Origin of the sequence: Nocardia sp. NPDC057440 (assembly GCF_042802915.1) — a bacterium.
Classification (GTDB): Bacteria; Actinomycetota; Actinomycetes; order Mycobacteriales; family Mycobacteriaceae; genus Nocardia.
Map to the genome: position 1 here is coordinate 337096 of NZ_JBHVDF010000006.1, position 55814 is coordinate 392909.

At 67.1% G+C, this 55814-nt stretch carries 53 protein-coding genes, 2 tRNA genes and 1 pseudogene (1 of these 56 running past the window's edge); 25 read left to right on the forward strand and 31 right to left on the reverse strand.

The annotated features are described in order from the left end of the window. Together ACFU4Z_RS15010 and ACFU4Z_RS15015 are read right to left on the reverse strand one after the other, a co-directional pair. On the reverse strand, positions 1–316 hold the 5' portion of the coding sequence (locus ACFU4Z_RS15010) for a GNAT family N-acetyltransferase (protein ID WP_379063068.1). It extends 212 nt beyond the left edge of the window; only the first 316 of its 528 coding nucleotides appear in the window; its start codon is at positions 314–316; the stop codon falls past the left edge of the window. A gap of 20 nt (positions 317–336) precedes the next feature. Then, complete coding sequence (locus tag ACFU4Z_RS15015; protein WP_379063070.1) at positions 337–1008, reverse strand: TetR/AcrR family transcriptional regulator; 672 nt, start codon at positions 1006–1008, stop codon at positions 337–339. A 128-nt stretch (positions 1009–1136) separates the two neighbouring features. On the opposite strand from ACFU4Z_RS15015, the gene ACFU4Z_RS15020 reads away from it, so the two are divergent. The 6 genes from ACFU4Z_RS15020 (at position 1137) to ACFU4Z_RS15045 (ending at position 8857) form a co-directional block, all read left to right on the forward strand. Further along, the gene (locus ACFU4Z_RS15020; protein WP_379063072.1) at positions 1137–2558 is read left to right on the forward strand and encodes a DHA2 family efflux MFS transporter permease subunit; all 1422 of its coding nucleotides are present in this window, start codon (positions 1137–1139) and stop codon (positions 2556–2558) included. 50 nt (positions 2559–2608) lie between these two features. Then, complete coding sequence (locus tag ACFU4Z_RS15025; protein WP_379063074.1) at positions 2609–3445, forward strand: SDR family oxidoreductase; 837 nt, start codon at positions 2609–2611, stop codon at positions 3443–3445. 167 nt (positions 3446–3612) lie between these two features. Further along, entirely contained in the window at positions 3613–4779 is a 1167-nt protein-coding gene (locus ACFU4Z_RS15030) for an FHA domain-containing protein (RefSeq protein WP_379063076.1), read from the forward strand. 238 nt (positions 4780–5017) lie between these two features. Continuing rightward, positions 5018–7327 (forward strand): FdhF/YdeP family oxidoreductase, encoded by a 2310-nt coding sequence (locus ACFU4Z_RS15035; RefSeq protein WP_379063481.1) that lies wholly within the window; start codon positions 5018–5020, stop codon positions 7325–7327. 51 nt (positions 7328–7378) lie between these two features. Further along, the gene (gene fdhD, locus ACFU4Z_RS15040; protein ID WP_379063078.1) at positions 7379–8242 is read left to right on the forward strand and encodes a formate dehydrogenase accessory sulfurtransferase FdhD; all 864 of its coding nucleotides are present in this window, start codon (positions 7379–7381) and stop codon (positions 8240–8242) included. Between the two features lie 81 nt (positions 8243–8323). Further along, positions 8324–8857 carry a hypothetical protein gene (locus ACFU4Z_RS15045; protein WP_379063080.1) on the forward strand — a complete coding sequence of 178 codons (534 nt, stop codon included), beginning with the start codon at positions 8324–8326 and terminating at the stop codon, positions 8855–8857. A 51-nt stretch (positions 8858–8908) separates the two neighbouring features. On the opposite strand, the gene ACFU4Z_RS15050 is transcribed toward ACFU4Z_RS15045, so the two are convergent. Beyond that, positions 8909–9319 carry an NUDIX domain-containing protein gene (locus ACFU4Z_RS15050; RefSeq protein ID WP_379063081.1) on the reverse strand — a complete coding sequence of 137 codons (411 nt, stop codon included), beginning with the start codon at positions 9317–9319 and terminating at the stop codon, positions 8909–8911. A gap of 25 nt (positions 9320–9344) precedes the next feature. Then, complete coding sequence (mihF, locus tag ACFU4Z_RS15055; RefSeq protein ID WP_328410432.1) at positions 9345–9659, reverse strand: integration host factor, actinobacterial type; 315 nt, start codon at positions 9657–9659, stop codon at positions 9345–9347. Positions 9660–9853: 194 nt separating this feature from the next. Between mihF and ACFU4Z_RS15060 the strand changes: the two genes are divergently transcribed. The 3 genes from ACFU4Z_RS15060 to ACFU4Z_RS15070 all read left to right on the forward strand — a co-directional run bounded on the left by ACFU4Z_RS15060 (position 9854) and on the right by ACFU4Z_RS15070 (position 11833). Continuing rightward, the gene (locus tag ACFU4Z_RS15060) at positions 9854–10462 is read left to right on the forward strand and encodes a dihydrofolate reductase family protein (protein WP_379063083.1); all 609 of its coding nucleotides are present in this window, start codon (positions 9854–9856) and stop codon (positions 10460–10462) included. A gap of 308 nt (positions 10463–10770) precedes the next feature. Continuing rightward, the gene (locus ACFU4Z_RS15065) at positions 10771–11148 is read left to right on the forward strand and encodes a nuclear transport factor 2 family protein (RefSeq protein WP_379063085.1); all 378 of its coding nucleotides are present in this window, start codon (positions 10771–10773) and stop codon (positions 11146–11148) included. Positions 11149–11257: 109 nt separating this feature from the next. Then, entirely contained in the window at positions 11258–11833 is a 576-nt protein-coding gene (locus tag ACFU4Z_RS15070; RefSeq protein WP_379063087.1) for a carboxymuconolactone decarboxylase family protein, read from the forward strand. Positions 11834–11893: 60 nt separating this feature from the next. Here ACFU4Z_RS15070 and ACFU4Z_RS15075 read toward each other — a convergent pair whose 3' ends face one another. The 7 genes from ACFU4Z_RS15075 to ACFU4Z_RS15105 all read right to left on the reverse strand — a co-directional run bounded on the left by ACFU4Z_RS15075 (position 11894) and on the right by ACFU4Z_RS15105 (position 18346). After that, on the reverse strand, positions 11894–12316 hold the full coding sequence (locus ACFU4Z_RS15075; protein WP_379063089.1) for an STAS domain-containing protein: 423 nt from the start codon (positions 12314–12316) through the stop codon (positions 11894–11896). Positions 12317–12499: 183 nt separating this feature from the next. After that, a complete protein-coding gene (locus ACFU4Z_RS15080; protein WP_379063091.1) occupies positions 12500–12808 on the reverse strand; it encodes a hypothetical protein in 309 nt (102 codons plus the stop codon). 25 nt (positions 12809–12833) lie between these two features. Beyond that, on the reverse strand, positions 12834–14114 hold the full coding sequence (gene clpX / locus ACFU4Z_RS15085) for an ATP-dependent Clp protease ATP-binding subunit ClpX (RefSeq protein ID WP_328410422.1): 1281 nt from the start codon (positions 14112–14114) through the stop codon (positions 12834–12836). Positions 14115–14577: 463 nt separating this feature from the next. Beyond that, the gene (locus tag ACFU4Z_RS15090; protein WP_328410420.1) at positions 14578–15246 is read right to left on the reverse strand and encodes an ATP-dependent Clp protease proteolytic subunit; all 669 of its coding nucleotides are present in this window, start codon (positions 15244–15246) and stop codon (positions 14578–14580) included. Positions 15247–15321: 75 nt separating this feature from the next. Then, positions 15322–15909, reverse strand: a complete 588-nt coding sequence (locus ACFU4Z_RS15095; protein WP_366528059.1) for an ATP-dependent Clp protease proteolytic subunit — start codon at positions 15907–15909, stop codon at positions 15322–15324. 295 nt (positions 15910–16204) lie between these two features. Beyond that, on the reverse strand, positions 16205–17575 hold the full coding sequence (gene tig / locus ACFU4Z_RS15100) for a trigger factor (protein ID WP_379063094.1): 1371 nt from the start codon (positions 17573–17575) through the stop codon (positions 16205–16207). Between the two features lie 195 nt (positions 17576–17770). Further along, a complete protein-coding gene (locus tag ACFU4Z_RS15105; RefSeq protein WP_379063096.1) occupies positions 17771–18346 on the reverse strand; it encodes an FKBP-type peptidyl-prolyl cis-trans isomerase in 576 nt (191 codons plus the stop codon). A 476-nt stretch (positions 18347–18822) separates the two neighbouring features. Here ACFU4Z_RS15105 and ACFU4Z_RS15110 point away from each other — a divergent pair, with 476 nt between their 5' ends. The 3 genes from ACFU4Z_RS15110 (at position 18823) to ACFU4Z_RS15120 (ending at position 25440) form a co-directional block, all read left to right on the forward strand. Further along, complete coding sequence (locus tag ACFU4Z_RS15110; RefSeq protein ID WP_379063098.1) at positions 18823–21291, forward strand: phosphoketolase; 2469 nt, start codon at positions 18823–18825, stop codon at positions 21289–21291. Between the two features lie 70 nt (positions 21292–21361). Continuing rightward, on the forward strand, positions 21362–22873 hold the full coding sequence (locus ACFU4Z_RS15115) for a 3' terminal RNA ribose 2'-O-methyltransferase Hen1 (protein ID WP_379063100.1): 1512 nt from the start codon (positions 21362–21364) through the stop codon (positions 22871–22873). Further along, positions 22870–25440, forward strand: a complete 2571-nt coding sequence (locus ACFU4Z_RS15120) for a polynucleotide kinase-phosphatase (RefSeq protein ID WP_379063102.1) — start codon at positions 22870–22872, stop codon at positions 25438–25440. The genes ACFU4Z_RS15115 and ACFU4Z_RS15120 overlap by 4 nt, the downstream gene beginning before the upstream one ends. Positions 25441–25519: 79 nt before the next feature. Here ACFU4Z_RS15120 and ACFU4Z_RS15125 read toward each other — a convergent pair whose 3' ends face one another. Continuing rightward, a complete protein-coding gene (locus tag ACFU4Z_RS15125; RefSeq protein WP_379063104.1) occupies positions 25520–26431 on the reverse strand; it encodes a cupin-like domain-containing protein in 912 nt (303 codons plus the stop codon). A 325-nt stretch (positions 26432–26756) separates the two neighbouring features. On the opposite strand from ACFU4Z_RS15125, the gene ACFU4Z_RS15130 reads away from it, so the two are divergent. Further along, positions 26757–27986 (forward strand): serine hydrolase domain-containing protein, encoded by a 1230-nt coding sequence (locus ACFU4Z_RS15130; protein WP_379063106.1) that lies wholly within the window; start codon positions 26757–26759, stop codon positions 27984–27986. Positions 27987–28069: 83 nt separating this feature from the next. Here the strand turns inward: ACFU4Z_RS15130 and ACFU4Z_RS15135 are convergent, their stop codons facing one another. Next, positions 28070–28792 (reverse strand): TetR/AcrR family transcriptional regulator, encoded by a 723-nt coding sequence (locus ACFU4Z_RS15135; RefSeq protein ID WP_379063108.1) that lies wholly within the window; start codon positions 28790–28792, stop codon positions 28070–28072. 97 nt (positions 28793–28889) lie between these two features. Here ACFU4Z_RS15135 and ACFU4Z_RS15140 point away from each other — a divergent pair, with 97 nt between their 5' ends. Next, positions 28890–29591: an NAD(P)-dependent oxidoreductase gene (locus ACFU4Z_RS15140; RefSeq protein WP_379063110.1), complete on the forward strand. Its 702-nt coding sequence runs from the start codon at positions 28890–28892 to the stop codon at positions 29589–29591. On the opposite strand, the gene ACFU4Z_RS15145 is transcribed toward ACFU4Z_RS15140, so the two are convergent. The 4 genes from ACFU4Z_RS15145 to ACFU4Z_RS15160 form a co-directional block, all read right to left on the reverse strand. Next, positions 29585–29989 carry a DUF1801 domain-containing protein gene (locus tag ACFU4Z_RS15145; protein WP_379063112.1) on the reverse strand — a complete coding sequence of 135 codons (405 nt, stop codon included), beginning with the start codon at positions 29987–29989 and terminating at the stop codon, positions 29585–29587. The two genes, ACFU4Z_RS15140 and ACFU4Z_RS15145, sit on opposite strands and share 7 nt — an antisense overlap. 71 nt (positions 29990–30060) lie before the next feature. Further along, the gene (locus tag ACFU4Z_RS15150; protein WP_379063114.1) at positions 30061–30486 is read right to left on the reverse strand and encodes a hemophore-related protein; all 426 of its coding nucleotides are present in this window, start codon (positions 30484–30486) and stop codon (positions 30061–30063) included. A gap of 299 nt (positions 30487–30785) precedes the next feature. Then, positions 30786–30859, reverse strand: a tRNA-Pro gene (locus tag ACFU4Z_RS15155). 48 nt (positions 30860–30907) lie between these two features. Beyond that, positions 30908–30981, reverse strand: a tRNA-Gly gene (locus tag ACFU4Z_RS15160). Positions 30982–31498: 517 nt separating this feature from the next. Here ACFU4Z_RS15160 and ACFU4Z_RS15165 point away from each other — a divergent pair. Then, positions 31499–32455 carry a diguanylate cyclase domain-containing protein gene (locus tag ACFU4Z_RS15165; protein WP_379063116.1) on the forward strand — a complete coding sequence of 319 codons (957 nt, stop codon included), beginning with the start codon at positions 31499–31501 and terminating at the stop codon, positions 32453–32455. A gap of 28 nt (positions 32456–32483) precedes the next feature. On the opposite strand, the gene ACFU4Z_RS15170 is transcribed toward ACFU4Z_RS15165, so the two are convergent. Both ACFU4Z_RS15170 and ACFU4Z_RS15175 read right to left on the reverse strand, forming a co-directional pair. Then, positions 32484–33296 (reverse strand): Fpg/Nei family DNA glycosylase, encoded by an 813-nt coding sequence (locus ACFU4Z_RS15170; protein ID WP_379063118.1) that lies wholly within the window; start codon positions 33294–33296, stop codon positions 32484–32486. Positions 33297–33319: 23 nt separating this feature from the next. After that, a complete protein-coding gene (locus ACFU4Z_RS15175; protein WP_379063120.1) occupies positions 33320–33793 on the reverse strand; it encodes a ribose-5-phosphate isomerase in 474 nt (157 codons plus the stop codon). Between the two features lie 433 nt (positions 33794–34226). Here ACFU4Z_RS15175 and ACFU4Z_RS15180 point away from each other — a divergent pair, with 433 nt between their 5' ends. Continuing rightward, a complete protein-coding gene (locus ACFU4Z_RS15180) occupies positions 34227–35228 on the forward strand; it encodes a M48 family metallopeptidase (protein ID WP_379063484.1) in 1002 nt (333 codons plus the stop codon). A 62-nt stretch (positions 35229–35290) separates the two neighbouring features. Here the strand turns inward: ACFU4Z_RS15180 and ACFU4Z_RS15185 are convergent, their stop codons facing one another. After that, positions 35291–35929, reverse strand: coding sequence for a disulfide bond formation protein DsbA (locus ACFU4Z_RS15185; protein WP_379063122.1), 639 nt, complete (start codon positions 35927–35929; stop codon positions 35291–35293). Positions 35930–36126: 197 nt separating this feature from the next. Here ACFU4Z_RS15185 and ACFU4Z_RS15190 point away from each other — a divergent pair, with 197 nt between their 5' ends. The 4 genes from ACFU4Z_RS15190 (at position 36127) to ACFU4Z_RS15205 (ending at position 39791) form a co-directional block, all read left to right on the forward strand. Further along, positions 36127–37341, forward strand: a complete 1215-nt coding sequence (locus ACFU4Z_RS15190; protein WP_379063124.1) for an NAD(P)/FAD-dependent oxidoreductase — start codon at positions 36127–36129, stop codon at positions 37339–37341. Positions 37342–37460: 119 nt separating this feature from the next. Beyond that, positions 37461–37862 carry a YciI family protein gene (locus ACFU4Z_RS15195; RefSeq protein WP_379063126.1) on the forward strand — a complete coding sequence of 134 codons (402 nt, stop codon included), beginning with the start codon at positions 37461–37463 and terminating at the stop codon, positions 37860–37862. 119 nt (positions 37863–37981) lie between these two features. Continuing rightward, the gene (locus tag ACFU4Z_RS15200; RefSeq protein WP_379063128.1) at positions 37982–39214 is read left to right on the forward strand and encodes an RNA polymerase sigma factor; all 1233 of its coding nucleotides are present in this window, start codon (positions 37982–37984) and stop codon (positions 39212–39214) included. Positions 39215–39299: 85 nt separating this feature from the next. Next, positions 39300–39791 carry an NUDIX domain-containing protein gene (locus tag ACFU4Z_RS15205; protein WP_379063130.1) on the forward strand — a complete coding sequence of 164 codons (492 nt, stop codon included), beginning with the start codon at positions 39300–39302 and terminating at the stop codon, positions 39789–39791. Between the two features lie 61 nt (positions 39792–39852). Here the strand turns inward: ACFU4Z_RS15205 and ACFU4Z_RS15210 are convergent, their stop codons facing one another. Then, positions 39853–40683, reverse strand: a complete 831-nt coding sequence (locus ACFU4Z_RS15210; protein WP_379063132.1) for a phosphoribosylaminoimidazolesuccinocarboxamide synthase — start codon at positions 40681–40683, stop codon at positions 39853–39855. A 128-nt stretch (positions 40684–40811) separates the two neighbouring features. On the opposite strand from ACFU4Z_RS15210, the gene pepN reads away from it, so the two are divergent. Next, positions 40812–43394: an aminopeptidase N gene (pepN, locus tag ACFU4Z_RS15215; protein WP_379063134.1), complete on the forward strand. Its 2583-nt coding sequence runs from the start codon at positions 40812–40814 to the stop codon at positions 43392–43394. Between the two features lie 76 nt (positions 43395–43470). Then, positions 43471–44406 carry a LysR family transcriptional regulator gene (locus ACFU4Z_RS15220; protein ID WP_379063136.1) on the forward strand — a complete coding sequence of 312 codons (936 nt, stop codon included), beginning with the start codon at positions 43471–43473 and terminating at the stop codon, positions 44404–44406. Here the strand turns inward: ACFU4Z_RS15220 and ACFU4Z_RS15225 are convergent. The 5 genes from ACFU4Z_RS15225 to ACFU4Z_RS15245 all read right to left on the reverse strand — a co-directional run bounded on the left by ACFU4Z_RS15225 (position 44384) and on the right by ACFU4Z_RS15245 (position 48916). Beyond that, positions 44384–45187: an NAD(P)H-binding protein gene (locus ACFU4Z_RS15225; protein WP_379063138.1), complete on the reverse strand. Its 804-nt coding sequence runs from the start codon at positions 45185–45187 to the stop codon at positions 44384–44386. The two genes, ACFU4Z_RS15220 and ACFU4Z_RS15225, sit on opposite strands and share 23 nt — an antisense overlap. 107 nt (positions 45188–45294) lie before the next feature. Then, positions 45295–46161, reverse strand: a complete 867-nt coding sequence (locus tag ACFU4Z_RS15230; RefSeq protein WP_379063140.1) for an alpha/beta fold hydrolase — start codon at positions 46159–46161, stop codon at positions 45295–45297. 146 nt (positions 46162–46307) lie between these two features. Further along, on the reverse strand, positions 46308–47465 hold the full coding sequence (locus ACFU4Z_RS15235; RefSeq protein WP_379063142.1) for an MFS transporter: 1158 nt from the start codon (positions 47463–47465) through the stop codon (positions 46308–46310). Positions 47466–47622: 157 nt separating this feature from the next. Next, complete coding sequence (locus ACFU4Z_RS15240; protein ID WP_379063144.1) at positions 47623–48246, reverse strand: pyridoxamine 5'-phosphate oxidase family protein; 624 nt, start codon at positions 48244–48246, stop codon at positions 47623–47625. 103 nt (positions 48247–48349) lie between these two features. After that, positions 48350–48916 carry an NADPH-dependent FMN reductase gene (locus ACFU4Z_RS15245; protein ID WP_379063146.1) on the reverse strand — a complete coding sequence of 189 codons (567 nt, stop codon included), beginning with the start codon at positions 48914–48916 and terminating at the stop codon, positions 48350–48352. A 408-nt stretch (positions 48917–49324) separates the two neighbouring features. On the opposite strand from ACFU4Z_RS15245, the gene ACFU4Z_RS15250 reads away from it, so the two are divergent. Next, positions 49325–50338, forward strand: a complete 1014-nt coding sequence (locus tag ACFU4Z_RS15250; RefSeq protein ID WP_379063149.1) for a helix-turn-helix domain-containing protein — start codon at positions 49325–49327, stop codon at positions 50336–50338. A gap of 178 nt (positions 50339–50516) precedes the next feature. Here the strand turns inward: ACFU4Z_RS15250 and ACFU4Z_RS15255 are convergent, their stop codons facing one another. The 4 genes from ACFU4Z_RS15255 to ACFU4Z_RS15270 all read right to left on the reverse strand — a co-directional run bounded on the left by ACFU4Z_RS15255 (position 50517) and on the right by ACFU4Z_RS15270 (position 53475). Continuing rightward, positions 50517–50981, reverse strand: a complete 465-nt coding sequence (locus ACFU4Z_RS15255; protein WP_379063151.1) for a DUF5130 domain-containing protein — start codon at positions 50979–50981, stop codon at positions 50517–50519. Further along, positions 50968–51243, reverse strand: coding sequence for a hypothetical protein (locus ACFU4Z_RS15260; RefSeq protein WP_379063153.1), 276 nt, complete (start codon positions 51241–51243; stop codon positions 50968–50970). The genes ACFU4Z_RS15255 and ACFU4Z_RS15260 overlap by 14 nt, the downstream gene beginning before the upstream one ends. A 70-nt stretch (positions 51244–51313) precedes the next feature. Beyond that, on the reverse strand, positions 51314–52927 hold the full coding sequence (locus tag ACFU4Z_RS15265) for a glycoside hydrolase family 13 protein (protein WP_379063155.1): 1614 nt from the start codon (positions 52925–52927) through the stop codon (positions 51314–51316). Between the two features lie 125 nt (positions 52928–53052). Then, positions 53053–53475 (reverse strand): globin, encoded by a 423-nt coding sequence (locus ACFU4Z_RS15270; RefSeq protein WP_379063157.1) that lies wholly within the window; start codon positions 53473–53475, stop codon positions 53053–53055. 190 nt (positions 53476–53665) lie between these two features. Between ACFU4Z_RS15270 and ACFU4Z_RS15275 the strand changes: the two genes are divergently transcribed. Next, entirely contained in the window at positions 53666–54400 is a 735-nt protein-coding gene (locus tag ACFU4Z_RS15275; protein ID WP_379063159.1) for an HNH endonuclease, read from the forward strand. A 16-nt stretch (positions 54401–54416) separates the two neighbouring features. Here the strand turns inward: ACFU4Z_RS15275 and ACFU4Z_RS15280 are convergent, their stop codons facing one another. After that, positions 54417–54986: a helix-turn-helix domain-containing protein gene (locus ACFU4Z_RS15280; RefSeq protein WP_379063486.1), complete on the reverse strand. Its 570-nt coding sequence runs from the start codon at positions 54984–54986 to the stop codon at positions 54417–54419. A 79-nt stretch (positions 54987–55065) separates the two neighbouring features. Here ACFU4Z_RS15280 and ACFU4Z_RS15285 point away from each other — a divergent pair. Continuing rightward, positions 55066–55814 (forward strand): annotated as a pseudogene (locus tag ACFU4Z_RS15285) (AzlC family ABC transporter permease); the annotation flags it as partial.

Sequence of the window (55814 nt, forward strand, 5' to 3'; positions counted from 1 at the left end):
TCGCCCAGCGCACCGCGTGGTCGATGAGTCGCTTGCCGATTCGGTTGCCGGCATGCACGGGATCCACCGACACCTGATCGACATGTGCGTCGCCGTCGACGATTCCGAGAATCAGGTAACCGATCGGGCGGTCGGCGTCATCGGCGTATACCCACGCGCGCCCCGCGTGCACGAACTCGCGCAGGGTGTCCAACGGCGGCGGATCGTCGTCGGCGACGGCCGTCATGCCGATGTCCGCGAACGGCTTTCCCGCCGCGCGCTCGATGTCCTGCAAGACCGGCAGGTCGTTCTCGGTCGCCGGTCGAAATGCTTGCATTGCCGCTCCTCGCGCGGGGCTCACTCGGCCGGGGTGGCCAAGATGCCGTTGATCAGCACCCGCAGCGCCCATACTTCACGGTCGTCGCCGCTGCCGCTCATCATTTCTTCGCGCATGCCGAAGAACATCGGATACCGGTCGGCAGGCAGTTCCGCGAAATGCCGCTGGACCTCGGCGACGTAGTCGTCTTCTTCGCGCCCTCCGACGTTGTAAGCGCTCTGCTCCGCGGCCTGCGCGGTGATGTGCAGGTAGAGCAGGTCCACGGCCCAGGAATTGGTCCTCTTGTCCAAGCCGCCCTCGTCGAGCAGCGTGAGCATCCGTTCGACGAGCAGCAGGGCGTTGGGGCTGGTGGGAATCGAGCCGAGCGCGACGAGCGCCAGCCCTTCGTGCTTGCTCATGGCAGCCACGGTCGACGCGACCAGCTCGCCGAGCCGTTCGCGCCAGGTGTCACCGGCCGGCTCGGGGACCGTGCCGAGCACATGGTCGAGCATCGCGGCCATCAGATCGTCCCGGTTGGCGACATAGACGTACAGCGACGCCGCACCCGTATCCAGGTCCTGAGCGACGCGACGCATGGTGAGGGCGGAAAGGCCGTCGTTGTCGAGGATGCGCAGTCCGGTTTCGACGATGACATCACGGCTGAGTGGCGCCTTTGCGGGACGGGCCCGGCGGCTGACGGGTGCGGAGCTCATGACGTCGAGCATACGCCGTAACGAACATCGTTTGACACGAACACTGTTCGTCTTCTAGATTCGAATCGATCGAACATCGTTCGTAACGATCGATGTTCGCCCGATTTTCTTTCTCGAAGGGGAACCCCATGTCCACCATCACGCATCCGGAAACGGCGGCAAAAACCAAGGTCGGAGCCCGCATGTGGGCGATACTGGCCGTCATCCTCGCGGCCGACGTCCTCGATCTGCTCGACTCGACGATCACCAATATCGCCGCGCCGACCATCGCGAACGACCTCGGCGGCGGCCAGTCACTGATCCAGTGGCTCGGCGCGGGCTACGCCCTCGCACTCGGCGTTCTGCTCGTCGTCGGCGGCAGACTCGGCGACGGGTTCGGCAAACGCCGACTGTTCCTGATCGGCGTCGCCGGCTTCACCGTGGCATCGGTCGCCTGCGGCCTCGCCATCGACCCGACCTCGATCGTCACCGCACGACTTGCCCAGGGCGCGTTCGGCGCGCTGCTCATTCCGCAGGGTTTCGGCATCCTCACCCAGGTCTTCCCGCGCGAACAGCTCGGCAAAGCCTTCGGCGTTTTCGGCCCTGCCCTCGGCCTTTCCGCGGTCGGCGGCCCGATCCTCGCGGGCTTCCTGATCGACGCCGACCTGTTCGGACTCGGCTGGCGAGCCATGTTCCTGATCAATATCGTCCTCGGCTCGCTCGCCTTCGCCGCCGCATACCGCCTGCTGCCCGCCGACGACGGCGATCGCACCGTCGCCATCGACGCGCTCGGCTCCGCCCTGCTCGGCGCCGCCATGTTCGGCTCGCTGTTCGGCCTCATCCAGGGTTCGGCCAACGGCTGGACCGCCGCTCCCTGCGGCTATCTCGCCGCAGGCGCGGTGGCCTTCGCACTCTTCGCCCGTCGCCAGCTCACCGCGACGAATCCGCTCATCGAGCCGTCACTGTTCGCCAACCGCGGCTTCACCTCGGGCCTGCTGCTCGGCCTGGTGTTCTTCGCCGCGGTGTCCGGTCTGCTCTACGTGCTTTCGCTGTTCATGCAGACCGGCCTCGGCTACACCCCGACCGGCGCCGCACTCGGTCTCGCGCCACTGGCCGCCGGCATCATCGTGGCCTCGGTCGCCGCACACCAACTGCTCGCGAAACTCGGCCGCACCCTCATCTGGATCGGGCTGCTGATCACCCTTGCGGGCACCGGCCTGCTGCTCGCCCTCGCGCTGACCGCCGGAACCGATATCACCGCATGGGTTCTCGCTGTACCGGTCTTCATCCTCGGTGTCGGCATGGGCACCTGCTTCGGCACCATCTTCCAGATCACCATCGGCGATATCGACCCGGCGGAGACCGGCAGCGGCAGCGGTTCCCTCTCGGCCGTGCAGCAACTGGCCAACGCCATCGGCGCGGCCGCCGTCACCACCGTCTATTTCCACACCACCGGTTCCGGGCAGGCGCACGCGCTGACCGTCAGCCTCCTCGTCGTCGCCGCGATCACGCTGGTCAGCTGCGGCCTCGTCCGGCTGCTTCCACGACGAGCACCGGCCACAGACCACTGATCGGCACGTCGATCGAACACCCATCACCCACACCACCCCACGGAGTTGTCATGATCCTCATCACCGGAGGCCGCGGCGCGGTCGCCACCAATCTGCTGTCCCTGCTGCTCGCCGACGGCCACGCCGTCCGGGTCGGCTCCGGCCGACCCGACCAGCTCGAACTCCCCGACGGGGTGTCCGCCGTCGCCTGCGACCTGCGGGACCCGACCACTTTTCCCGCCGCGCTGGCCGGCATCACCTCGGTGTTCCTCTACGCCGAGCCCGCGCACATCGCCGAATTCGTCACCACCGCAACCGAAGCTGGGGTCGAGCACATCGTGCTGCTGTCGTCGTCCTCGGTGCTCGACCCCGACGCCGCCACCAATCCGGTCGCGAAGTCGCACCTCGATGCCGAACTCGGACTCGCCGACGCCCCGATGACCGTCAGTGTGCTGCGACCAGGCGCTTTCGCAGGCAACGCCCGCGGCTGGTCGTTCTCGATCATGGCAGGCCGCCCGGTGAGCCTGCCCTACCCCAACGCCTACGCCGACCCGATCCACGAACTCGACATCGCCGAGGCCGTGCACGCCCTGCTCACCGAGCCCGAGCACCGTGGCGAGGTCTACCGCCTCACCGGCCCCCACACCCTCACTTTCACCGCGCAACTCGACCTGATCGCCGAGCTCACCGGCCGCAGCGTCACCATCGACCACGTCACCCCCGACGCGTGGCGGCAGGAGATGGCCGAGTACATCCCCGCCCACTATGCCGACGGCCTGCTCGACTACTGGCGACGTTGCGACGGGGTGCCCACCGTGATCACCGACACGGTCGCCACCCTCACCGGCCACCCGGCACGCACCTTCGGCGACTGGATTCGTGACAACGCCGCGGTATTCGCCGCCTGAACTGCGAACGCACGCAAGACGACCCGATAACGCCACCTCCCGCACCACCGACAACAGGGCGGGCACGGACAATTCCGTGCCCGCCCTTCGGTTGTTCGCCGCGCCCGTTCCGGGCACCGTGCACGCTCTATGCTGGGGGCCGTAGTGCGCCGGGAAGGAGGGCACGGGTGCCGAAGGACCCGTCCACCGTTGGAATCGCGCCGGGCGATGGTTTGATCGCACGCTTCGGTGCGGTCGTGGTGTACCTGGCAGGCGAAACGTCTTCCACCGACCGCATACTCGGCGCGATCGAAGCCGTCGCCGACGGCGAGCATCCCGGCGCGGCGATCGTGCAGCGCCTGGCCGCGGTCGTGTTCGGCAGCGGATCGGAGCCACCGCCGTTCGGCGTGGTCGCGCCGACCGGCGATGGCACGGTCATCTTGTTGCGCGGAGCGGTGAGCGCCGAGATCCAGGGCGCGGAGGGGACCAGGCGGCTGGCCGGTGCGCGAGCGTTCACCTGGGTGGACGAGATCGTGCGCGAGCCGGTGCGGCAGATTTCGGTCGGCGCCGACACCGCGCTTCCCTTGACCACCCACCCACGCAGCAATTTGCGGGACGGCGTGGTTCCCGGGGGCGGTTTCGTATTTCGTGTCGCGGTGCGGAAAACCGCGAAGTCCGCGCGCCCGGCGTCCGTCGCGCAACAGTCCACGGCCGGGGACGAGCCGCCACCGACGGCTCCGGCCGGCATGGCCGCGCTGTCGGAATCCGATACCCAGTCGAGCCACGACGCTCGGGCAAGTGCGGAGATCGGCACCCGGGCGGGACCGCTGGCGTGGTCCGAGACATCGGACGCGACCCGGCCGACCACACCGTCGCGACCGCAACCTGTCGCGCTGGACAAGGTGCCGGCGCATGACGGCGCGCGACCACGGCGCGTGCGTACCACCGGCAGCGCACCAGCGCCGCTCGGTCCGGCCACCGGCGCGCTCGTTTTCGAGGACGGCGCCGCCTACCCGCTCGACCGCCCGTACGTCATCGGCCGCAGCCCCACGTCCGACGATTCGGTGCGCACCGCCGCCGCCTCACCCATCGCCGTCCCGCGCGACCGGCACGTCTCACGCGTGCACGCCTATGTCTCGCTCGAACGCGGCAAGGTCTACATTCGCGACGCCTCCACTCCCGCAGGAACTTTCATCGCGGCGCCCGGCGCCGGGCAGTGGACCCGCGTCGGCACCGCCCCCATCGAACTCCCGCCCGGCTGGAGTGTCCGCATCGGCGAGCGAATCGCCACCCACCACGTCGAAGATCGGCGCAAGGACGCCACCGAGATCTCCGGTGAACGCCGCCGCCCCTGAACGCTCACGGTTTGTCGTGACCGCCGCAGGAGGCCACTCGGGCCTTCTCCGCAGTCTCCCTGCGTACCGCTGTCGGGTCATCCCCTTGTGCCGCAGTCGGGGGTCATGTCACATACGCGCAGCCGGGCCTTCTTGCGTGCCGCGGTTGCGCAGCGGACCTCCGGCGGGTACGCACGATCGGACAGGCTGATCTCGGCCCCGCCGAGACAGCCTCCCTGCGGAGAGGACAATGACGACCATGCACCGTAAAGGGCCGACACGCGACATCGACGAGTCCGCGCTGAGTGTGACCGAACCGAAGGAGCAGGCGGCCGGGGTCACGGCCGTCGCCGTCGCGCTCAAACGCGCGGTCGAGGAGATGGGCGTTGTCCGCACCGCCCGCACGCTGGCCAGGGTCAACCAGGTGCACGGTTTCGACTGTCCCGGCTGTGCCTGGCCGGAGGCGACCGGCCATCGTCGCCCTGCCGAGTTCTGCGAAAACGGCGCGAAGGCGGTCGCCGAGGAGGCGACGCTGCGCACCGTCACCCCCGAATTCTTCGCCGCGCACTCCCTCGAGGAGCTGGCAGACAAGTCGGGTTACTGGCTCGGTCAGCAGGGCAGGCTCACCCATCCGATGGTGCTGCGCCCGGGCGCCACCCACTACTCCCCCATCGAATGGGCCGACGCCTACCAGCTGATCACCGAGCAGCTGCGTGCCTTGGCGACGCCGGATGAGGCGCTCTTCTACACCTCGGGGCGCACCGCCAACGAGACCGCGTTCCTGTACCAACTGCTGGTACGCAGCTACGGCACCAACAATCTGCCGGACTGCTCGAACATGTGCCACGAATCCTCCGGCGCCGCGCTGACCAGTTCCATCGGCATCGGCAAGGGCTCGGTCTCGATCGATGACTTCGATGCCGCCGACCTCATCATCGTCGCAGGCCAGAACCCGGGCACCAATCATCCGCGCATGCTGAGCGCACTGGCGGGCGCGAAGGCAAAGGGCGCCAAGATCATCGCCGTCAATCCGCTGCCGGAGACCGGGTTGCTCGGCTTCCGCGATCCGCAGACCGTCAAGGGCTTCACCAGCGGCGTGTCCATCGCCGACGACTTCCTGCAGATCCGCCTCGGCGGTGACATGGCGCTGTTCCAGGGGCTCGGCCGCCTGTTGTTCGAGGCCGAGGACGCCGCGCCGGGAACGGTGGTGGACCGCGAATTCGTCGACGCGCATTGCGCGGGCTTCACGGAATACGAAAAGAACGTGCGGGCCGTCGATTTCGACACCGTCCGCACGGCGACCGGGCTGACCGACGACGAACTCCGCCGCACCGCCCGGCTGCTGGCCGAATCGAACAACATCATCATCTGCTGGGCGATGGGCCTCACCCAGCAGAAGCACGGCGTCGCCACCATCGAGGAGGCGACGAACCTGCTGTTGCTGCGCGGCATGATCGGCAAGCCGGGCGCGGGTGTGTGCCCGGTACGCGGTCACTCGAACGTGCAGGGCGATCGCACCATGGGTATCTGGGAGAAGATGCCCGACTCCTTCCTCGACGCGCTCGATCATGAATTCGGCATCACCAGCCCGCGCAAGCACGGCTTCGACACCGTCGACGCCATCCGCGCCATGCGCGAGGGCACGGCGAAGGTGTTCTTCGGGATGGGCGGCAACTTCGTCTCCGCGACGCCCGATACCGAGGTCACCGAGGCGGCGCTGGGCGGCTGTGCGCTCACCGTGCACGTCTCCACCAAACTCAACCGCAGCCACGTTGTGCACGGGCAGACCGCGCTGATCCTGCCGACCCTCGGCCGCACCGACGAAGATCTGCAAGCCGGCGTGAAACAGCAGGTGTCGGTGGAGGATTCGATGTCGATGGTGCATCTGTCCACCGGGCGGCTGAAGCCGGTGAGCGATCAGCTGCGCAGCGAGGTCGCCATCGTCTGTGAGCTCGCGCAGGCACTGTTCGGCGCCGAGCACCCGGTCCCGTGGGCGCAGTACCAGCGCGACTACGACAAGATCCGCAACGCGATCGCGCGCGTGGTGCCCGGCTGCGCCGACTACAACACCCGGGTCCGTCAGCGCAACGGCTTCGTGCTGCCCCATCCGCCGCGTGACTCCCGCGAATTCCGCACCACCACAGGTAAAGCCAACTTCGCGGTGAACGATCTCACCTGGACTCCGGTCCCCGACGGCAGACTGATCCTCCAGACGCTGCGCAGCCACGACCAGTACAACACCACCATCTACGGCTTGGACGACCGGTACCGCGGCGTGCACGGCGGCCGCAAGGTGATCCTGGTGAACGCCGAGGACATCGCCGAATTGGGTTTCACGGACGGCGAATTGGTGGATCTGATCTCCGAGTGGACCGACGGCACCGAACGCAAGGTAACCGGCTTCCGCATCATCGGTTACTCGACGCCGCGCGGCAACGCCGCCGCCTACTACCCGGAGACCAATCCGCTGGTTCCGTTGGATCATGTTGCGGCACGGTCGAATACCCCGGTTTCCAAAGCGGTGACCATCCGGCTCGAGCGGCACACGCATGTCGGGCAGCCGTCGTGACCGCGCAGACCGTCGCCACCGATCGCCCGCTGAGAGCGGTGAGGTGCCGTCGTGAGTAGAGTGACCGCGCGCCGTCCGACGATCCGCATCACCTCCCACGGTGAGATCACCAGGCCCGACACCCTCGCGGTGGAGGAGCCGCTCGAAATCCGCATCGGCGGCGAGCAACTCACCGTCACCATGCGCACTCCGGGCAGCGATATCGATCTGGTGCACGGATTTCTGCTGGGCGAGGGCATCATCGGCGCGACCGACGATGTGGTGAGCGCACGCTACTGCGCGGGCACCGACGAGAACGGGCACAACACCTACAACGTCCTCGACGTCCACTTGCGCACGCCGGTGCCGGTACACGGCCGCCACGTCCTCACCACCGGAGCCTGCGGGCTGTGCGGCAGGACCGCGCTCGACGAAGTGCGCACCAGCACCCGATTCCCGATACCGTCCGACGGCCTCCTCGTCGACATCGCCACCCTCGCCGCCCTGCCCGCCGAATTGCGCACCCGCCAAGGCGTTTTCGACGCGACCGGCGGTCTGCACGCGGCGGGACTTTTCACCGCGGACGGCACCGCCCTCGCCGTCCGCGAGGACATCGGCAGGCACAACGCCGTCGACAAGGTGCTCGGCTGGGCACTGCGCGAAAACCGTATCCCGGCCCACGATCTGGTGCTGCTCGTCAGTGGCCGAGCCTCTTTCGAATTGGTGCAGAAAGCGGTCATGGCAGGCATCCCGATGCTCGGCGCCGTCTCCGCGCCCAGCTCGCTGGCCGTCGACCTGGCGGCCGAATCCGGCCTCACCCTCGTCGGCTTCCTGCGCGGTCTGACCATGAATATCTACACCGGTTCGCACCGGCTCGACCGCACGTCGATCACCGATGCGCCGATTGCGCCGACCAACGTAGGGACCCGCCCCTGACGGTGCGCCTATTGCCCGTTTCCGATGTCCGAATTACGGTTGCTTCACCCGATCCAGAATTCGGCTTGAACGGAGCGTCCGATGCGGATTTCGGTGGAAGGCAAGTCCGGCGGCGTGCGCGTGCGCATGCGGTTCGAACAGTTTCGCCGTCGGCTGCTGATCGTTCGGATCATGCTGGCGCTCCTCGCGGTCCAGGGCGCCATCGTCGGCTTGTGGGCGGTCTTCGCGCCGCACTCCTGGTACACCAGTTTCCCAGGTTTCGGTATGCACTGGATATCGGTGGACGGGCCGTACAACCACCACCTCGCAGCTGACGTCGGCGCCTTCTTCCTCGCCTTGACCGCGGTCACTGTCGCCGCGCTCGTCATCGACGGCACCGCCGTCGCCCGAGTGGCGGGAATCGGCTGGCTGACCTTCGGTCTACCGCACTTCGTCTACCACGCCATCCACAAACCGGCCGAGATGGGCGCGGGCAGCTTCACGTTCAGCCTGCTCGGCGCGGCCGCGCTGGTCATCCTCGGCCTCGGTTGTGTGGTCATCCCGCCGCGCGGCGACATCCCCATGTCCGACCCGGCGCCGATGGACATCCGGTTGCCGCGCCGCCGCACGCGCTGATCGATCGGCACCACTCATGTGCGGGCCGAAGCTGCCGGGCAATTGGACGACTCACGGCGAGTCCCAGGCATCGATGGAGGTGAGGTGGTCCAAGGCCTTGCCGACGGCAGGCGCGCACAAGTGATGGTCCGCAGGACCGAGCCACGTCATTTCCGCGATCTCCGCGGCTGGTGCTGGGTTGCCGTGGCCCGGCGCGGTGAAACAGTGCATTTCGACGAGAGTGCCGGGACGCCCGTGGGCAGGAGCGGTGATAGTCACCACGGGCGCGATCCGGTGCGCCTCCAACTCGACGCCGACTTCTTCTCGAACTTCACGAACGAGCGCTCCCGCCAGGGTTTCACCCGGCTCGGGCTTGCCGCCCGGTAGGTAGAAAGCGTCGCGTCCTCTGGTGCGGACCGCAAGCAAGCGGCCGTTCTCGACGCACAACCACGCCACCGACGTGAGCGTTCGTTCCTCGATCATGGTTACCTCGACAACTGAGACGCGATCAGGCGTCCAGTGCCTCGAGCAGTGCGGCGCGCTGGCGAGCGCCGAGTCCACCGATGCGGCGGTCCTCGGGAATCTCGGCCTGGTCCAACAGCTTGGCGGCCTTCACCGGGCCGACGCCGGGCAGGGCCTTGATCACGGCCGCGACCTTGGTCTTCTTGACCAGCTCGTCGCTATCGGCCTTCTTCAGCAGATCGGCAACCGAAACCTTGCCGGCCTTCACTTTGCCGATCAGTTCGGAGCGCGCCTTGCGGACCGCAGCCGCCTTGGCCAGCGCCTCAGTGCGCTGCTCCGCGGTCATGGTAGGCAGTGCCATGTCTCCTCCGCTTTCACTCGTCACTCGAACATCTGGTTGACCGGACCGATTCAACAGCACGTCGCCGAGAGCGCAAGTCCGACACACCGGGGCGCGACCGGCGGAAATAGCGATGAGTTTTCCGGGCCCGCGCCGTCGAATCAGGGGAGAGGCCCGCGCGCCGCGGGCGGCAATGACGAAAGGAACCTCCGACCATGGAGCTGTCCCTCACCCAGTTCATCACCCTCGACGGCGTCTATCAAGCGCCCGGCGGACCGCAGGAGGACCCGAGCGGCGGGTTCGCCCACGGCGGCTGGTCGGCGCCCTACGGCGACGAGGACTTCGGCACCTTCATGACCGAAGTGTTCGAACAGGTCGACGCCTTCCTGCTCGGTCGGCGCACCTACGAGATCTTCGCCGGATACTGGCCGCAGGTCACCGACCCGACGAATCCCATTGCCACCACACTGAATTCGCTGCCCAAGTACGTGGTGAGCACCCACCTGGCCAGCGCGGGATGGGGCCCTGCCGAGGTGCTGCGCGGCGATCTGGTCAAGGAGGTGACCGCACTCAAGGAACGCCCTGGTCGCGAACTGCAAATACACGGGAGCGGCAACCTGGCGCAGGGCCTGCTGGCCGCAGGTCTGATCGACACCATGCGCCTGCTCACCTTCCCGGTGCTGCTCGGCACCGGCAAGCGGCTGTTCACCGAGGACGTGCAGCCCACCGGATTCGATGTCACCGATTCGCGCACCACCGCTTCGGGCGTTGTCATCGCGATATACCGCAACGCGGGCGCACCGAAGTACGGATCGCTAGCATAAGTGACGGACGTAACATCGGAGGCCCTGCATACGACACCATCAACGAAAGCACCCGAGTGGGACGAAGGTTCAATGGCGAACCAGGAGGATCAACGGCGATCCCCGACCCGGGCGCGATCGAACCGCAGCAGCCGGCCGATCGTTACCGTGTCCTCGAAGGCGCTACACAGAGGATTCGAGGCCGTCGGCGCGCACGCGTTCGCCCGGCGGCCGGTCCGGGCGGTACCGGGCGTGCAATCATCGACCCAGGCGTCGTGGGCACTGCTACGCTCCGAATTAGAACATGTTCCAATTCGGCAGGAGTTTCCATGGCACAGCAAATCCGCGATGTGGTCGAGCAGTACGTCAAACTGGTCGGCTCGGGTCCGACCGAGGAGATCGTCAACCTCTACGCCCCCGACGCGACGGTCGAGGATCCCATCGGCTCCGAGGTCAAACAGGGCCACGCCGCCATCCGCGAGTTCTACGATGTGATCGCCAACCTCGATCGGGAAACCGAACTGAAGCCGGAGACTATCCGCATCGGCGGCAATCACGCCGCCTTCATGTTCAGCATCATCACCAAGTTCGGCGACAAGCGCTTCACGCTGACTCCTATCGACGTGATGGAGTTCGACGACGACGGCAAGATCATCAGCATGCGCGCGTATTGGAACCCCGCCGATATGCACACCGAAGCGGTGTAGCCCCGACGGGCCACGCGTGCGGTGGATCACACCCGGCTGCCCGTCACATTCCACGATCCCTCCTCGTCCGAGTAGCAGGACAACATCGTCGGATCGAAGGAGAACCGTGATGGGCACGACCCGTATCCCCGCCGTCCCCCCCGAGCAGGCGGGGCCGCTGACCAAGCTGCTGTACCGCATCGCCGCGCGACGCTTCGGCGCGGTGCCCGAACCGTTCGCGGTGACGGCCAACCACGGAAAGCTGCTCGCCGCCAGCGGCATTCACGAATTGCTCGTAGAACGAGCGAGCACAGAATTGCCTGCCGCCATCCGCGAGATCGCCGTCTACCGCGCGGCGTGGATCGTCGGCTGCTCATGGTGCATCGACTTCGGCGCCATGCTCATGCGGCACGGCGACCTCGACATCGACCGCCTCGAGCACATCGCGGAGTACGAGACCTCACCGCTCTACAGCGCCGACGAACGCGCCGCCATCGCCTACGCCGACGCCATCACCGCGACACCGACCACCGTCACCGACGATCAGGTCGCCGACCTCGAAAAGCGTTTCGGCCGTGCGGGTGTCATCGAGCTCACCTACCAGATCGGCCTGGAGAACATGCGCTCGCGCTTCTACTCCGCACTCGGAATCACGGCACAGGGCTTCAGCACCGATTCCTGCCGAGTTCCGTGGGCCCCGGACTGACCCCGCGAAACGACCGCGCCGCCCGACGAGCACTCCTCGGCGGGCGGCGCGGTAAAGCGGCTATGCGGCGTCGGCCATCACCTCGGCCAGGCTGGTCACCGTCCGGAAAACCGCGACATCGCCAGCGGCGGCGAGCAGCCGGTCGACACAACGTCGGCCGGTGATCAGCACGAGCTTGCCTCCTGGCGGTCCCACCAGTGACTCGGCCTCGATCAACACCCGCAGACCTGCGCTGCCGAAGAACGTCACCCTGGACAGATCGACCACCACCACGGACCCGGCGGTCTCGAGAGATTCGAGCAGACGGCTCCGGAAGACATCGGCGCTGTAGTAATCCACCTCGCCGACGAGGGCACACAGCGTGACCGAATCGGTGGGTGCGGTGAGGGTGACACGCAGGCGGTCGGAGGGACCGCGACCGGACGGCCACGGTCCCGCGATGTGGGTGGCGAATTGGCTGGAAGTAGCAACAACAGTCGACATAAGGACCTCGGTCCGGGTCGCGCACGGCACGCTCGAAACATTGCCGGCCTTGAATTTCGCCCGGATGCCTCCGCTCCGGGACTGGGCTGGTTGCTCAACCCTGAATATGGACTACCCCCACAGACAGGTCTGTACACCTCCGATGTGACCTGATGTCCACGATGGGCGACGACACGTCGCCTACTATCGCTGGCCTCCACTACGACGACGCAGCATGGCGTAGTAGATGTACTGCCGCTCGAGCGGGTTGGCGAAGACGCTCACCAGCTCGAACCCGAAGTGTTCGTCAAGCCATTCGACACACGTTGTCAGCCTCGCGAGCAGGCCGTCCAAGTCCGGGCCCGTGTCCCAGATCAGCCCGCCCTCAGAGCGCGAGAAGACCACGAGATGTTTGTGCCGATAGGTCCGCATGTCGACGGTGCCGCTGAGCACACCGCGGACATCGAGCAGCTGACCTGGCCCCGCCGGATGCAGCGGTGGCTGCGGTTGCACCCTGAAATCCCCTACCGGTGCGCGACTACGCCGACTTCTCGCGCCGCTCGGTGCGCTGCGCCTTGCGCGGCACGATGGTGGGCAGCACGTTGTCGTTGACCGTGTCGGCGTCGACGACCACCTTGGCGACGTCATCGCGGCTGGGGATGTCGTACATCACCGGCAGCAGGACCTCTTCCATGATGGCGCGCAGACCGCGAGCGCCGGTGCCACGCAGGATGGCCTGATCGGCGATCGCCTCCAGTGCGTCCGTGGTGAACTCGAGGTCGACGCCGTCCATCTCGAAGAGTCGGATGTACTGCTTGACCAGCGCGTTCTTCGGCTCGGAGAGAATCTTGACCAGGGATTCCTTGTCGAGATTGGTCACCGAGGCGACAACGGGAAGGCGGCCGATGAACTCGGGGATCAGACCGAACTTGATCAGGTCCTCCGGCATCACCTCGGCGAAGTGATCGGAAGTGTCGACCTCCGCCTTGGAACGCACCTCGGCGCCGAAGCCGATGCCGCGGTGTCCGGTGCGGTCGGAGACGATCTTCTCCAGTCCGGCGAACGCGCCCGCCACGATGAACAGCACGTTGGTGGTGTCGATCTGGATGAATTCCTGGTGCGGGTGCTTGCGTCCGCCCTGCGGCGGCACGCTGGCCTGGGTGCCTTCCAGGATCTTCAGCAGCGCCTGCTGCACGCCCTCGCCGGAGACGTCGCGGGTGATCGAGGGGTTCTCGCTCTTGCGAGCGATCTTGTCCACCTCGTCGATGTAGATGATGCCGGTCTCGGCCCGCTTCACGTCGTAGTCGGCGGCCTGGATCAGCTTCAGCAGAATGTTCTCGACGTCCTCGCCGACATACCCGGCTTCGGTCAGCGCGGTGGCATCGGCGATGGCGAAGGGCACATTGAGCATCTTGGCCAGGGTCTGCGCGAGGTAGGTCTTGCCGCAGCCGGTCGGCCCGAGCATCAGGATGTTCGACTTGGCGAGCTCGACCGTCTCGCCACGGCTGTCGCGACCCTTGTCGCCGGCCTGGATGCGCTTGTAGTGGTTGTAGACGGCCACCGCGAGCGTGCGCTTGGCCGTGTCCTGCCCGATCACGTAGTTCTCCAGGAAGTCCCGGATCTCGGCAGGTTTGGGCAACTCATCGAGTTTGACCTCGCTGGACTCGGCCAGCTCTTCCTCGATGATCTCGTTGCATAGATCGATGCACTCGTCGCAGATGTACACCCCTGGTCCCGCAATGAGCTTCTTGACCTGCTTCTGGCTCTTTCCGCAGAACGAGCACTTGAGCAGATCGCCGCCGTCTCCGATGCGCGCCATCTCGTGGGTCCCTACTTCCTTGTCCGCGTGCAACCGTCTGTCCAGGTTGCCAGCAATCCGCCACCCTCGGGTGTAATCACGAACACCTCGAGTGTTCCGGCGGGTCGAGCACTGCCGTCAACCGGAGCAAAGGCCCCTAGGTTGACCGTACCCGGTGTGCGCGACGGAGGTCGACAACTCGAGCATGTTTCTCGCCGGGGTTGCGCGAGTTCTCACGGCAATAGAACACGTTCTCCCCGAGCTGCGGCCGAAACCCGGTCCGGCCGCCTGCCTCGTGGCCCATCCCGCCGGACACCCTTCCGGTCGGTCGGTTCCATCGAAGCAATCCGGCCGGAACCGATGCCGAGCGGCACCTGTCCCGGCCGGATTTACCTGACTAACAGCAACATACGAGCGACCGGCGCAACCCGCATCCCGGGGCTTACCCCAGAATCCCTGCCTGACACCTGATCGCGCGCGGAGATTACTTCTGTGCGCTGAGCTTGCGGTAGTCGAACACCGTGTCGATGATCCCGTAGTCCTTGGCCTCCGCGGCCGTCAGGATCTTGTCGCGGTCGGTGTCCTTGCGGATCGTGTCCGCGTCCTTACCGGTGTGGTAGGCCAGCGTGGTCTCCATCAGGCGACGCATGCGCTCGATCTCGGCGGCCTGGATCTCCAGGTCCGAAACCTGCCCCTGGATGCCACCCTCCAGCGACGGCTGGTGGATCAGCACACGGGCATTGGGCAGGCAGGCGCGCTTGCCCGGGGTGCCCGCGGCGAGCAGCACGGCGGCCGCGGAGGCCGCCTGGCCGAGGCAGACCGTCGCGACGTCGGCACGCACGTACTGCATGGTGTCGTAGATGGCCATCAGCGACGTGAACGAGCCACCAGGCGAGTTGATGTACATGGTGATGTCGCGGTCGGGATCGAGCGATTCCAGCACCAGCAGCTGCGCCATGATGTCGTTGGCCGAGGCGTCGTCCACCTGCACGCCGAGGAAGATGATGCGCTCCTCGAACAGCTTGTTGTACGGGTTGGACTCCTTGACACCGAAGCTCGAGTGCTCGATGAACGACGGCAGGATGTAGCGCGCCTGCGGGCTCTGCGGTGCGATACCGCCGAGGCCGGCGCGTGGGTCGATCAGGTTGGCCATCTTCGTCTCCAAAGTCTGAGTGGGTGAGCGGTTCTCAGCCGTTGCGACTGGTTGCAGGTCGCTCGAAATGGTCGGCTACTTCGCGCCGTTCCCCGCCTGATTCGCGTGGCTGATCACGTGGTCGATGAAGCCGTACTCGAGCGCCTGCGTCGCGGTGAACCACCGGTCGCGGTCGGCGTCGATGGTGACCTGCTCGACCGACTTGCCGGTGTGCTGCGCCTGCAACTCGTTCAGCTCACGCTTGGTGTGCGCGAACTGCTCGGCCATGATCGCGATGTCGGCCGCGGAACCACCGATGCCCGCCGACGGCTGGTGCATCATGATGCGCGCGTGCGGCAGCGCGTAGCGCTTGCCCTTGGTGCCCGCGGTGAGCAGGAACTGCCCCATCGAGGCGGCCAGACCCATGCCGTAGGTGGCGATGTCGCACTCGGCGAACTGCATCGTGTCGTAGATGGCCATACCCGCGGTCACCGAACCGCCGGGCGAGTTGATGTAGAGCGAAATGTCCTTGACCGGATCCTCCGCCGAGAGCAGCAGGATCTGGGCGCACAGCTTGTTCGCGATGTCGTCGTCGACCTGAGTGCCGAGGAAGATGATGCGCTCACGCAGCAGGCGCTCGTACACCGAATCACTGAGGTTGAGACCAGCAGTAGCGGCTGTCATGACCCCTGCCTGGTTGATTGTCACGGATACCTGCCTTCTCTTCTCACCGGCTTGTCACTGAAACCTACACAGCGCTGATTGCTACAGAGCCATCACCGTTCGCTGTCACAAACATTAACGAAACAGGGCGGCACCGAACTCCCGGCACCGCCCTACTTCGCTCACAGCGCAATCTCGCCAGCGCTCGATTGCGCTGTGCGCGAGGGCGCACTGTGTCCGCGGTTCACTCGCTACGCTCGCTCACTGCGCAATCACACAACCACTCGGCCGTCGATCACGCTGGCATTCCATGGAATTATTCGGCGCTCGCGGCGGCAGTTTCTTCGGCTTCGGCCTCGGAACCCTCAGGCGCGCCGAACATTTCGGCGGTGTCCACCGAGTTGCCCTCGGAGTCGGTGACCTTCACCTGGCCGACGACACCGGCGAGCGCCTTGCCGCGGCGCACATCGGCGAACACCGCGCCGAGCTGGCCCGCCTGCTGCACCTGCTGGATGAACTGTTCCGGCGACAGACCGTAGCGCTGCGCCTGGAACAGGATCCGCTCGGTGAGCTCCTCCTGGCCGACCTGGGTGTTCTCCGCCTCGGCGATGGCGTCCAGCAGCAGCTGGGTCTTCACCGACTTCTCGGCGGACTCCTTGGTGTCCTTGTCGAACTCTTCGCGGGTGCTGCCCTGCGCCTCGAGCGCGGCGGCGAAGGCGTCCTCGTCGTGGTCGAAGCCGTGCACGGCGTCGTGGACCACGGCGTCGATCTCGGCCTTGACGACGGCCTCCGGCAGCGGCACCTCGACCTGCTCCAGCAGCGCCTCGAGCACCTTGTCGCGGATCTCGCCTGCCTGCTCGACCTTCTTGACCCGCTCGACCCGGGTGCGCAGATCGGCCTTCAGCTCTTCCAGGGTGTCGAATTCACTGGCCAGCTGGGCGAAGTCGTCGTCGGCCTCGGGCAGCTCGCGCTCCTTGACCGAACCGACGGTGACGGTGATGACCGCTTCCTTGCCCGCGTGCTCGCCGGCGACCAGCGTGGAGGTGAACTCGGCGGACTCACCGGCCGACAGGCCGGTCAGCGCCTCGTCGAGGCCCTCGATCAGCTGGCCGGATCCGACCTCGTGGGACAGGCCGGTGGTGGCGGCTTCCGGCACATCCTCGCCGTCGACGGTGGCCGACAGATCGATGGACACGAAGTCGCCGTCCTTGACCGGACGCTCGACACCGGTCAGGGTGCCGAAGCGCTGGCGCAGCGACTGCAGCTGCTCCTCGATGTCCTCGTCGCCGATGCTGAACGCGTCGACCGACACCTCGATGCCCTCGTAGGCGGGCAGGGTGATCTCGGGACGCACGTCGACCTCGGCGGTGAACGCCAGCTGCTGGCCGTCCTCGATCTTGGTGATCTCGATCTCGGGCTGACCGATGACCTTCACCTCGGAAGTGGTGACGGCCTCGCTGTAACGCGCGGGCAGCACATCGTTGACGACCTGTTCCAGGATCGCGCCACGGCCGACACGGGCCTCGATCAGCTTGGCCGGCGCCTTACCCGGGCGGAAGCCCGGGATGCGGACCTGGTTGGCCAGTGCCTTGTACGCCTTGTCGAAGTCGGGCTTCAGTTCCTCGAAGGGCACCTCGACGTTGATCCGGACCCGGGTCGGGCTCAGCTGCTCGACGGTGCTCTTCACGGACATGCTCCTTGTTCGTTGGTGGTTCTGGTCGACTTGCTTCTCATCGACATGGGCGCATTGCTCTGATGGACATAGACGCAGCGCGCCCACGCGCACGCATCCCGACAAGGTTAGTTGACCGGTCGCGGTGGGTCGCGGGCAGCACCGTCCTAGACCGTCGCAGCGGCTGCTCGCGAGGGGACGGAGAAAGACTCAGCTCTTGGGAACGGCGACCGCGTCGGTGACGAAAACGAGCGTCTCGTTCGGCTTGATGCCGTTGCCGCCCGCGCCGTATCCGAGGTCCGGCGGGATGATCAGCAGCCGCCGCGCGCCCTGCTGGACACCGACCAAGCCCTGGTCCCAGCCGGGAATGACCTGTCCGGCGCCGAGGGTCAGCTGGAACGGCTTGCCCCGGTCGAAGGAACTGTCGAGCTTCTTCTTGTCCGACCAGGTGATCAGCGAATAGTTCATGGTGAGCTGCTGGCCCGCGGTCGCGCCCGGCCCGCCGCCCTCGACCAGGTCCTTGACGATCAACTGCTTGGGCGGGTCGCAATCGTCCGGGATGGTGATCTTCGGATTGGCGCCGAACCCACCGTCGACCTTGATGTCGTCGGCGGTGCATTCGCGGCCCTTGCTCTGCGGCGCCGCCGCCGCGGACGAGCCGGTCTTCGCGGCCGCGGTGGTCGTCGCGGACACCGAGTTGTTGTCGTCCCCCGACCCGCACGCGGTCAACGCGAACGCGGTCGCGGCGATCGCGCCGAGGCCGATGATCCTGCCGAGTATTTGCATGCGGCGCACCCTAATCCACGCGCGGCCATCGGCCTCGTGCCGCCCTGACCACACGGCGGTTCGAACGCTCGGGGGTCAGGAACAGCTCGTGCCAGCTCCGGTGCGACCATCGGCTCCCCGTTCGGGGGAGCCGAACCGTACGGACAGGGGGCGACCAGCGGGTGGTTCGACGACCAGCCTGAGTGCATGACAAGGATCGCCGTGGCGGCCCTCATCGTCGATCTCCTCCCCGACCGGGTGAGCAGGCGGGTGCCGACCGGCGGTCTCGGAGCGTGGGGCCGGCTTGGCCGCGGTATGGGCAGGCACGGGAGCCGATGCCGTGCACAGACACCTGACTCGCACGCCGGCTGCCGGTAGCCTGACGAGGAATTCTCCATCCGGTGTTGTCGATCGTTTTTCGACAACCGTGCAGGACCCGGCGACAGCGGTTCCTCCGGTACCGCTCCCGATGCCCCGAGCGTGAGGAGAGTCGGCGTATGACGCAGATGGCCAGTGCCGGGGGCGATACCTCGGCCGACAATGTCGACAGCAGCGGCGGTGCGACGATCGCGCCGCTGCCGTATCGGCTGGCGCAAGTGCCCGGTCCGCTCGACCGCGGCGAACTGGAGTCGATCGACGCGTGGTGGCGGGCGGCGAACTATCTCGCGGTCGGCCAGATTTATCTGATGCGCAACCCGCTGCTGCGGGAACCGTTGCGGGCCGAGCACATCAAACCGCGGCTGCTCGGACATTTCGGGACCGTGCCCGGCTTGAATCTGGTCTGGGCGCATGCCAATAGGGCCATCCAGCAGCGCGATCTGAACGCGGTGTTCGTCGCGGGGCCCGGGCACGGCGGGCCGGGCCCGAATGCGTGCGCCTGGCTGGAGGGCACGTATTCCGAGCTCTACAGCCATGTGCCACAGGACGGTTCCGGGATGGCTGCGCTGTTCGCGCAGTTCTCCTTTCCCGGCGGCGTGCCGAGTCACTGTGCGCCCGAAACGCCGGGCTCCTTCCACGAGGGCGGCGAACTCGGGTATTCCCTGCTGCATGCCTTCGGCGCGGCGCTCGACAATCCGGATCTCACCGTTTTCTGCGTGGTGGGGGACGGTGAGGCGGAGACGGGTCCGCTGGCCACCAGCTGGCACGCCGCTAAGTTCCTCAACCCGCGCCGCGACGGCGCGGTGCTGCCGATCCTCGCCCTGAACCAGTACAAGATCGCCAATCCGACCGTGCTGGCGCGCATTCCGGAATCCGAGCTGCTGATGCTGCTGCGCGGGTACGGCTACGAACCGATCGTCGTCTCGGGGGACGATCCTGCGGCCGTTCATCAGGCGATGGCCGCCGCCATGGACGACTGCCTGGACCGCATCCGGCAAATCCAGCGTGCCGCGCGCGTGGGCGGCGACGGGGTGCGCCCGAGTTGGCCGATGATCGTGCTGCGCACACCGAAGGGCTGGACCTGCCCACCGGTGGTCGACGGCGAGCGGGTCGAGGGCACGTTTCGCGCACATCAGGTGCCGTTGCCCGCCGCGCGCACCGACGACCGGCACCGAGCGGTGCTCGAACAATGGCTGCGCTCCTATCGCCCGGACGAGTTGTTCGATGAAGCGGGACGACCGGTGGCGGTACTCGGCGAGCTGGTGCCGCGCGGCGATCGGCGGATGAGCGCCAATCCAGTGGCCAACGGCGGCACGCTCGTTCGGGATCTTCGGCTCCCGGACTGGCGCGACTACGGGGTCGAGGTCGGGTCACCCGGCGCGAGCAGGCACGAGGCGACCCGAGTGCTCGGCGGCTGGCTGCGCGAGGTCACCGCGGGCAATACCGACAACTTCCTGACCTTCGCGCCCGACGAACTGGCCAGCAATCGGCTGCAGGACATCCTGGAAGTCACCGGGCGCGATTGGCAGGCGGAGGTAGGCGAATTCGATGTCGGCCTCGACCGGTCCGGCCGGGTGATCGAGGTGCTGTCCGAGCACATGTGCCAGGGCCTGCTCGAGGGCTATCTGCTCACCGGCAGGCACGGAGTCTTCACCTGCTACGAGGCGTTCATCCACATCGTCGACGCAATGTTCAACCAGCACGCCAAATGGCTCGACGCCAGTGCGGAAGTTCCGTGGCGGCGTCCCATCGCCAGCCTCAATTACCTTTTGTCGTCCCATGTTTGGCGTCAAGACCATAACGGATTCACCCACCAGGACCCGGGATTCCTCGATGTGGTGCTGAACAAGAAGCCGTCGATCGTGCGCGTGTATCTGCCACCGGACGCGAACACGCTGCTGTCCACCTTCGACCACTGTCTGCGCTCGCGGCACTACGTCAATGTGGTGGTGGCGGGCAAACAGCCACAGGCGGACTGGCTTTCGGTGCCCGATGCCGCCGCGCACTGCGCCCGCGGCGCAGGCATCTGGGGCTGGGCGGGGCACAACGACGATCCCGGCACCACGCCGGATGTCGTGCTCGCCTGCGCTGGCGACGTGCCGACCTTGGAAACCCTTGCTGCCGCGGCCATCCTGCGCGAGCGGTTGCCCGCGCTGCGCATCCGGGTGGTGAATGTGGTCGATCTGATGCGGCTACAGCCGCCCGACGAACACCCGCACGGCCTGTCCGACAGCGAATTCGACACTCTGTTCACTCGCGATCGTCCGGTGATCTTCGCCTTCCACGGCTATCCCTGGCTGATCCACCGCCTGACCTACAGTCGCGCGAACCATGGTGAAATGCACGTGCGCGGATATAGAGAAAAAGGCACCACGACAACTCCCTTCGATATGGTCATGCTCAACGACCTCGATCGGTACCACCTGGTGATGGATGTGGTCGATCGGGTGCCGACACTGCGGGACAAGGCGGCGGGCCTGCGTCAGGAGATGGTCGACGCCCGCTGGAACGCCCGTGCCTGGACCCGCGAACACGGCGAGGACATCCCCGCCGTCGCCGACTGGACCTGGCCGAAACTCAGCCTCTGACGCAGAAATACGGCTGCCGAGATCGCGAAACGTCCTTGCGGCGACTGCCCGGCTGGGCCACGATCGCAGGATGCTCTTGACGATCACCTGCACACCACCGGAGGACGCCGCGTGGCCGGCGACCGACCTGGGCTTCTTGCTGCACAAGAACCCCGACCGGGTGCAGGCGTTCGAGCAGTCCTATGGCGTTGCGCACGTGCTGTACCCGCAGGCCGACGCGGCGCGGTGCACGGCGGCGCTGGTGCTCGAGGTCGACCCGATCCGGCTGGTGCGCGGACGCTCGCGCAGCACAACGGATTTCAGCCTCGGACAGTACGTCAATGATCGGCCGTACGCGGCATCGTCGCTGCTGTCGGTCGCGCTCGGCGCGGTATTCCGCACCGCATTGCACGGCCGCTGCGACCAGCGCCCCGAACTGGTGCGCACCGCGCTGCCGTTGCGCATCGAACTGCCCGCCGTGCCGTGCAAGGGCGGGCCGGAGGCGGCCGAACGCGTCTTCGCCCCGCTCGGCTGGACTGTGGCGGTCACTCCCCTGCCACTGGACCCGGCCTTTCCCGAATGGGGCGATTCCCATTACGTGCGAATCGAACTCACCGGCACGCTCCGGCTCGCCGACGCGCTCTCGCACCTGTATGTCCTGCTGCCCGTGCTCGACGGCGCCAAGCACTATTGGGTGGCCGCCGACGAGGTCGACAAGCTGATCCGCGCGAGCTCGGGCTGGCTCGCCGAGCACCCGGATCGGGCCTGGATCACCCGGCGCTATCTTGCCAGGCGGCACTCCCTCGTCCGCACGGCGCTCGCACGTCTCGCCGAGATCGATGACACCGACCCGGAACAGCTGGACGCGGTCGAAGACACCGCCGACGAGTTCGGCAAGGACAGCGGCACCGCAAGCCCGGCAGCCGAGCAGACCACCGTCGAGGCAGGTGAACCCACAGCGTCGCTGGCAGTGCTGCGCCGCGAAGCAGTACTCGCCGCACTGCGTGAGGCCGGGGCGCGGCGAGTGCTCGATCTCGGCTGCGGTGACGGAGCGTTGCTTCGAGAGCTGTTGGCGGACACAACGTTCAGTGAGATCACCGGAGTCGACGTGTCGATGCGATCGTTGAATATCGCGAAGCGGAGGCTGCGGCTGGACCGGTTGCCGGAGCGGGTGGCGCAACGGCTGTCCCTGCGACAGGGCGCGCTGACCTACACCGACGCGCGCCTGCGCGGCTACGACGCCGCGGTCCTGATGGAGGTCGTCGAGCACGTGGACCCGCCACGTCTCGGAGCGCTCGAACACGCCGTATTCGGTTCCGCCGCGCCGGGTTCGGTGATCGTCACGACCCCCAATGCCGAATACAACGCGCTGTACGAGGGGCTGGAGACAGGCGCCTTCCGGCACTCCGACCACCGGTTCGAATGGACCCGCGCCGAATTCGCGGCGTGGGCCCATCGAGTCGCGGAACAGCACGGATACCGCATCCGATTCGTTCCGGTCGGCCCCGAGCATCCCGACGCCGGGTCGTCCTCTCAGATGGCGGTGTTCACCAAGGCAACCGCCGAAACCACCGACGGCGCAACGAAAGGAGTCGCGCGATGACCGAGCTGTCCGTCCCCGAGCTTTCGCTCGTCGTGCTGATCGGCAGCACCGGCTCCGGGAAATCGACCTTCGCGCACGCGCATTTCCGCTCGACGGCGGTCGTGTCCTCGGATGCCTGTCGCGGGATCGTCAGCGATGACGAGAACGATCAGTCGTCGACGCCGGACGCCTTCGCCCTGCTGCATCACATCGCGGGCGTGCGGCTGCGGCGCGGGCTGCGCACCGTCGTCGACGCCACCAATGTGCAGCCGAAGGCGCGTCAGGAACTGATCGCGGTGGCCCGCGCGCACGATGTGTTCCCGGTGGCCATTGTGCTCGACGTGCCGGATTCGGTATGTCTCGAACGCAATGCGCGCCGCGCCGACCGATCGCATCTCGGGCAGCATGTCGTCACCAGGCAGCAGCGCGAACTGCGCCGCGGTCTGCGCGGCCTGGAGCGCGAGGGCTTCCGCAAGGTGTATGTGCTGCGCGGAGTCGAGGAGATCGAATCCGCGACGATCGTCGACGAGCGGTCGTGGAACGACAAGCGCGAGCTCACCGGCCCTTTCGATGTGATCGGCGATGTGCACGGCTGTCGCGCCGAACTGGAAACGCTGCTCGCCAGGCTCGGCTACGAGCTGCACCGCGACGACCTCGGCCGCGTCGTCGGCGCGAACCATCCGGGTGGGCGCACCGCGGTGTTCGTCGGTGACCTGGTCGATCGTGGCCCGGACACCCCCGGCGTACTGCGGTTGGTGATGGGCATGGTGGCCGCGGGCACCGCGTTGTGCGTCATCGGCAATCACGAGAACAAGCTGGTGCGCGCGCTGGACGGCAGGAACGTGCGCGTCGCACACGGCCTTGCCGAATCACTGGCCCAGCTCGAGGCGCAGGACGAGGACTTCCGCAAGGCGGCCACCGAATTCTGCCGCGGGCTGGTCAGCCACTATGTGCTCGACGGCGGCAATCTGGTGGTCGCGCACGCCGGGCTGAAGCAGGAGTACCACGGTCGCATGTCCGGCCGGGTCCGGTCCTTCGCCATGTACGGCGAATCCACCGGGGAGACCGACGAATACGGCCTGCCGGTGCGGTATCCGTGGGCCGAGGACTATCGCGGTCGCGCCACGGTGCTGTACGGGCACACACCGGTCACCGACCTGCAGTGGGTGAACAACACGCTCTGCCTGGACACCGGCGTGGTGTTCGGCGGCCGCCTCTCGGCGCTGCGCTACCCGGAGCGGGAATCGGTTTCCGTGCCCGCCGAGCAGGTGTGGTACGAGCCGGTGCGGCCGCTGCGGGCCACCACCATCGCGACGGCCGAGGGCGTGGTGCGCCGCGATCCCGGCGTACTGGACCTCGACGATGTGATCGGCCGCCGGGTAGTCGAAACCCGCCAGCACGGCCGCGTCGGCGTGCAGGAGGAAAATGCCTGCGCCGCACTGGAAGTGATGAGCCGCTTCGCGATCGACCCGCGCTGGCTGGTATATCTGCCACCGACCATGGCGCCCTGCGCGACCTCGGAGCTGGCGGGCCTGCTGGAGCATCCTGCCGAAGCCTTCGCCTACTACCGGTCCGAGGGCGTCGAGCGGGTTGTATGCCAGGAAAAGCACATGGGTTCGCGCGCCATCGTTCTGGTGGCCCGCTCGGCAGCGGCGGCGCGTGACCGGTTCGGCGTCGAGGACGGCGGCACCGGCGTGATCTACACGCGCACTGGTCGTCCGTTCTTCGACGACGCCGCGCAGGCCGAGGCTTTACTGGCCCGAGTACGTGCGGCCGCCGAAACTGCCGGGCTGTTCGAGGAGCTCAACAGTCAGTGGCTCCTGCTGGACACCGAGTTGATGCCGTGGTCGGCCAAGGCGGTCGGCCTGCTGCGCAACCAATACGCGGCGGTGGGCGCGGCGGCACGGGCCTCGCTCGGCGCGGCCACCGAATTGCTGGCCGCAGCGGCAGGCCGCGGCCTCGACATCGCCGACCTCGCCGATCGCACTGCCGCCCGCAAGTCGGACGCGGACGCCTTCAGCGCCGCCTACGGCCGGTATTGCTGGCCGGTCGACGGGCTGGCCGGACTCCGGCTCGCCCCGTTCCAGATCCTGGCCGCCGACGGCGTCAACTACGCGGTGCGCGACCATGATTGGCATCTGGAGCGCGTCGACCGACTGGTCGCGGCGGATGGCGATCTGTTCGCCGCGACCGCGCGGATGACCGTCGACCTCGCACAGCCCGACGGCGAAGCAGCGGCCACCGCGTGGTGGTCGGAGCTGACCGCCGCGGGCGGTGAGGGCATGGTCGTCAAGCCGGTCGAGGCACTCGCGCGCACCGCGGCGGACCGGCTGGTCCAGCCCGGCGTGAAATGCCGTGGACCCGAGTACCTCCGGATAATCTACGGCCCGGAGTACTTGCGCGAGGACAACCTTCGACGCTTACGCACTCGCGGCCTCGGCCGCAAGCGGTCGATGGCGCTGCGCGAGTACGCACTCGGCCTGGAAGCGCTGGATCGTTTCGTCGCGGGCGAACCGCTGTGGCGTGTCCACGAAGCCGTCTTCGCGGTCCTCGCCCTCGAAGCCGAGCCGGTCGATCCTCGGCTCTGACCGCCGAAAACACACCGGTCGCTACCCGGTAGGCCGGGTAGCGACCGGAATCAGTCGCTGGTCGCCGCAGCGGGGTACATCACTTCTTCTTGCGGAACGCGCCCTTGATGCTGTCGACGATGCGCAGGAGGCCGCGCATGGCCATCGGGAAGAAGGCCGCCTTCATGAATTCGAAGTAGCTCGGGTTGTAGCGGGCGACATACGAGATCGCCGGGTCGACGGATTCGACCTGGTGCCACCAGAACATCGGGATGTAGAGAATGTCACCGGTCTCCAGAACCACGTCGTAGTACGACGCGTGCTGCAGCTTCTCGAAGCTGTTGCGATCCGGCTCGAACTCGTCGGGCAGCCCGGTGTAGGGATCCGAGGCCTTGAACGGCACCTTGCCGTACACATTGCGGTATTCGTTCGGCGGGAACAGCCGGACCCGCTTGCGGCCGTGCAGCTGGATCAGCAGGCCGTGCCACGGATCGTTGTGCAGCGGAGTCAGGTTGCCCTGCTGCCCGATCCACACGCTGCTGGCCGCCGTGCTCTGCGCGCGGGTGCCGACGCGCGCGGGCAGCAGATCGGCCAGTGGACGCGGATCCGCCGCGGAGCGCGAGTAGTAGTTCTTGCCCGGCTTCGGCTGATCGAAGACGGCGTCCATGACCTCACGGTATTCGAGCACCTCGACCGGCGAGGTTTCCTGAGTGAACACGTTGGTGGTGCTGGTCAGCGCGGCCACCTTCTCACTGCCGTACTTGCTGCGCAGCTCCTGGGGCTGGTAGTCCTCGAAGATCGGCCAGGTCTTGGCGACACCGCGGAAGACGACCGGGGTCTGCTTGTCGAAGACCGGCTCGAGCTCGAAGTCCTGCGCGGGCACCTCGAGATTCTGTTGACCGCCCGTGGATGGCTGGACAGCGTCTCGGACACTCCGACCGAGCCAGAGCGCGAAACTGGCGAAGAAAATCGGTGCCAGCGTCGCCGGCCTCTCGTCGTAACCCTTGGTCATGTCCCAATCTTCCAACGGAATCAGGTGCCCACCGCCTGTCGGCCGGCTGCTCGACGAGACTATCGGCGCGCCCCCGGCCGATGCTACATCCGCTGCGGGAGACGAGGACTGCGGGAAAGCCCCACTGGTGAGGAGGGCGAACGCGGGATTACTCCGTGCCGGGGCTCGCGGCATCGTGCCGCTGGGCGGCAGTGATCTCGACTGCGGTTGAGCAAGCGACCATTGCCGCCCATAAGTGACACCCGTTACAGTTTGCGTTAGCACGCTGCTTGCAACTGTTACGTGCCAGCTTGCAGGCGTTTTTGACAGACAAAGGAGTCTGACCATGCCCGCTGCGAGCATCGACGCGCCAGCCCACATGCTGATCGACGACCGGTTCACCGCGGTCGCCGCCAAGTTCTTCTCGATGTTTCGCCGCAAGAGTCAGGGCGGGGGCGGACTTGCGGTCTATTGGCACGGCGAGCCCGTCCTCGATATCTGGGCGGGTTGGGCCGACACCGACCGACGCTGGCGGGCGGACTCCATGGCGCTGTCGTACTCGACCGGCAAGGGCGTCGCGGCGACCATCGCACATCGCCTCGTCGAACGCGCCGTCCTCGACCTGGACGAGCCGGTGGCGACCTACTGGCCGGAATTCGCGGCGAACGGCAAGGCGGACATCACGATTCGTGAGGTGCTCAACCATCGTGCCGGGCTGCAACGCACCCGCGGCCTGGTCGAGCACCCGGACGATCTGCTCGACCACGACGCCGTCGCGGCCGCCATGGCCGCCTCCGCGCCCGACCCGATGCGACTGCGCGCGTCCGGCTACCACGGCCTGACCTTCGGCACCCTCATCGCGGAGATCGCCCAGCGGGCCACCGGCCGCGGCTTTCTCGAGGTGGTGCGCAGCGAACTCGCCGAACCGCTCGGCGACAACGATTTCTGGTTCGGCGTGCCCGAGCATCAGCGCCACCGCCTGGCCCAGCTGGCACCACGCCTCGGCGTCGCGGGGGTGCCGTTCGACACGCTGATCGCCCCGTTCGCGGCGGTGCGAATCGTCCGCTCGGCACGCGGCGCCATCTACGACGGCTGGGCCGACATGACCCTCGGCCCGCGTCCCTACGACGCCATGATGCCCGGCTGGAACGGCGTTTTCACCGCGCGCTCGCTGGCCAAGATGTACGGCGCCATCGCCAATGACGGCATGGTCGGCCACCGCCGCCTGCTGCGGCCGGAGACCACCCGCCGCATCGCCGAGATGCCGCCGAACGGCCGCTACGACTACGTCCTCGGCGCCGCACCCCACTTCGCTCTCGGCTACCACCGCGCCATCGTCGGCGCCACACTCACCAGGCATGCGTTGGGCCACTTCGGCATCGGCGGCTCCGGCGGCATCGCCGTACCCCGCCTCGGCCTCTCGATCGGCTTCGTCACCAACCACCTCGGCAACCACGCGATGTCCCTCGGCGACGCCCGCCTGCCCATGCTCGCCGCCATGTGCGAGCGCGCCGCCCGCTCGGCAGGCACCGACAGTGCCTCCGGTTTCATCGACACCACCGCGGCGGCGAGCTGACCGGTCCGGTCGTCGGCAATGACAGCCCCTCCGCCGCGTGCACGGTCGGCTGCGCGGGCTCCCCTCCTGACGTCGACGGCCGGTCAGGCCTGCTCTTTCGGCCGGGTGAGGCCGAGGGAGCGCACGAGGTGGCCGATTTCGTTGCGGTAGAGCTTGTCCGGGGCGGTCGTTTGTGAGCGCAGGTGGCCGAGGATCTCCAAGGAGACGAGGCCGTGCAGGTGGCCCCAGATGCGTAGCGCGATCGCGATGGCGGCCGGAGGCAATCCCGGGAAGTCCCGCGCGACCTCGCCGACGAGTTTGTCGTCGAAGTCCGACCACTCGAAGCCGCTGTCCGCGTACAGCTTCTCGGCATGCGGCCACGCGCCTGCCGCCAGGCCGGTGAGGCCCGCGCATACCCGATGCTCGGCCTCGGGGGCCGCACCACCCGCCGGTGGCCGATAACCGGGCACCGGATCGCCATAGATGAGGCGGAAACCCTCGGAGTTGGCCAAGGCCCATTCACGGAAGGCGCAGGCCCAGGCCAGGATTCGGCCCGCGGGGTCAGCCGGCGGGCAGGCGTCCCTCGCCGCTTCGACGGTGTCGGCGAGCTCGCTGTACACATCGTTGATGAGCGCGGTGACCAGGTCGTCGCGGGTGGCGAAATAGCTGTAGACCGCGTTGGCGGTCATGCCCATTTCGCGCGCGATCGCCCGCAGGGTGATCGCGCCGGGCCCGCCGTCGGCCATCAGGCGCAGGGCGACCTGCTTGATCTCGGTTGTCGTCTCGGAACGTCGTCGTTCCCGCCTGCTCGGCGCCGCAGTGGCCACGGAGCCACCTTACAGCGGCGTACAGAAACTAGACGTTGCACATAAAGTTCACGGCGTATAGTTTTTACGCGCCGTACCAAACAGCTCTAGGAGAACCATGTTCATCGGAATCGTCGGCGCGACCGGCAATATCGGCCAGCGAGTGCGAGCCGAAGCCGAAGCCCGCGGCCATCACGTCACCGCGTTCAGCAGGGACGCGCGTGAACGGACCGCCGATCAGCCGAACGTCGCCTGGCGCAGCCTCGACGTGTTCGACAGCGCCGCCGTCGCGGCCGCCCTGCCCGGAATGGACGTGCTGATCAGCTGCTATCAGCCAGGCAATGCCGCAACGGATTTCGCGGGCACAGTGGCGACATCGATCGCCGACCCTACGGCCTACGCGACCGCGGCGCGCTCGCTGGTGCAGGCGCTCGGCAGCCATCCACGCACCCGCCTGATCGTCGTGGGCGGCGCGGGCAGCCTGGAATTCGCGCCGGGTCGGGTCACCGCCGACGACGACCAGCGCCTCACCGACACCCTCGACAGCATCGGCCTGCCTCGCGAGTACGCGGCGGCGGTGCGCGGCCACCGCGACGCGCTGACCGTGCTGCGTAGTTCGAACCGGCTGTGGACCTACTTCAGCCCCGCCGAACTGATCGCACCCGGCGAACGCACCGGCCGCTACCGCGTCGGCGGCGATCAGCCGGTGCTCGATGCCGACGGTCGCAGTCGCATTTCGATCGAGGACGCCGCCGTCGCGCTGCTCGACGAGGCCGAGCTGCCGCGATTCGTACAGCGACGCTTCACGATCGGCTACTGACCCGACTCCTGCGCCTTCAGCTTTCGCCACCCACCGGCGCGGTTGTTGGCGATGATCTGGCGGACCATGGTCAACAACGCCGGAGCATTGAGGGTTTCCCCCTCGCGGACCGCCACCGTGCGCGCGGTCTTGTTGTCGTGGCCTGCGGTGATGATGCCCTCGGGGTCCGGCACGATGGCGCCGTCGTAGAGGAACACGTTGACGTGCAGTCTCGCCGCGAGCAGCGCGCAAATATTGCCATCCAGCATGAAATACGGCTGGACGGTGCGCTTGACGGTCTCGACGACCTCCGGGTCCGCCTCGTGCATCAGTTCGCGAACCTCGTGACAGATCCGCTGCTGCCACTCGGGTAGCGCGTCGATATAGGCGTCGACGCGTGGGTCGGCCTTATAGGACATGCGAATGATCCAAACACAGACACCCGCCGTCGCGTGCTGTGTTGCGGCAGGCGACGGGCGAGTGTTCGCGCTCAGTAGTTGTGGCAGGTATCGGCCACGGTCTGCATCTTGTCGCGCATTTCGGTGAAGCGCGGGTCGTTGCGGCGTTCCTCGATCTTCCCGCGGTGCTCCTCGATGCGCTCCTTGACCTTGGGATCGTCGAGACGCTGCTGGATGGCGGCCTTGCGCTGCTCGGGCGGCAGATTCAGCAACTGCTCCAGCTTCGCCTTGCGCTCAGGATTGGCGTCGAGGCGGGCGGCGAGCTCAGGGGCCGCCGCGTGCAGCGCCGCATCCACCTGAGCGAAGGAGCACGTCGTTTCCGCGAGCAGGTGGCCCGGCCCGCCCGGCCCGCCCGGCGCTGCGGCGGCGATTCCGGGAACCAGCAGCGCCGCAGACGCGCCGACGGCGAGCACGCCGCCCGCCACGGCGATCCGGATACGACTCGATGTGGAACTCATGTTCGAAACCTCTCCCAGTGGGTGAATCCGATGTCGATCAACGACACCTGGGATCGAACCCGGGAATTCTAAGACCAGCCTGGGAACCAGCTGCGAACCACATCCGTATCGAACCCGCGGCTGGTAACAGATAGCTCGGGACGCCGCGCGCACCGACCGCTATCGCACCGCTTCTTCCCAGCACGCCCGGCAGCTACAGCCGAAGGGGTGGGGTGGCCCGCTGCCGGAACCGAGCGAGGTGGCCGATCACGGCATCGCCACGGCCGGACCGGCCGGAGAACATTACTGTCGAACTGCTGTCGGGGTGACAGGATTTGAACCTGCGACCCTCCGCTCCCAAAGCGGATGCGCTACCAAGCTGCGCTACACCCCGTTGCCCTCGCGCCGGTATCGGCCGCCGCAGAGGATGAATAACCCTGTGTGGAGCGGGTGACGGGAATCGAACCCGCACCATCAGCTTGGAAGGCTGAGGTTCTACCATTGAACTACACCCGCAGGCATACGACATCTATGGGATCGCCACGATGCCGTGTGCGTACCGACTGTACCGAACGTCGCTTCGGAAACGCTAATCGCCCCACGCGGACCGGTGCGCCGCAATCGTTCTCGTCGGCGCGGCCCCGGGTCGACCTCTGGTTGTACGTCGCGGCTATGGTCGAGGGCGGGGTGATTTCGCCGCTACTTCGGACGCGTTCCGGCGCGCCGTCGGCGTGTCGTTTCGCGACTTCCCAGCGAACGAGATTCGTGTGTAACGCCCGAGCCTCGATAGCGATGAGATACCCGATCGCCATTCGTATGGATTCGAGAACGCGTTGTAAAACAGCGTTTTTCGAAGCCGGGTGGCTTGCTAGGATCCTTTTTGCCGGACGGGGGTATCTGGAAAGGGGGCGGTGAGCGTGCACCAGGCAAGGTGGACACAGCCGCATGGCAGTGGGAACGATCGGGGTGAGGCCGGCGCCGGTGTGGGTTCAGCACACCGCGCCACCGACTCGAGCTGTGCCGGGTGAGTGCGATGGCGACCGACATCGAGCCCCCGGTAGCCGCCATGGCCCGAGCCTGGGCGCGTGCGGTGTGCGCCGAGCCGGGTTCACACGCGGCGCCCAGGCAACTGGAACCGGTATTGATCGAGATCATCGAACGACTGCTGCACCTGGCCAAGTCCGAGCCGTTCCCCGTGCCGGAGGCGCGAATGCTCGGCGCCCGGCTGGTCGAGGCCCCGTTCGAAAGGACCAGAATGCTGGCGCAGGCCACCCGGTGGCTGCTCGGCTTCCCGGCGGGCGCACCGGGATCGCTGGTCGCCACGCGCTGGCCGTTGGTCGCCAGCCAAGCCATCGACAGCTATGCCCAGGCCTTGCAGGAGCGCGCGCTCGCGCAGCAGGAACAACATATTTCGGCCGCGGTGTCGCTGCGGGTGCAGGAAATCGCGGCGTTGCAGCATCGGCTGCGCCACGAGGCGACCCACGATGCGCTGACCGATCTGGCCAACCGCACACTGCTGCAGGACCGGGTCCGGCTGATGGCGGCCGATCCGACCCGCGGCGTCGGCCTGCTGCTGATCGACCTGGACCGCTTCAAACAGATCAACGACGGCTTCGGCCACGCGGTCGGTGACGAGGTGCTCGTCGAGCTCGCGCGCAGGCTGCGAGAGATCTGTCCGCCGGACACCGTGATCTGCCGCTACGGCGGTGACGAATTCGTCCTTGCCACCAATCCGCGTCACAACACCCTCGGCGATCTCGCGCACCAGATCGTCGGTACGCTGCGCGACCCGGTGTGGTCGACGGCCGGGCCGGTACCGGTCTCGGCCAGCGTCGGCACCGCCTACTGCGCGCCGGGCAGCCCCTGCGATTTCACCGACCTGCTGCGCAGGGCAGATCGCGCGATGTACTCGGCGAAGACCGCGGGCGGCAAGCGTTTCGCACTCGCGGAATCCGACGAACCGGAGATCAAGACGGCCGTCGCAGGCTGAGGACACAGAGCGCCTATCCGGCTGTGTGTCAGCCTTGGCAGCTGTGGCACCAGAACAGGTTTCGCGTCTCCAGCACGGCATGCCGGATCGGGGTGCCGCAGACACGGCAGGCGGAGCCGGAACGGCGGTAGACGTAGGTCCGTGGCCGGTCGACCGCGTAGGACGGTTCACCGTGGTCGTGCTCGGGCCGGACGACGACCATCTTGCCGACCCGCACACCGACCCGCATCAGCGCGACCAGATCGGTCCACATCGCGGCCCACTCGTCCGCGCTCAGCGCGGTCCCTGGCCGCTGTGGCGAAATGCCGTGCCGGAACAGCAGTTCCGCACGGTAGACATTGCCGACACCGGCGAGCACCTGCTGATCCATCAGCAGTGCGCCGATCGGCCTGCGCGAGCGGTGAATTCGCTGCCAGGCCCGATCCGGATCGGCGCCGCGCCGCAGCGGGTCGGGGCCGAGCCGATCGGTCAGCGCCGCCACCTCGGCGTCGGTGTACACCTCGCAGGCAGTGGGGCCGCGCAGGTCGGTACCGAAGCCGGGCTGCTCACCCGATCCGCTCCCGAACATCCGCATCCGCACCTGCCCGACCGGCTCCCCCATCGGCACGGTCGCCTCGGTGAACTTCCCGTACAGTCCGAGATGCACATGCACGACGAGCCCCGACTCGTAGTGGTGCAGTAGGTGTTTGCCCCACGCCTCGGCCCGCACCAGCAGCTGACCATCGACCCGCGCGGCCCCGGCCGCGAACTTCCCCTGCGGGCTCGACACCCGCACCACACCGCCCGCGAGGCGCCGCTGATGTAGCTTCGCGAGACGGTGCAGCGTATGTCCCTCAGGCACAGTTGATGATGACCGCGCCCGGATCAGTACGCGGGAACGGCCGGTGCGGCACCGGTCTTTTCGTACTCGGCGAGGATGTCGATGCGGCGCTGGTGGCGCTCTTCGTCGGACCACTCGGCCGCGAGGAAGGCGTCGACGATAGCGAGCGCTTCCTCGGTCGAATGCATGCGGCCGCCGATGCCGATCAGCTGAGCGTTGTTGTGCTCACGTGCCAGCTTCGCGGTCTCGACGCTCCAGGCAAGGGCGCAGCGGGCGCCGGGCACCTTGTTCGCGGCGATCTGCTCACCGTTGCCGCTGCCGCCGAAGACGAGCCCGAGGCTGCCGGGATCGGCGACGGTGCGGCGGGCCGCCTCGATGCAGAACGCGGGGTAGTCGTCGAGAGCGTCGTATTCGAGGGCGCCGCAATCGACGGCCTCGTGGCCCGCCTGCTCCAGATGGGCCTTGACGAGATTCTTCAGTTCGAAACCGGCATGGTCGGCACCCAGGTATACGCGCATGGCAGCGATTGTGTCAGGCCGCTTCGGCGGGGTCGCGAGAGGGATCGGGAGACGACACGGCTCGGGATCAACACCCGCGCCGCCCTCCCACGAAACCCATTGTGCACGATGCGCGCCGGCGCCGATGGTCGCCCGGCACCGCGTGCGGCAATCCCGTCCAGCCGACCGAACAGAGTGGCTTCCCATGCCCAACGATCCTCAGCCGCAGGCTGATCCAGTGCCCGAGCCGGGCCGCCCACCGATCGAGACCGACCGGTCGACGGAGTCGATGGCCGGACCCGCCGACGGGATTCTGAATAGAGTTCTTCCCATGCAGCCGCACGAACCCCAGCAGGCAGGCCCGCCGGTCGACCCCTACACCCCGCAGCAGGGCGGGTGGGCACAGGCTCAGGACGCGACCGCGGCACCCTACGGCTCGGCGCAGTATCCGCAGGTGCCCAATCCCTATCCGGGCGGGCCCTACCCCACCGGTCCTTATCCCACGGCTCCCTACGGACCCGCACCGTACGGCGGTGCGCCGATGCCGCCCGCGGTGCCGCCGCAACAGCAACCGCGCGGGCTGTCGCCCTTCGGGATGCCCGCTCGGCACACCTGGGAGATTCCGCTGCTGGTCGTCGTCGTCATGCTCACCGTTGTCACGTTCATGTTCGCGATACTGTTCGCGGCGCTCGGCACCATCAACCAGTACATTCTGTTGTTTCTCGCCGCGCCGCTACTGGTGTGGCTCGTGCGCGGTCAGACCTTCGCGAGTCTGCGGGTCAACGGCGTCAAGATGTCGCCGACCCAATTTCCCGAGGGCTATCGGTTGGTGGCCGAGGCGGCAGCCAGATTCGGCATGAAGAAGGTGCCCGACGCCTACGTGCTGCTCGGCAACGGTCAGATCAACGCATTCGCCTCTGGGCACGGATTCCGTCGCTTCGTCGCGGTCTACAGCGATCTCTTCGAAGTCGGCGGGGCGGCGCGGGAACCCGATGCACTGGCCTTCATCATCGGCCACGAGGTCGGGCATATCGCCGCGGGCCATGTGTCCTATTGGCGACAGCTCGGCATGTACCTGGTGCCGTTCCTGCCGATCCTCGGCAGCTCGCTGATCCGCGCGCAGGAGTACACCGCCGACAATCACGGCTACTGCTACCGGCATCTCGGCGCGCCGACGGCCATGGGCACCCTCGCCGCGGGCAAGTACATGAACACCCTCGTCGGCTACGACGAGATGGCCGACCGGGCGGCGACCGAGAAGGGCTTCTTCGTCTGGATCGTCAACGCCATGTCGTCGCACCCGGTGCTGACCTGGCGCATGTGGGCGCTGCGTGATCGCAGCAGGCACGGCAATATGTTCCTGCGCCCGAGTCGGCCCGCGGGTGCTCCCCCTGCGGGTAACTACCCCAGCAGCTACGGCGAAGTCCCGGCGCTACCGCCGAAACCCGTGCCGTAACCGGGCACGATCGGTGCCATCGCATGCGCCGCGATGCCACCGATCGCCGGTGAACAGCTCGTCTAGTCGAAGGCGGGGTCTTCGGTGCGGGTGCGCTTGAGCTCGAAGAAGTGCGGGTAGGACGCCAGCGCGACCGCGCCGTCCCAGAGCTTGCCCGCCTCCTCGCCGCGCGGGATCCGGGAAAGCACCGGACCGAAGAAGGCGTTGCCGTTGATGTGAATCGTCGGAGTGCCGACGTCGGGGCCCACCTTGTCCATGCCCTTGTGGTGGCTCTCGCGCAGCGCCTCGTCGTAGTCGGCGCTTTCGGCGGCCGCGGCCAGCTCGGCGGGGAGGCCGGCCTCGGCGAGCGAATCGGCGATCACCGCGGCGAGGAATTCCGCCTGCGACTCCCGCTCGTACTCCGCGCGCCGGTTGTGGATGCGTGAACCCATGGCGGTGTAGAGCGGCGCGAGCACCTTGTCGCCGTGCTCCTGCGCCGCGGCGATCGCGACCCGGACCGGGCCCCAGCCGGTGGCGAGCAATTCCTTGTACTGCTCCGGCAAGCCATCCCTGCCCTCGTTCAGCACCGACAGGCTCATGACGTGGAATCGGACCTCGATATCACGCACCTGCTCGACCTCGAGGATCCAGCGCGAGGTGATCCAGCACCATGGGCACAGCGGGTCGAACCAGAATTCGGCAACATCCTTTTCGGCGCTCACAGGTCGCTTCCTCTCGATCACGTGCTCGTAGCGCGGCGGAATTCGCCTCGCCGCCATTTGGGCCAACCACCCGATCGCGCGATTCGTTCCCGACTTCGGGTCCGTTTTTCCGGTGAGTCGTTTTCGAGAACGGCGACGACCTGTCCCAGTAGGGTGATAGCGCAGGAGTCCGGTTCCCTCTCGACAAGGAGTCCGCAATGACCTCTGATCGGCGTTTCGTCATCGTCGGCGGCGGACTGGCCGCGGCCAAGCTCGCGGAAGCGCTGCGAGACAACGATTTCGACGGGACCGTCACAGTGATCGCCGCCGAGGAGCACCTGCCCTACGAACGACCACCGCTGTCGAAAGAACATCTGGCAGGCAAGAAAGCGCTCGCCGATTTCACCGTGGATCCGGCCCAGTGGTACCGCGACCACCACATCGATCTGCGGCTCGGCACCACCGTCACCGCGATCGATCCGGTGGCGAAGACCGTCACGCTGCCGGACGATTCGACACTGCCCTACACCAAGCTGGCATTGGCGACCGGTTCGACGCCACGTCGGGTGCCGATTCCGGGGGCCGAGGCCCCCAACGTCTACACATTGCGCACCATCGCCGACTCCGACACTCTCATCGACCTCTTCGGCAAGGCCCGCAGGATCGTGATCATCGGTGCGGGCTGGATCGGGCTGGAGGTGGCCGCCGCGGCGCGCGCGGCCCAGGTCGAGGTGACCATTGTCGAAACCGCCGAGTTGCCCTTGCTCGGGGCGCTCGGACCGGAGATGGGCGCGGTGTTCGCGGATCTGCACCGGGCGCACGGAGTCGATTTCCGCTTCGGCACTCAGGTCACCGAGATCGTCACGCGCGACGAGACAGCCACGGGGGTCCGGCTCAGCGACGGCAGCGTCGTGGATGCCGACGCGGTGCTGGTCGCGGTCGGCGCCCGGCCGAACATCGAACTGGCCGCCGATGCCGGGCTCGCCGTCGACGGCGGGGTGCTCGTCGATGCGAGCCTCGCCACCAGCGACCCGGATATCGTCGCCGTCGGTGATATCGCCGAGCAGCAGCACCCCGTGCTCGGGCGCCGAATTCGGGTGGAGCACTGGGCGACTGCGCTCAACCAGCCCGCCGTCGCGGCCGCGACCATGCTCGGCAAGACCGCGTCCTACGACCGCATGCCCTACTTCTTCACCGATCAATACGACCTCGGCATGGAGTACACCGGGTACGCCGCACCCGGCGACTACGCGCGAGTCGTGGTGCGCGGCGATCCGGCGACGCGCGAGTTCGTCGCATTCTGGCTCGATGCAGGCAACCGCGTGCTCGCCGGGATGAACGTCAATGTCTGGGATGTGACCGAGCGGATCAAGGAGCTGATCGGCGAACAGGTCGACCCGGCACGGCTCGCCGACACCTCCGCGTCCCTCTGAGCGCATCTTGTGATGCGAATCACATCATGAGCATCACGGATATGTCGAACGGGCGCCGCGGGCTCCGACCTCACCGCGAGAGCGTCGCACGGACGCACCGAACGGCAAGGAGCCGTGCCATGAAGTACATGCTGCTGAAGACCTACAGCCCCGCCGCCTACTGCGACACCCCGATCACCGAGTGGACGCCCGAGGAGATCCAGGCGCACATCGACTTCCAGCGTGCGCTCGGCGAGGAGCTGGCCAAGTCCGGCGAGCTCGTCGACGCGCAGGGTCTGGCCGGACCCGACCAGGCGGTGCTGATCAGTTCCGACGGGCGCTCCGCGCCGGTGGTCACCGATGGACCTTTCCCGGAGACCAAGGAGTTCCTTGCCGGGTACTGGATCGTCGATGTGGACAGCAAGGAGCGTGCGTTGGAGATCGCCGCGGCAGCGTCGGCAGGCCCCGGCCCCGGCGGCAAGCCGATCGGCGAGTACATCGAGGTGCGCGCGGTGATGGGCGCTCCCGCCACCGAGCAGTGACCGGATACGGCGCGGCGGCCGAACATACCGGCGGCGCGCTCGAATGACGGCGCCGCTGAGCGCCACAACCGGACAACTGTGATCTTGTCCCGTATCGGCACGTCCCGGACAATCACACGATGACCGGGACGTTGCCCGTCGGCACCGAGGACCTGTTGCGCGAACTCGCACCGCAGGTCCTCGGCACGTTGGTGCGCCGATTCGGTGACTTCTACACCGCGGAGGACGCGCTGCAGGAGGCGCTGCTCGCGGCGGCGACGCAATGGCAGGCCGAGGGGCTGCCGGACAACCCGAGGGGCTGGCTCATCCAGGTCGCGCAGCGCCGGATGGCCGATGCGGTGCGGGCCGAGGTGGCCAGGCGACGCAGGGAGACAACGGTTTTCGAGCGGGACGTGCCCGACGCGGAGGCAGTCGACCGCGACGACACCCTTGCCATGTTCTTCCTGTGCTGCCATCCCGCGCTCTCCGGCGCGAGTGCGATCGCACTGACGTTGCGCGCGGTCGGCGGCCTCACAACGGGCGAGATCGCCCAGGCCTTCCTGTTGCCGGAAACCACTATGGCGCAACGCATCTCGCGCGCCAAGAAACGACTGTCCACCCTCGAGCGCCCCTTCGCGCGACCGAGTAACGCCGAGTGGCGGGAGCGCCTTGGCGCGGTGCTGCACGTGCTCTATCTGATCTTCAGTGAAGGCCACACCACGACCTCCGGCCCGAACCTGCATCGCACGGATCTGTCCACCGAGGCGATTCGCCTGACCAGGTCCATCCACCGGCTGCTGCCCGAGGACAACGAAGTCACCGGCCTGCTCGCGCTGATGTTGCTCACCGACGCTCGCCGCGCCGCGCGCACCGGAGCGCACGGCGAACTGATTCCCCTCGCCGAACAGAATCGCGCACTGTGGGACCGCGCGGCGATCACCGAGGGCGTGACGCTGACGACCGGCACCCTATCGCGCGGCCTCACGGGCCCTTACCAACTCCAGGCCGCGATTGCCGTCCTGCACGCCGAGGCTTTACGCCCCGAGGACACCGACTGGCCACGAATCCTCACGCTCTACACCATGATCGAACGCATGGCCTCTAATCCGATGGTGACCCTCAACCGCGCCGTCGCCGCCGCCATGGTCCACGGCCCCGCGGCCGGCCTGGAATTGGCCGACACCCTCGACGACCGACTAGCGGGCAATCACCGGCTCGACGCCGTCCGCGGACACCTCTACGAAATGGCAGGCGATATCGACGCCGCCATCGCCTCGTATACGGCCGCCGCGGGCCGCACCACCAGCACACCCGAGCGCGACTATCTGACCATTCGCGCCGCCCGGCTCCGCCGCATGCCTCCGCAGCGCTGACCCTGGCACAAGGAGCGGCGCGGACGGCGGGCGTGGACCCGTGTCGGGTCCGCAGCGCCCGACAGCGCACGGCAGACTGATCGCTGTGGCAGGCAAATACAGCGCGGGTGTTCTCTTGTTCCGCCGGACCTCGGGCGACGCCGAGGTCCTCATCGGACACATGGGCGGACCGTTCTGGGCGCGTAAAGACAACGGCGCCTGGTCGATTCCGAAGGGCGAGTACGACCCGGACACCGAGGACGCCGCCGCTGCGGCGCGTCGCGAGTTCACCGAGGAACTCGGCCTGCCCGTGCCCGACGGTGCGTGGATACCGCTGGGCGAGGTGCGCTACGGCAGCGGCAAGAGCGCGAAGAACCTCACGGTGTGGGCGATCGAGGCGGACCTGGATCCGGCGCAGGTGACGCCGGGGACATTCGAGGTGGAGTGGCCGCCACGTTCCGGCCGGATCGCGGCGTTCCCGGAAATCGACCGCGCCGCATGGTTCGACCTTGCCACCGCGCAGGACAAACTGGGTACCGGCCAGCGGCCCTATGTGGACCGCCTTGCCGAACATCTCACCGGCCGGACACCGGCCTGAGCGGACGCCCACCCCACCGTTCACGGAGGTGGACGGTGCCCGCCCGCGCCACAAATGCGAGCTACGCGCCCCAGGTCTTTCCGGTGATCAACTCGTAGGCCTGCCTATAGCGCTGCCGTGTCGCTTCGACGATATCGGCGGGGATTTCCGGGCCGGGCGGCTCCTTGTCCCAGCCGGTCGAGGTGGACCAGTCACGGACGAACTGCTTGTCGAAGGAGCGCTGCGGGCGACCCGGCTCCCACTCGTCGGCAGGCCAGAAGCGCGACGAGTCCGACGTGAGCACCTCGTCGCCGAGCGTCAGCGTTTCACCGTCCCAGCCGAATTCGACCTTGGTGTCGGCGACGATGACGCCGCGCTCGGCCGCGTGCGCGGCACCGCGGGAGTACAGGTCGAGGGTCAGATCGCGCAGCCGCTCGGCGACCTCGCGGCCCTCCTGATTCACGACATCGTCGAAGGTCATGAACTCGTCGTGACCGGTATCGGAGATCTTGGTGGTCGGGGTGAAGATCGGTTCGGGCAACTTGTCGCCCTCGCGCAGCCCCGCAGGCAGCCGGACCCCGGAAACCGCGCCGTCACGCTGGTATTCGCGCAACCCCATGCCGACCAGGTAGCCGCGCGCGATGCATTCGACCTGCACCATCTTCAGCGGCGTGACCCGGATGGCGCGACCTGCGAATTCGGCGGGCACATCGGTGGTGGACAGCACATGGTTGGGGATGTCGGCGAAGAACTCGAACCACCAGTTCGACAGCTGCGTCAGCAGCTTGCCCTTGTCCGGGATGGGGGTGGGCAGCGAGACGTCGTACACCGACACCCGGTCGGTGGCCACGAGCAGCAGGGTATCGCCGTCCTCGTAGAGGTCGCGCACCTTTCCCGCGTGGATGTGCTTCACGTCGCAGCTCCGATCCTGGTCGATAGGGTCAATGCGAAAAAGTTCCGCGCGGGCAACCTTACCGAGGTGGCATTGTGGTCACTGTCGTGCCTGCCCGGGCACAGTTCTTCGACCAACGAAGGAGACTCATGTCTGCACCCAACCTGACTCGTGACCAGGCGATCGAACGCGCCTCGACAGTGTCGGTCGAGAACTACCGCATCGAACTCGACCTGACCGACGGGGCGGGCAAACCGGGCGAGCAGACGTTCTCCTCCCGCACCACGGTCACCTTCACCGCCACCCCCGGCGCGAGCACCTTCATCGACATCGTGGCGCGCGGAGTCGGCTCGGCGGTCCTCAACGGCCGGGCGGTCGATGTCGCCGACTACGACGAGTCCACCGGGATCACGCTGACCGGCCTCGCCGAGCGCAACGAGCTCGTGGTCGAGGCGGACTGCGAATACTCCAACACCGGTGAGGGCCTGCACCGCTTCGTCGATCCGACCGACGACGCGGTCTACCTGTACTCACAGTTCGAGACCGCCGACGCCAAGCGCATGTTCGCCTGCTTCGACCAGCCGGACCTCAAGGCCACCTTCGACATCTCGGTCACCGCGCCCGTCGACTGGAAGGTCATCTCCAACAGCGCTGTCGTGGAAACCCTTGCCGCCGACCCCGGTAAGCACATCTTCCGCACCACCCCGAAGATGAGCACCTACTTGGTGGCACTGATCGCAGGCCCGTACGCCGCGTGGACCGAGGTCTACACCGATGACCACGGCGCCATCCCGCTCGGCATCTACTGCCGCGCCTCGCTGGCCGAGCACATGGACGCCGACCGGCTCTTCACCGAGACCAAACAGGGATTCGGCTTCTACCACAAGAACTTCGGCGTGCCCTATGCCTTCGGCAAGTACGACCAGCTGTTCGTGCCCGAGTTCAACGCGGGCGCCATGGAGAACGCCGGAGCGGTGACCTTCCTGGAGGATTACGTCTTCCGGTCCAAGGTCACCCGCGCCTCCTACGAGCGGCGCGCGGAGACGGTGCTGCACGAAATGGCGCACATGTGGTTCGGCGACCTGGTCACCATGAAGTGGTGGGACGACCTGTGGCTCAACGAGTCGTTCGCGACCTTCGCCTCGGTGCTGTGCCAGTCCGAGGCCACCGAATACACCAGTGCCTGGACCACTTTCGCGAATGTCGAGAAGTCCTGGGCGTACCGGCAGGACCAGCTGCCCTCCACCCACCCGATCGCCGCGGACATCCCCGATCTGGCGGCGGTCGAGGTGAACTTCGACGGCATCACCTACGCCAAGGGCGCGAGTGTGCTCAAGCAGCTCGTCGCCTACGTCGGGCTCGAGCCGTTCCTGGCCGGGCTGCGCGCGTACTTCGCCGAACATGCCTACGGCAACGCCACTTTCGACGACCTGCTGACGGCGCTGGAGAAGTCGTCCGGCCGTGACCTGTCGACCTGGGGCACCCAGTGGCTCAAGACCACCGGCCTCAACATCCTGCGCCCGGACTTCGAAGTGGCTGCCGACGGCACGTTCTCCTCGTTCGCGGTCGTGCAGGAAGGCGCGGCGCCCGGCGCGGGCGAGCAGCGCGTGCATCGTCTCGCCATCGGCGTCTACGACGACCAGGACGGAAAGCTGGTCCGCACCGAGCGCATCGAACTCGACCTGGATGCGGCCGAGCGCACCGAGGTCCCCCAACTCGTCGGCATTGCGCGCGGCAAGCTGGTGCTGGTCAACGACGACGACCTCACCTACTGCTCGGTGCGCCTCGACCCCGATTCGCTCGATGTGCTGGTGAACCGCATCGGTGATATCGCGCAACCACTCCCCCGCACTCTGGCGTGGTCGGCCGCGTGGGAAATGACCCGGCAGGCCGAGATGCGGGCGCGCGACTTCGTCGCCCTCGTCCAGCGCGGCATCGGCGCGGAGACCGAAATCGGTGTGGTGCAGCGACTGCTGATGCAGGCCAACACCGCCATCGGCAGCTACGCCGATCCGGCGTGGGCCGCGACCACCGGCTGGCCGGAGTTCGCCAACCGGCTGCTCGAGCTCGCCCGTGAGGCCGAGCCGGGCTCCGACCATCAACTCGCTTTCGTCAACGCGCTCACCGGCGCCAAACTGTCCGCCTGGCACACCGAGGTGCTGCGCGAGGTGCTCGACGGCGATCCCGCCGAGATCGGCCTCCCCGGCCTGACCGTCGACACCGACCTGCGCTGGCGGCTCGTCACCGCGCTCGCGGCCGCGGGCGAGATCGACGCCGACGGCACCGGCACCCCGGTGATCGATCAGGAACTGGCCAACGACCCGACCGCGGCAGGCAAGCGGCACGCCGCCGCCGCCACGACGGCGCGACCGATCGCCGAGGTGAAAGAGCAGGCCTGGTCGACGGTGATGGGCGATGATTCGGTCCCCAACATCACCGCCCGGTCGATTGTCGGCGGCTTCGCACCGGCCGGTCAGGACGAGCTGCTGACGCCCTATGTGGACCGGTATTTCGCCGACGTCCCCGGCGTCTGGGAACGGCGCTCCAGCGAGGTGGCACAAACCGTGGTGATCGGCCTCTACCCGGCCTGGGCGATCAGCGCGGAGGCCGTTGCCGTTGCCGACAAGTTCCTTGCCGGCGATCACCCTCCCGCACTGCGTCGCCTGGTCACCGAAGGCAAGGCGGGCATCGAGCGCTCGCTGCGCGCCCGCACGTTCGACGCCGAGTCGTAGCGGCCAGCGGCGGGATTCCGGAACGAAGCGTGCTCGTCCACCACAGCGGTGGGCGAGCACGCTTGTCGGGAGCAGCGTGGAACTTCGCGAGATCGAGATCTTTCTGGTCCTGGCCGATGAATTGCACTTCGGCAGGACCGCAGAACGGCTCGGGGTATCCCCGGGACGCATCAGCCAAGTGATCAAACAGCTGGAAAGCCGTGTCGACGCACCGTTGTTCGTGCGCACCAGCCGTCAGGTGACACCTACCCCGGTCGGACGTCAGCTGCGTGACGATCTGGCCCCCGGTTACCAGCAGATCAAGCAGGCGATCGCCAAGGCGACCGCGAACGGGCAGGGCATCACCGGGGTCTTACGGGTGGGCTTCTCCGGCGCCTGGTGCGGCAACCTCATCGTCGCGGCCGGTGATCTGTTCCGTACGCGCTACCCCGGATGCGAGATCCGGATCCAAGAGACAGCGCTCAACGACCGCTTCGGGCCGTTGCGCACCCGTGAGCTCGACCTTCAGCTCACCGAATTTCCTGCCGACGAACCCGATATCACGACCGGCCCGGTCATCTTCTCTCATCCGCGCGCACTCACGGTGCCGGCGGCACATCCCCTTGCCGGTCGCGAATCGGTGTCGCTCGAGGACCTTGCGGACTATCCCCTGATCACGATCGACGGGCCGCCGCAGTACTTTCTCGACTTCCACCTTCCGCGCTGTACGCCGCTGGGCCGACCCATCCCGCGGGGCCCGGCGACCACCGCGTGGCAGGAAATCCTCTCCCTCGTGAGCGCCGGGAAAGCGGTCTGCCCCACCTCCATTCGGTCGGCCGACTACTACAGCCGCCCCGAACTCACTTACGTCCCCTTTCACGATGCCCCGACCATGGACTTCGGACTCACCTGGCTCACGTCGGCCGAGAACACTTACATCCGAACCTTCGTTCAGACGATCCTCGAGGTCGCCGCGGACTTCCCCGGCACGGTCGGCGCCGGGGAGATCGTCAGCGAAACAGCTGGGCGTTAGCGGCTGCCCACCGGGCGAAGGTAGTGGCGGGGGCGCCGGTGATGTCGGCGACCGCGGTGGTCGGCTGTTGCGGATGCTCGACCATCATCTCGAGGCCGTCGACATACCATTCGGCGAACTCGCCCATGGTCGGCGTGAGCTGCTGGATCGCTGTTGCGCGTGACACTGTCACGAAGTCGATCGGGCGGCCGATGGCTTCGGCGAGCTGCCGGACCCGATCGGCTCTGGTCAGTGTTTCCGGGCCTGAGAGGTGGTGAATTCGGCCTTCGTGTCCGTCGGACAGCAGGATGGCGGCGGCCACTCGCGCGATGTCGTCCATGGTGATGGGGGCGTTCGCGGAATCGGGGTATGGCTCGCGAATCTCACCGGTCGAGCGGACCTGGTCTGCCCACATCAGGGTGTTCTCGGTGAATTCGCCGGCATACAGGTGGGTCCAGTCGACTCCGGACTTCGCCACCGCGGAGGCGATCGGCTGCCACTCGGTGTGCTCGTCACCCGAGAGGTCGACGATGTGCCGAATGCCCGCATCCTGTGCCAGCGCGACGACCTCGTCCACGGTCTCGAGCACCGGGGCGAGATACATCCGGTCCACACCGGCGAAGGCCGCGGGCAGCGACGAGACCCGACGCAGGTAACCCTCTGCGATCTCGACACCGGCGGGAAGTGCGGCGCGCTGCGGGTTGTTGGTCAGCGCCCGCACGTCCTCGGCTCCGGCTGCCAGCAGATGATCGACGACCATTCGGCCGATGTTTCCGGTCGCGCCGGTCACAAGAATCCTCATCCCCCTACTGTTGACAGGTTGCCGGACATCGCGCAAGGAGCACTTTCGCCCGCGGATACCGGGGCGCGCCCAACCTCGTGATGAGCACGCCCCGTTAGCCTTTCGGCTCAGCCGAGCTTGCGGCCGAGGAAGTCGAGGATCAGCGCGGCGATCTCGGGACCGTGCGTCTCCAGTGCGAAGTGGCCCGCGTTCAGCAGGTGCAGTTCGGCGTCGGGCAGGTCACGCAGGAAAGCGCGAGCGCCTTCCGGACCGAAGATCTCGTCATGCTCGCCCCAGGTGATCAGGACCGGCGGCCGGTGTTCGGCGAAGTACTTTTGGAAATCCGGGTAGCCGTCGAGATTGAGCTTGTAATCCGCGAACAGCTGGAGCTGGATCTCCTTGTTGCCCGGGCGATCCAGGTAGTGCTGATCCAGGGTCCAGGTGTCCGGGCTGACCAGCGCCAGCCGGTCGGCCGGAACACCATGCGTGTACTGCCATTTCGTGGCGTCGAGTTCGAGCAGCTTGCGCACGGCGGGTTCGTGCGCGGCCCGGTCGTTGGCGTGCGCGAAGAGCACCTCCCAGAACGGCGTGAAACCCTCCAGGTAGGCATTGCCGCTCTGGGTGATGAGCGCGGTGACGCGCTCGGGGTTGCGGGAGGCGATACGCAGCCCGATCGGAGCGCCGTAGTCCTGGATGTAGAGGGCGAACCGCTGGATGCCCAAGGTGTCCAGCAGTTCCAGGGTGATCTCGGTCAGCTTCTCGAAGCTGTAGTCGAAGGCGAGCACCGACGGCATCGCCGACTGGCCGAAGCCGATGTGGTCGGGCGCGATCAGGTGGTAATCCGCGGCCAACTCGGGCAGCAGGTTGCGGAACATGGCCGAGCTGGTCGGAAAGCCGTGCAGCAGGACAAGTGTCGGCTTGGCCGGGTCGCCCGCTTCGCGGTAGAAGACCGGCAGGCCCTGGATCTCGATGGTGTGGTGGCGGACGTTGGTCATGTCATTTCTCCTGTTGGTGTGATCTGTTTCTGATCGGACGGGCTATCGGTGGGTCAGCGGTCTCGACGACCTCGAGCTGCGTGGCCGGATGCTCGGTGGTGCGTTGGCCTCGGTGGCGCTCATGGATTACCTCGGGGTTCCGGCAGTCAGGCCGCGCTGGCGACGAGTTCGATTTCGGGTTTCGGGGTGGGGGTGAGCAGTAATGCCGCGGCCACGCTGAAGGCCAGCCCGAGGGCGAAATAGCCTTGGTAACTATCGGTTCGGGCGTGGATGAGACCGGCGACCGCGAGTCCCGCGGCGGCGGCGAGTTGGTGGATCACCCATGCGGGCGACAGTGTCCGTCCCATGCGAGCGGGGTCGAGACCACGCGAGATGACGGCCATCGTCAGTGGAACGATCGGGAAGGAGGCCGCGCCGAAGAGCGCGGCAACCACAATGAGCGCGGCGGGGGTGGTGGACGAAACAGCAAGTGTCAGTGCGACTATGCGCACGAGATAGAGAATGCGGAGCAAGGTCTCCTGTGGGTGTCGATGTTGCAGCCGAACCATGGCCGCGGAGGTGATCCCGGCGGCGAGCGCGGCCAAGGCCACCAGGCGTCCGGCCCCGACCACCGACCAGCCCGACTCGACGGCGTGCTTGGGCAGCATCAAGATCACTACGTACAGGGTCGCCGAGTGCAATCCGAACGAGATCAGCACCTTGCCCCGGCCGGCCAGTGACTCCCCGCGCCTGGCAACGGCATTGGTGACTCGATCGACGGGCAGGACAGCCCACAGGATTCCGGTGACCGCGAGCCCGACCGCACCGAGCAAGGCATAGGTCGCCCGGACGCCGACGGGTTCGAACAGCACGGTCGCCGCCCACGGCCCGATCAGCTGACCCAGATTGATACCGACCGCCGCGCGAGTGAGGGCGGGGCCCACCTGGTTCCCGAGTGATCGCCCGATGAGCGTGGTGACCGTCAATGTGGACGAGGCCGCGAAGCCGAGCCCGCCGAGCACCATGTAGGCGGCGACGAATTCCCAAGTCTCGCGCACCACCGCCAGTGCGAGGTAGCTGCCCGAGATGAGCGTGAGTCCGCCGATCAGCACCAGCGTGGAACCGACTCTGTCGAGCAGCCTGCCGACGAACGGCTGGGCAAACCCGGTCACCGTGGTACCCAATGCGGCAGCGGTCGCCAGCGCCGCCGTGCTCACCCCATAGGAAGCCGCGGTCGGCGCGAAGAACACTCCCATCGAGAAGTTCAAGCCGAACGACACGGTCATTGCCGCCAACCCGGCCCAAGCGACTTGTTCGCGTCGCATGCTCACCACTTCCTAACTATCAAAACAGATTTTAACGGTTAACTCAAGGTGTACAAGACCACCACTGCGGCACTATCCGATGCACAGGACCGCCACTTCACACCATGTGTGAGCCGGTGCGGGCCGCAGCGCGGCTCAGTTCAGACGAGGCGGCCTGTCACTCGCGGCCGATAGTGGCCCGCAGCTTCGCGTTCTCCCTTTCGAGCTCCTCGATCCGGTCCCGCAGCGACTGGACGGCATCCAGGACTTCTTCGCGCGGATACAACTCGGGGATGTGCTGACGACAGTTCCAGTCGAACGCCTCGACGTCGATCAGCACCGCTCGCTCGACGTGCGCTCGGTAGCCCTCGACGGCCAGCGCTGCCAACAGCTCCGGATCATCCACCGCCTCGACAGCTGTGGCCCGTCCGAAGATCTTCATCCGAGTCTTGGCCGAGTAGTCCATCAGGAACAGCGCCACCCGAGCGTCGTGATCGAGATTGCCGCGGCTGATGTACTGCCGGTTGCCACGGAAGTCCGCGAACCCGAGCGTCGATGAGTCGATGACCTTCAGAAACCCCCTTGGACCACCCCGGTGCTGAATATAGGGCCAGCCCGTCTCACCGACCGTGGCGAGGTAGAAGCTGTCGCGCTCCCCGATGAACCACGCCTCGTCCCGGCCGATCCGGTCGGCCACCACGGGCCCCTCGGCCATCCGCTCGTAACTGCGCAGGCTGCCGTGCTTGCGCTGATGCTCGCGGACGGCCGGGGTGAACGCGACCTGTGCGTAATGCCCGGTCATCTCGACGACTTTCGCTGCGGAAGAACCTTCGACATATCCGGATTCCTTTCTCGGAAGCGGTTATTCGCGCACATTCAGCACACACTCACCGCAGCGGTCGGGGCTAGCTCACGCGCTCGATCTTGACGGTGAGTGCGGTGAGCAGGCCCTGCAGCAGCTCGATAGTGGTCTCGTCGACGAGGTTGCCCTCGTCGTCGAAACGCTCGTGTGAGCGGAAGGCGATCACCTCGGGCTCCACCACTACGTCGCTCTCGGTCCACACGAACACCTGACGCAGTGCGAGTTGCGCACGCACCGAACCGAAGTTGGTCGGCGCGGCCCCGAGGATCGCGACCGGCTTGTGCAGCAGCGGCAGCCCCTCGGTCTTGGTCCAGTCGGTGCTGACCCAGTCGATGGCATTCTTCAGCACGCCCGGGATGGAGTAGTTGAACTCCGGCGTGGCGATCAGCAGACCGTCCGCCTCGACGACGCGCCTGCGCAGCTCCTCGACCGCGGCGGGCCGGTGCTGCGGGCTATCCAGATCCATGTCGTACGGTGGGATTTCGCGAAGCCCCTGGTAGATCTCGATATCCAGGCCGGTGTTGAACTTCTGCGCCGCGCGCAACAGCGCGGTGTTGTGCGAGTCAGCGCGCAGGCTGCCGGAGATAGCCAGGATCTTGAAGGCGGTCATTGTCATTCCTTGTTCGTCGCGCTTGGTCGAGACAGCAAGCTCAGTGGTCAGGCGTGGTGGTCGCGCACGACCGGGCAATCAATATCGGTGCCGGCAGCCGAACAGCCGGACCTTCTAACCGATCATACACATTTGAAAGGTTAGAACACTCGGGATCATTCCCGATCCTCGAAAGTTTTTGCACTGTGCGGCCGTTCGTTTGACATCCATGAATCTAGGGCGCACCGAGCCGGCGCTGCGCGGACCCGAGACGCCGTGATGCGGACCGAACACGACAACACGCCCGACCCCAGCGCACACACGCAGCGACAACTCCGACGAGGCGGGACCGGCGGGATCACGATGCGGACTTTTCACGCCAGATGTCCCGAATCACTTGATCTCGATGTGCCGGATATGCTCTCGCCGGTGATAGATGGCACGGTGTCGGCTCAGGTCATTCGACTGATTCGAACGACTGCCCTGCAGACCGGGGTCGCGCCGGCAGAGCTCAACCGACTGCCGGGGCTGGATCCGGAATTGCTCGGTGATGATCTGATACGCGTGCCTGTCGCGACGGCCTTGCGGATCTGGGAGCTCATCCACGCTCGCGGCGTGCAGGACGCCAGTCTGCGCATCACGGCGGCCGCGAACATGGGCAGCCTGCACGTGTGGGACTACTTGTTCACTACAGGCCCAACCCTGAGTGACAGCCTGAAAACCGCATTCGACCTGCACGCGGCAGTGACCGATCCGGCCGTCGGCTTCCAGATGGACGACGACGGCCGGCTACTCACCGTCCGCTACACCGGGATCGAGCCCGAGCCCATTCTCGCCGCGACCGAGGAGTTCGCCCTTTCCCTGTTGCTCCGGCGAATCCGTGAGGCCACCGGCCGGCCCCTCGTTCCAGTCCGAGTGGCGTTCGGCCATCGGGCCCGCGGGCGCCACCGACATCTCATCGATGCCTTCGACACCGACCGTGTCGACTTCGGCGCGCCGCACACCGAGTTCACCCTCTTGGATGCCAGTTCCCTACCGACCGGAACTGATCCCCACCTCGGCCGCATCATTCGCCGCCACGCCGAACTCACCATCGCCTCGGCCAAGTCCGCGCCCAGTTGGCTGGACAAACTCCACGCCGCGATGATCGAGGCCTTGATCCGCGATCAGCTCAGCCTCGATGTCGTGGCGCACCGGCTGGCGATGAGCCCCCGCACACTGCAGCGTCGTCTCGGCGAGCAGGGCACCAGTTGGCGAGAAGAGCTCGAAGCCGTCCGACACTCCCACGCCACCGCGCTGCTGCGCGACACCGATCTATCAGTGCAGTCGGTGGCTGCCAGGCTGGGCTACACCGACGCCCGCGCACTGCGCCGCGCCTTCCATCGGTGGACCGGCCGTAGTCCCGACGCGTTCCGCCGAGAACGCGCCGCGGCGGACGGCTGATCTCTCGACCTCAGCCGCCGACGAGGCCATCGCGAACGGCTGAGGGAGAAAATCCTTCGCGAAGGCCGCCGCACGACGACAGGTGCCGTCGCTGGGCGCGCAGGCGCGCCTACCTGTCACGACAGTCGAACATTCCCGGTCGACGCGGAACGGGTGAGCCGTTCCGCGCCTCGAGGATTCAGCGACCGATGGACGCGGCCATGACGCGGACCGCGGAGACGAGGCCGTCGATGAGCTCGCCCTGGCGGAAGGAGCTCAGCGCGGCGGTCACGCCGAGCTGGCAGACCCGATCGTTGGCACGGTCGGCGACATCGGCGCCGGAACGGACCTCGATCGCGCGATCGTTGGGCGAGACGGCGATGAGCACCGACTGCGCCGCCTCGGGGGTCGTCGGGAAGATGGCGTCCACGCCTTCGGCCGGGTTCTCGCCGAGATCGCCGATGTAGACGTTGAAGCGGACCTTGGTCGCCCTGGTCGCCTCGGTGAGCACGTTGTCCATCGCCAGCCGCTCGTCATCGCTGAACGGCGCTTCCTTGAATACATCGCCCGCCTCGTGCACGCCGGAAACCCGGCCACTCGTGGTGATGACGTACCCGTGCGGTAGATCGGCCTCGACCACCGCGGGCCAATTAGAACTTGCCACTTGCCCGGCCTCCGATCAGCTCCGCATGTGCGGATTCGATAGCCGCATGGGAGCCATGCGGGGTCTCAGCGTGGTGACCCTGGGCGGTCACCTCGTCGGTAGCACTCCACAGCACCGGCGGCTGTGTCCACTTCTGACCGAGGTCGTAGTGGACCGGCTTCTCACCGGCCAGTGGCTTACCGAGAAACGACAATCCGGCGATCGCGCCGTAGATCACCAGCGGAATGCCGACGAAGATCAACACTGTCTCGAGAATGCTCACGGACCAACGGTAGACGATCGCGTGTAGTAGATCGCCTTCTGGTCGACACCGCCCGCCGTTCGTGTCGAAGTCAAACCAGCCAGGCCGCCGCGTTGGGGGCCAGCTGCCGGTTGTGCGGCGGCGCGCTCGCGAGCAGTACCTCGCCGGGCGGCAACGAGATCGGGACGGCCGAGGCGTTCAGCACGCAGACCAGCCCACCAGGTCGCCGGAAGGCCAGGCAACCCGCGGGGCTGCCGTACCACTCGATCCGCTGGCCCGCGAATTCCGGTCGCACGCCACGCAATTCGATCGCCATCCGGTAGAGCGACAGGGTAGAACCCAGTTCTTCCAGTTGCGCCTCCACCGTCAGCCCCGCCCACTCGGGCGGGATCGGCAGCCAGGATCTCGCGGCGGTGGTGAACCCGAACGGCGGTGCACTCCCCTCCCACGGCAGCGGCACCCGGCAGCCGTCGCGACCGCGTTCGGTGTGCCCGGAGCGTTCCCAGACCGGGTCCTGCAGCACCGCTTCGGGCAGATCGTCCACGTTGGGCAGGCCGAGCTCGGAGCCGTTGTAGATGAACACCGCGCCGGGCAGCGCCAGTTCCACCATGAACATCGCCCTGGCCCGCGCCACGCCTTCGAAACCACCGCCATAGCGGGTGACCTCGCGGGCGATGTCGTGGTTGGACAGGGTCCAGGTGGGCACTGCGCCGACCGGCGCGACCGCGGCAAGGGAATTGTCGATCGCCACCCGCACGGCATCGGCCGTGAACAGGGTCTGAGCGAGCCGGAAGTTGAAGGCCAGATGTAGTTCGTCCGCACGCACATATTCGCCGAAGCGGATGTTGTCGTCCACCCACACCTCGCCGATGGAGACCGCGTCCGGATATTCGTCGAGCACCTTGCGGATGCGGCGGTGAATATCGTGCACAGACGGATTGTTGAAACGCGGGTCGCTGTCGTCGTTGACCAGCAGTTTGGTCTGGACGAGCGCCATGTCGGGCAGTCCGTCCGGCTTGGCCATCCCGTGCGCGACATCGAGCCGGAACCCGTCGACGCCCCGATCGAGCCAGAACCGCAGCGTCTCCTCGAAATCGGCGACCACCTCCGGGTTTTCCCAGTTCAGGTCCGGTTGCTCGGCGGCGAAGATGTGCAGATACCACTCGCCTGGCGTGCCGTCGGCCTCGATGACCCGAGTCCAGGCCGGTCCACCGAAGATGCTCGGCCAATTGTTCGGCGGCTGCGCGCCATCGGGACCTCGACCAGGACGGAAGATGTAGCGGGCCCGCTCCCGGCTGCCCGGCGCGGCGGCGAGTGCCGCGAGGAACCAGGGATGTTGACTGCTGGTGTGGTTGGGCACCAGATCCATCGTGACCTTGAGGTGGCGGCCGTGCGCCTCGGCGATCAGCGCGTCCATCGCCGCGATGCCGCCGAACAACGCGTCGATATCGCGCGGATCGGCCACGTCGTAGCCGCCGTCGGCCATCGGCGAGCGCATCACCGGACATATCCACAGCGCGTCGACGCCGAGTAGTTCCAGATAGCCCAGCCGCTCGCGGACACCCCCGAGATCACCGATGCCGTCACCGTCGGAGTCCGCGAAGGATCTGGGATAAACCTGGTAGAACACGGCCGATCGCCACCATGGTTGCGTGGTGCGATCCACCGGCGCCGCAACGGCTGGTGTATCAGTCACACCTGCCATAGTGCCAAAACCATGCGGCGAAATCGCTCAGGCGGAGCAGTGTCCTCGACATCGGGCAAATCATCAGCATTCGCCGACGCGGGCCGAAAACCCTGCCGCCATCCCCATACTCGAGAGGAAGCGCCTCAGAAGGTGGCGTTCATCAGCGAATTCGCCGCCATCTCCAAGTAATCGAGCAGCGCCTTGCGATGCTCGTCGTCGAGCGTCGCCGGCTCGATCTCCGCCACCCCGATGCGCATGCAGCGCAGCCACGCGTCGCGCTCCATCGGACCGATGGTGAAGGGCATGTGCCGCATCCGCAGCCGCGGGTGCCCGCGCTCGTCGGAGTAGGTGCGCGGACCGCCCCAGTACTGCTCGAGGAACATCCGCAGTCGCCGCTCGGCCGGACCGAGGTCCTCCTCCGGGTACAGCGGGCGCAGCACCTCATCGGTCGCCACCTCGCGGTAGAACGCGGCGAGGATCCGCTGGAACGTCTCCGCACCACCGACCGCCTCGTAGAACGACTGTTGTGCCGTTTTCTGACCCGCCGCTTGCTCGCCGGAAGTCATCAGGTCCTCTCGATCGGTCCGAATCCACCGCAGTCCATTGTGCCCGCGTCACGAACACGCGGCCCTTCAACCACAGTTCATCCGACATTGTGCGAAATCACCGTGCAATAGCCGTCGTTCCATGGTCAACTGGGTGGCAGTGTCTGCCGAGATACCACATGATCTTGAAAACGACGAAATCGGGGTCCCCATGAAGCAGCGGCACGGCCGATCACACGAGGCCAGGACGCACCGACAACTCCAGCCCGCCGACGTCCACAATCGTGGGTCGGGGGCTACTCCGCTGCACATTTTGTCCGATCACTATCCGGGTGCACATCGCACCGATGAGATTCCTCATCACGGTGACTCCTCCCATCACGGTGAGCACGGTCACTATCTCGCGTCCGTCCCGAGCGACGGCACCAATTGGTTGAAGCGCCGGGTGCTGCTTCTGAACGCCACCTACGAGCCGCTCACCGCCCTGTCCGCGCGCCGCGCCGTCGTCCTGCTCATCTGCGCCAAGGCAGACACCGTCCACCACGATCCCGAGGGCTCTGTAGTCCACTCGGCCGAAGCCGCCGTCAGCATTCCGTCGGTGATCCGGCTGCGCAGCTACGTGCACGTGCCCTATCGAGCCCGAGTTCCGATGACCCGCGCCGCCCTCATGCACCGCGACCGCTACCGATGCGGCTATTGCGGCGGCAAAGCGGAGACCATCGACCACGTCATCCCGCGCAGTCGCGGCGGCGAGCATTCCTGGGAGAACTGCGTCGCCAGCTGCGCACCGTGCAATCACCGCAAGGCCGACAAGCTGCTCAGCGAGCTGGGTTGGACGCTGCGCTCACCGCTGGTCTCACCGAAGGGTCCGCACTGGCGGCTGCTGTCGACCACCGCCGATCTCGACCCGGTGTGGTTGCAGTATCTCGGCGAAGGCGCCGCCTGAGCGGCGGCCGCCCGGCTCAGGTGTACTCGATCACCAGAGTTGCCCAGGTGCCCGGTTCGAGTGCCGCGAAAACGTGCGGGACATCGCCCGGGTAGGAGATGTAGTCGCCGGGATGCAGTTCCACCGGCGCGTCGACGATCCCGACGAGCGCCCGGCCGGTGGCGAGCAACACGTGTTCGACGACACCGGGAATGTGCGGGTCGGATCGACGCGCATGCCCCGGCTCGGCCGTGATCCGGAACAGGTCGCGGCGGGAACTGATCGGCGCCGCCGCGAGCAGGGTGGCGCGGTAGTCGGACTGTTCGGCGACCACCACCGGCCCCTCCCCCGCACGAATCACCTGGACGTTGGGGCGAGGCGGGTCGAGCAGGCGCGAGAAGGGCATATCCAGTGCCACGCACAGCGCCCAGAGCGTCTCCAGACTCGGATTGCCGGTGCCCGATTCCAGTTGGGACAGTGTCGATTTCGCGATGCCCGCCCGGCTCGCCACCTCGGTGAGCGACAGGCCGGCCCGCGTGCGTTCCCGGCGCAACGAGGCGGCGATCACCGCCTGCGGCGTCGCCACCGTCGATTCTTCCGGCACCATGCCCGCTCCCGTCGAGTAGAAGACCGCCCAACAGAAAACCATATTGACGAACCGCTCGACTATGTTCAGTATAAGAAACATGCGTTCGATATGGCGAACACTCGATCGGGGCACGCTCTCTGGCATCGCGGCGGTGTGCGTCGCGGTCGCGCTGATCGGCGTTTCCTACGGCGCAACGGCCGTGAGCTCAGGTTTTCCACTCTGGCTTCCCATTGTCCTCGGCGTGCTGATTCTCGCGGGCGGCTCGGAGTTCTTGTTCATCGGCATCGTCGCCGCGGGCGGCAGCCCGATCGCGGCGGCGTTGGCGGGGCTACTCGTCAATGCCAGGCATGTGCCCTACGGCTTGTCGATTCCAGACGTGGTCGGCACCGGCTGGCGGCGGCCGATCGGCGTGCATGTGATGAACGACGAATCCGTCGCGCTGGCCATGGCACAGCCCGACATCGCGCGCAGGCGGGCCGCGTATTGGATCAGCGGGCTCGGTGTGCTCTTGGCCTGGCCCGGTGGCGCCGCGATCGGCGCGGTGATCGGGACCGTGGTTCCCGACACCTCGGTGATCGGACTGGATGCGGTATTCCCCGCGGTGCTGCTCGCCCTGGTCGTTCCCGCGCTGCGGGCCAGGGCGGCGACCACGCGCGCGGCATTGTTCGGTGCGGCCGCCGCCGTACTCAGTTCGCTGTTTCTGCCCGCGGGCGTGCCGGTACTCGTCGCACTGATCGGCGTGGGGGGGGGGGGGGGGGGGGGGGTGTGGCGGGGGGGAGCTGGGGAAGGCCGAGAGCCAGAAGAGAGGGAGGGTCACCTGCGCGGGCGGCCCCGCGAGCCGCGCGA

Excerpts from the sequence above, each read along its gene's own strand:
- ACFU4Z_RS15015 (WP_379063070.1), bottom strand. The coding sequence starts at position 1,008 with ATGAGCTCCGCACCCGTCAGCCGCCGGGCCCGTCCCGCAAAGGCGCCA.
- ACFU4Z_RS15020 (WP_379063072.1), top strand. The coding sequence starts at position 1,137 with ATGTCCACCATCACGCATCCGGAAACGGCGGCAAAAACCAAGGTCGGA.
- ACFU4Z_RS15025 (WP_379063074.1), top strand. The coding sequence starts at position 2,609 with ATGATCCTCATCACCGGAGGCCGCGGCGCGGTCGCCACCAATCTGCTG.
- ACFU4Z_RS15035 (WP_379063481.1), top strand. The coding sequence starts at position 5,018 with ATGCACCGTAAAGGGCCGACACGCGACATCGACGAGTCCGCGCTGAGT.
- ACFU4Z_RS15045 (WP_379063080.1), top strand. The coding sequence starts at position 8,324 with ATGCGGATTTCGGTGGAAGGCAAGTCCGGCGGCGTGCGCGTGCGCATG.
- ACFU4Z_RS15050 (WP_379063081.1), bottom strand. The coding sequence starts at position 9,319 with ATGATCGAGGAACGAACGCTCACGTCGGTGGCGTGGTTGTGCGTCGAG.
- mihF (WP_328410432.1), bottom strand. The coding sequence starts at position 9,659 with ATGGCACTGCCTACCATGACCGCGGAGCAGCGCACTGAGGCGCTGGCC.
- ACFU4Z_RS15060 (WP_379063083.1), top strand. The coding sequence starts at position 9,854 with ATGGAGCTGTCCCTCACCCAGTTCATCACCCTCGACGGCGTCTATCAA.
- ACFU4Z_RS15065 (WP_379063085.1), top strand. The coding sequence starts at position 10,771 with ATGGCACAGCAAATCCGCGATGTGGTCGAGCAGTACGTCAAACTGGTC.
- ACFU4Z_RS15070 (WP_379063087.1), top strand. The coding sequence starts at position 11,258 with ATGGGCACGACCCGTATCCCCGCCGTCCCCCCCGAGCAGGCGGGGCCG.
- ACFU4Z_RS15075 (WP_379063089.1), bottom strand. The coding sequence starts at position 12,316 with ATGTCGACTGTTGTTGCTACTTCCAGCCAATTCGCCACCCACATCGCG.
- clpX (WP_328410422.1), bottom strand. The coding sequence starts at position 14,114 with ATGGCGCGCATCGGAGACGGCGGCGATCTGCTCAAGTGCTCGTTCTGC.
- ACFU4Z_RS15090 (WP_328410420.1), bottom strand. The coding sequence starts at position 15,246 with ATGGCCAACCTGATCGACCCACGCGCCGGCCTCGGCGGTATCGCACCG.
- ACFU4Z_RS15095 (WP_366528059.1), bottom strand. The coding sequence starts at position 15,909 with ATGACAGCCGCTACTGCTGGTCTCAACCTCAGTGATTCGGTGTACGAG.
- ACFU4Z_RS15105 (WP_379063096.1), bottom strand. The coding sequence starts at position 18,346 with ATGCAAATACTCGGCAGGATCATCGGCCTCGGCGCGATCGCCGCGACC.
- ACFU4Z_RS15110 (WP_379063098.1), top strand. The coding sequence starts at position 18,823 with ATGACGCAGATGGCCAGTGCCGGGGGCGATACCTCGGCCGACAATGTC.
- ACFU4Z_RS15115 (WP_379063100.1), top strand. The coding sequence starts at position 21,362 with ATGCTCTTGACGATCACCTGCACACCACCGGAGGACGCCGCGTGGCCG.
- ACFU4Z_RS15120 (WP_379063102.1), top strand. The coding sequence starts at position 22,870 with ATGACCGAGCTGTCCGTCCCCGAGCTTTCGCTCGTCGTGCTGATCGGC.
- ACFU4Z_RS15125 (WP_379063104.1), bottom strand. The coding sequence starts at position 26,431 with ATGACCAAGGGTTACGACGAGAGGCCGGCGACGCTGGCACCGATTTTC.
- ACFU4Z_RS15130 (WP_379063106.1), top strand. The coding sequence starts at position 26,757 with ATGCCCGCTGCGAGCATCGACGCGCCAGCCCACATGCTGATCGACGAC.
- ACFU4Z_RS15140 (WP_379063110.1), top strand. The coding sequence starts at position 28,890 with ATGTTCATCGGAATCGTCGGCGCGACCGGCAATATCGGCCAGCGAGTG.
- ACFU4Z_RS15145 (WP_379063112.1), bottom strand. The coding sequence starts at position 29,989 with ATGTCCTATAAGGCCGACCCACGCGTCGACGCCTATATCGACGCGCTA.
- ACFU4Z_RS15150 (WP_379063114.1), bottom strand. The coding sequence starts at position 30,486 with ATGAGTTCCACATCGAGTCGTATCCGGATCGCCGTGGCGGGCGGCGTG.
- ACFU4Z_RS15165 (WP_379063116.1), top strand. The coding sequence starts at position 31,499 with ATGGCGACCGACATCGAGCCCCCGGTAGCCGCCATGGCCCGAGCCTGG.
- ACFU4Z_RS15175 (WP_379063120.1), bottom strand. The coding sequence starts at position 33,793 with ATGCGCGTATACCTGGGTGCCGACCATGCCGGTTTCGAACTGAAGAAT.
- ACFU4Z_RS15190 (WP_379063124.1), top strand. The coding sequence starts at position 36,127 with ATGACCTCTGATCGGCGTTTCGTCATCGTCGGCGGCGGACTGGCCGCG.
- ACFU4Z_RS15195 (WP_379063126.1), top strand. The coding sequence starts at position 37,461 with ATGAAGTACATGCTGCTGAAGACCTACAGCCCCGCCGCCTACTGCGAC.
- ACFU4Z_RS15200 (WP_379063128.1), top strand. The coding sequence starts at position 37,982 with ATGACCGGGACGTTGCCCGTCGGCACCGAGGACCTGTTGCGCGAACTC.
- pepN (WP_379063134.1), top strand. The coding sequence starts at position 40,812 with ATGTCTGCACCCAACCTGACTCGTGACCAGGCGATCGAACGCGCCTCG.
- ACFU4Z_RS15225 (WP_379063138.1), bottom strand. The coding sequence starts at position 45,187 with ATGAGGATTCTTGTGACCGGCGCGACCGGAAACATCGGCCGAATGGTC.
- ACFU4Z_RS15230 (WP_379063140.1), bottom strand. The coding sequence starts at position 46,161 with ATGACCAACGTCCGCCACCACACCATCGAGATCCAGGGCCTGCCGGTC.
- ACFU4Z_RS15235 (WP_379063142.1), bottom strand. The coding sequence starts at position 47,465 with ATGCGACGCGAACAAGTCGCTTGGGCCGGGTTGGCGGCAATGACCGTG.
- ACFU4Z_RS15240 (WP_379063144.1), bottom strand. The coding sequence starts at position 48,246 with ATGACCGGGCATTACGCACAGGTCGCGTTCACCCCGGCCGTCCGCGAG.
- ACFU4Z_RS15245 (WP_379063146.1), bottom strand. The coding sequence starts at position 48,916 with ATGACCGCCTTCAAGATCCTGGCTATCTCCGGCAGCCTGCGCGCTGAC.
- ACFU4Z_RS15265 (WP_379063155.1), bottom strand. The coding sequence starts at position 52,927 with ATGGCAGGTGTGACTGATACACCAGCCGTTGCGGCGCCGGTGGATCGC.
- ACFU4Z_RS15270 (WP_379063157.1), bottom strand. The coding sequence starts at position 53,475 with ATGACTTCCGGCGAGCAAGCGGCGGGTCAGAAAACGGCACAACAGTCG.
- ACFU4Z_RS15275 (WP_379063159.1), top strand. The coding sequence starts at position 53,666 with ATGAAGCAGCGGCACGGCCGATCACACGAGGCCAGGACGCACCGACAA.
- ACFU4Z_RS15280 (WP_379063486.1), bottom strand. The coding sequence starts at position 54,986 with ATGGTGCCGGAAGAATCGACGGTGGCGACGCCGCAGGCGGTGATCGCC.